This window comes from Tsukamurella spumae (assembly GCF_012396015.1).
In the GTDB taxonomy this organism is placed as follows: Bacteria; Actinomycetota; Actinomycetes; order Mycobacteriales; family Mycobacteriaceae; genus Tsukamurella; species Tsukamurella spumae.
Genome location: NZ_JAAXOQ010000015.1, coordinates 56544 through 105674 on the forward strand (window position 1 = coordinate 56544; position 49131 = coordinate 105674).

A 49131-nucleotide genomic window follows, 5' to 3' on the forward strand; every position below is an offset into this window, starting at 1 on the left:
CGACGGTGACCGTGGTCGCCTCCGCCGGCAACCAGCCCGTCCCCATCCCGGACGTGCGCGGCCGCTCGCCCGACGAGGCGACGTCGATCCTGCGCTCGGCGGGCCTGACCGTCAAGGAGACCAAGCAACAGTTCGACTCCTCGACCGAGGCGGGCAAGGTGTTCGGCACCGATCCGTCCGGCCAGGTGAACAAGGGCGGCAGCGTCACACTGCTGGTGTCGAACGCGTTGACGGTGCCGGACGTGACGGGCAAGACGGGCGCTGAGGCGACGCAGCTGCTGCAGCGCGCGGGCCTGGTCGCGGACCTCGCCGGCGAGACCGGTTCCGGCTCCGTCGTGGTCTCCACCAGCCCGGCCGCGGGCGGCCGGGTGGACCCGTCGAACAATCGCGTGACGGTGACGATGGCCTCGCGCATCACCGTGCCGTCCGTGACCGGGATGAGCGTGAGTCAGGCCCGTTCCGCGCTGCGCGACGCCGGGCTGCAGGTGAAGGTCAACGGCATCTTCGCCTCCGACAAGTCGCAGGTCATCTGGCAGGATCCGGGCGGCGGCTCGCGCGTGTCCGCCGGGTCGACGGTGACCATCACCGCCATCCCGTAGCACCGCGGACCGATCCGGCGCGGCCGTGGGGTTCCGCGGACTACCGTGTGCGCCATGGACCGCACCTCCGCCCTGGCCCGCGCCGTCGCCCTCGCCGCCGTCGGCTCGATCGTGCTCGCCGGCTGCACGGCGCCCCCCGCCGCGGACGGTGGCCGATCGTCCGCGGCCGCGGCATCCTCCTCCGCCGTCGCCCGTGGCGTCGCCGGCCAGGTCGCGGCGCTGCTCGCGGAGGCCAAGGCGGCGTTCGACGCCCCGACTCGCACGTCGACGGCGGGCAACACCGACAAGACCGTCGACAACATGGCCGTCGTCGAGCAGAAACTGCTGGAGGCGTCCGCGCTCGCGCCGTACCGGGCCGACCTGTTGTTCAGCGCTGCGTCGGCGCGGATCGCGCAGAAGAACGTGCCGGGCGCGCTGGAGCTGTACCGCAGGGTCCTGGGCTTCGCCCCGGACGACGACGATGCCCACACCTACCTCGCCGTCTGGAACCGCTTCCTCGGCGACGCGGCGGGCTCGGCCGCCGAGATCGAGCAACTGCGCCGGGTCGCGCCCGATCGGGTCCCCGAGGTCGAGGCGCTGTTCGCCGCGATCGATCGGGCCGTCGCGTCGCCCCTGACCGACTCGTCACCGCGGATCGTCCCGCCGGCCACCGGCATCGTCGTGCTCGGTTACGCGCTGAAGAAGGACGGCACGATGGATGCGCCGCTCGTGCAGCGACTCGAGAAGACACTGGAGGTGGCCCGCGCGCTGCCCGCCGCGCCGATCGTGGTGACCGGCGGCGTCGAGCAGGCGGGGAACACCGAGGGTGCGGTGATGAAGGCCTGGCTCGTCGAGCACGGGGTCGACGGCGCCCGAATCACCGACGAGAACTTCGCGCGCACCACCGTCGAGAACGCGCTCTACAGCTCGTACGCCCTCGCGACGAAACGCGTCGACCACGCGGTCCTGGTGAGCTCGGCGAGCCACGTGCGGCGCGGCACCGTCGACCTGGTCCTGGCGGCACGGGAGAACCTGCCCGCGACCTTCACCGTGAGTTCCGTAGCGGCCGTGGACAAGCCACTCGCCGATCTGGCGAACCCGTCGGCCGACGAGCTGCGCAGCATCTACCGCGACGCGCTGAGCACCATCGGGCTGTGGAGCTACCGCAGCGCACCGCTGCTGCAGCGCTGACCGCTTCCGTCAGGCGCGGAGCACTCCCCGCAGGTCGTCGAGGACGGCGGGGTTCTCGATCGTCGACGGGACCGCCTCGTCGCGGCCCTCGGCGATGGCCCGCATGCTGCGCCGGAGGATCTTGCCGGAGCGGGTCTTCGGCAGCGCGGCGACGATCGCGACCTCCTTCAGCGCGGCCACCGCCCCGATCTGATCGCGGACCCGCTGCACGATCTCCGCGCGGACCGTGTCGTGGTCCCAGTCACCACCGGCCTTGAGCGCCACCAGGGCCCGCGGCAGCTGTCCCTTGAGCTGGTCGGCCACGCCGATCACCGCGCACTCCGCGACCGCGGGATGCCCGGCGATCGCGGCTTCCAGTGCGCCGGTCGAGAGCCGGTGTCCGGCGACGTTGATCACGTCGTCGGTGCGGCCCATCACGAACAGGTAGCCGTCCTCGTCCAGGTAGCCGCCGTCACCGGTGAGGTAGTTCCCCGGGAAGGTGGACAGGTACGAGTCGATGTAGCGCTGATCCGCGCCCCACAGGGTGGGCAGTGTGCCGGGCGGCAGGGGAAGCGCGATCACCACCGCGCCCTCCGTTCCCGCCGGCACGTCCTGTCCGGCATCGTCGACGATGCGCACCCGGAAGCCCGGTACGGGGACGGTGGCGCTGCCCGGCTTGACCGGCATCGGTTCCACACCACGGAGATTCGCGGCGATTGACCATCCGGTCTCGGTCTGCCACCAGTGGTCGATCACCGGCACACCGAGCTTCGCGGACGCCCACTGATAGGTGTCCGGATCGAGTCGTTCGCCCGCCATGAACAGGGTGCGCAGGCTCGAGATGTCGCTGCGGGCCACGAACTCCGCCTCCGGATCCTCCTTGCGGATGGCCCGCAGCGCGGTCGGTGCGGTGAACAGGTTGCTCACGCCGTGCCGCTCGATGACCCGCCAGAACGCGCCGGCATCCGGCGTACCGACCGGCTTGCCCTCGTAGACCACGGTGGTCGCGCCGATGAGCAGCGGCGCGTAGACGATGTAGCTGTGGCCGACGACCCAGCCGACGTCGGAGGCCGTCCACCACACCTCGTCCGGATGCGCGTCGTAGATCGCCCGCATCGAGTAGGCGAGCGCCACCGCGTGCCCTCCGTTGTCGCGGACGACGCCCTTGGGCTTTCCGGTGGTGCCGGAGGTGTACAGGACGTACAGCGGGTCCGTGGCCCGCACTGCGACCGGCTCCGCGGGCCGCGCGGCCGCCTCCGCCGCCGCCCAATCATGGTCGAGCGGGCCGAGTTCCGCCGTCAGCTGCGGGCGCTGCCACACCAGGACGGCGTCGGGCTTCGCCGCCGCGGCGTCGATGGCGGCGTGCACGATCGGCACGTACGGGAGCACCTTGGTGCCCTCGAGCCCGCAGGATGCGGTGACGATGACCTTCGGCTGCGCGTCGTCGAGGCGGGTCGCGAGCTCCGGCGCAGCGAAGCCGCCGAACACCACCGAGTGCACCGCGCCGATCCGCGCGCAGGCCAGCATCGCGACCACCGCCTCGGTGATCATCGGCAAGTAGATCACCACCCGGTCACCCTGGGCCACACCGAGATCGACGAGCACCCCCGCGAACTTCGAGACCCGCTCGAGCAGCTGCGCGTAGGTGAGCGTGTGCACCTCGCCCGTGATCGCCGAATCGTGGATCACCGCCGGCTGATCACCGCGGCCGGCGGCCACGTGCCGGTCGACCGCGTTGACGCACGTGTTCAGCTCACCGTCCGGGAACCACCGGTAGAGCGGCGCGTCCGCGTCGTCGAGGATCCGCGACGGCGGCACGATCCAGTCGATCGCCGCGGCCTGCTCGGCCCAGAACCCCTCGGGATCGGCGGTACTGCGCTGGTACTCGTCGGCGTAGGCGCCCATGCGGCAACTCCTCTGGTCGAAAGACGATGTCCCCCCAGTGTCCCCCGCGTCCTCGTGCCGCACGCCGGATCCCCCGATCCGGACTCGTGCGCGGGGCTCAGCCCCGCAGCATCTCCGCGACCAGGAAGGCCAGTTCCAGGCTCTGCTGGGTGTTCAGGCGCGGATCGCACGCGGTCTCGTAGCGGCCGGCGAGGTCGGCGTCGGAGATGTCCTGTGCACCGCCGAGGCACTCGGTGACGTTCTCGCCCGTGAGCTCCACGTGCACGCCGCCCGGGTGCGAGCCGATCGCGCGGTGCACCTCGAAGAAGCCCTGCACCTCGTCGACGATGCGGTCGAAGTGGCGGGTCTTGTAGCCCGTCGAGGACTCGTGGGTGTTGCCGTGCATCGGGTCGCACTGCCAGATCACCTTGTGACCGGTCGCCTCGACGGCCTCCACGATCGGGGGCAGGGCCGTGCGCACGTTGCCGTTGCCCATCCGCGAGATCAGCGTGAGCCGGCCCGGCCTGTTCTTCGGGTCCAGCTTCTTGACGTACTCCACGGCCTGCTCGGGCGTGGTCGTGGGGCCGATCTTCACCCCGATCGGGTTGTGGATGAGCTCCATGAGGCCGACGTGGGCACCGTCGAGCTGGCGCGTCCGCTCGCCGATCCAGAGGAAGTGCGCCGAGAGGTTGTAGAGCACCTGCTGAGCCTCGGGGTCCTCCGGGTTGTCGGCCAGGCGGAGCAGGCCGCGCTCGTAGTCGAGCACGAGCGCCTCGTGGCTGGAGTAGATGGTGGCGGTCTTGAGGTTGCGGTCCTCGACGCCGCAGGCGGCCATGAACCGCAGGCCGCCGTCGATCTCCGCGGCGAGAGCCTCGTACCGGGCGCCGGCGGGCGAGTTCGCGACGAACTCGCGGTTCCACTCGTGCACCTTGTGCAGGTCCGCCATGCCGGACCCGGTGACGGCGCGCACCAGGTTCATCGCGGCACTCGCGTTGGCGTAGGCGCGGATCAGGCGCGACGGGTCGTGCTTACGCACCGCTTCCTCGGGCGGGAAGCCGTTGACCATGTCGCCGCGGTAGCTGGTCAGTCCCAGCGCGTCGGTGTCCGAGGAGCGCGGCTTGGCGTACTGGCCGGCGATCCGGGCGACCTTCACCACGGGCATCGACGCGCCGTAGGTGAGCGCGACGGCCATCTGCAGCAGGGTGCGGATGTTCGCGGCGATGTGCGGCTCGGTGTTGTCGACGAAGGTCTCGGCGCAGTCGCCGCCCTGCAGCAGGAAGGCCCGCCCCAGCGCGACCTCCGCCAGCTGGTCCTGCAGCGACTGGATCTCCGGCGGCACGGTGATCGGCGGCACCGACTCGAGCACCGTGCGCATCGCGTCGGCCTGCTCCCGCGGCCAGCTCGGCTGCTGCAGCGCCGGCTTGGCCAGCGCCTCGTCGAGGCGCCCACGCAGGTCGCCCGGGAGAGCCGGGAGCTTCGGGAGGGTATCGATGGGGACGTCGACGGTCCAGTTCACTGCCACGCCGATCAGATTACGCGGGGATCGTCAGCCGACGATCGCCCGGTACTTGGCCAGGTTGTGCCGGGCGTCGGCGAGCGCGTCGTGCGCGTCCGACGGTGCCGCCGGCAGGTACGGCCGGCCCCGCTCGTCCCACAGCTGCTTGAGCTCACGGGTGAACCGCGGCATGGACCGCGGCAGGGCCGTCATCGGTCCCCAGAGCTGGCACAGCGCGACGTGGTCGTACGCCGCGACCCACGCCCACAGCTCGATGTCGCCCGGGCCCGCGGTGAGGAACTCCAGCACGCCGTCGCGGATCGCGGCCCGCGACTGCCACGACTTGCTCGCGGGCGGCGGCAGTTTGGGCAGCACGTTCGCGCGGACCCACGGCCCGGCACGCTCGGGATCGAACTCCGTCGACACGGCGTAGAACTCGCGCCCGTCCTCGCCGACGATGCCGATCGAGACCAGATCTATGGCCTTTCCGTCCTCAATGAATTCCAGGTCGTAGAAGTAGCGCATGGGCAGACAGGTTACGCGGCGCCGGCCTCGCGCTCCCCGCTCGGGACGACCACGCCGTCCTTGACGTCCTGGGCGTAGACGTCCACGTAGGCCTGGCCGGACAGCTTCATCAGCTCGTACATCACCTCGTCGGTGATGGCGCGCTCGATGAACCGGTTGCCCGACATGCCCTCGAACCGGGAGAAGTCGAGCGGCTCGCCGATGCGGATCTGCACCTTCGTGGGGCGCGGGAGGGTGGAACCGGGCGGGTTGAACTTCTCCGTGTCCACCATCGCGACGGGGATGATCGGCGCGCCGGTCTCGAGCGCCATCCGGGCCATGCCCGTCTTGCCCTTGTACAGGCGGCCGTCGGGGCTGCGGGTGCCCTCCGGGTACAGGCCGAGGAGCTGGCCGTCCTCGAGCGCGCCGACGCCGGCGTTGAGCGCGTCCTGCGCGGCGCTCGCGCTGCCGCGCACGATCGGGATGCAGCCCACGGACGAGAAGAACCACTTGTTGAACGCGCCCTTGAGGCCCTTGCCCGTGAAGTACTCGCTCTTCGCCAGGAACTTGATGGGACGCGGCACCATGAGCGGCAGGAAGAACGAATCCATCACCGCCAGATGGTTACTCGCCAGGATCGCCGCGCCGTCCTTGGGCAGGTTCTCGACGCCGATCACCCGCGGCCGGCCCAGCAGCCGCAGCACCGGTCCGATCAGGATCCACTTGAAGACCATCCACCACATGTCGCCCAGCTCCTCGTCCACGCCCTGACGTGCTGCGCCTCACTCTACCGAGGATCCTCGCTCTGCGGGGGTCAGAGCACCTGGGAGAGGAAGCTCCGCAGGCGCTCGCTCTCGGCGTCCTCGAACAGCTTCTCCGGCTTCCCGGCTTCCACGACCTTGCCGGCGTCCATGAAGACGACATTGTCGGAGACGGTGCGGGCGTAGCCCATCTCGTGGGTCACCACCACCATCGTCATGCCCTCGGCCGAGCACTCGGTCATCAGCGCGAGGATGCCCTTGACCAACTCGGGATCCAGCGCCGAGGTGGCCTCGTCGAAGAACATCACCTGCGGCCGCATCGCCAGCGCCCGCGCGATGGCGACGCGCTGCTGCTGGCCGCCCGACAGGCTCGACGGCCGCGCATCGGCCTTCTCCCGCAGCCCCACGACCTCGAGCTCGGCGAGCGCGAGCTCGCGCGCCTCCTCCGCGCTCAGGCCGCGCAGCTTCCGCGGACCGAGGGCCACGTTGTCCGCAACGGACTTGTGCGGGAACAGGTTGAACTGCTGGAACACCATGCCGATGCGGCGGCGCAGCTCGTCCGGGTCGTCCCCCAGCACCGAGCGACCGTCGAGCAGGATGTCGCCCGACTGGGGCTCGTGCAGCCGGTTCAGCACGCGCAGCAGCGTCGACTTGCCGGACCCGGACGGGCCGATCACCGTCGTCGTGGTGCCGGCGGGCACGTCGATGTCCACGCCCCGCAGCACATGGTTCGAGCCGAAGGCGAGGTGCAGGCCCTTGCCCTCGAGCGAGACGGGAACAATCGGCGTTTTACCGGGCACGGAGGGAGTCTGATTGTCAGTCGCAGTGTTCTCGGTCACGGCGGTCAGCCCTTCTCCGCGGCGAGGTCGAGATCCGCGGGAGCCTGCTCCCGCTTGCCCGACCGCAGCCGCGTGTCGATGTAGTTCACCAGGTGGGTCAGCGGCACCGTCAGGACCAGGTAGAACAGGCCCGCGGCCACCAGCGGCGAGAGGTTTCCGGTGTTGGCGTTGAGGTCACGGCCCACGGCGAACAGCTCACGCTGGGAGGCCAACAGACCGAGGAAGTAGATCAGCGAGCTGTCCTTGATGAGCGAGATGAACTGGTTCATCAACGCCGGCAGCACGCGCCGCACGCCCTGCGGGATGATCACCAACGACATCGACTGGCGGTAGCTGAACCCGATGGCGCGGGAGGCCTCCATCTGGCCCGCTTCCACCGACTGGATGCCGGAGCGGAAGATCTCGCCGATGTACGCCGCGGCCAGCAGCCCGAGGGCGATCGCGCCGAGCCAGTACGGGTTGTTGCCGGTCACGTCCTTGACGATCGGCCCGATGCCGAGGCCGAAGAGCAGGATCACGACCACCGCGGGCAGGCCGCGGAAGACGTCGGTGTAGACCCGGGCGGGCCAACGCAGCCACCGCGTACGGGAGATGCCGGCCACCGCCAGCAGCAGGCCGATCACGGTACCGATCAGGCCGGAGACGATCGCCAGGATCAACGTGTTCGGCAGGCCGGTCTTGAGCAGGTACGGGAACGCCTCGCGGTACAGGCTCCAGTTGAAGAAGGTCTCGCCGAGCTGCGCGAAGGTGCCCTTCTGCTCCACGGGACCCGACGCCGCGGGCTTGTCGGCCGCGTGCGCCTTCGCGATCGCCGCGAAGTCGGGCAGCTGCGGCGCGGGCGCCGCCTTCGAGCCCGGCTTCCAGCCCTTCGGCATCTCCCGCGGCGCCCAGTCGGTGTAGAGCTTGGCGTAGGTGCCGTCGGCGATGATCGCGTCGAGGCCCGAGTTCAGCGCGTCGATCAGCGGCTGGTTGCCCTTCGCGACCGCCCAGCCCACGAAGTTGTTGACCGAGAAGGTGTTCTCGACGATGGCCGTGCCGTCGCTGGGCTTGACCTGGCCGTCCGCCTGGGCCGACGGTGCGATCCACGCGTCGATCTGGCCCGAACGCAGGTTCGCGTACGCGGTGGCGTAGTCGGGGAACTTCACCGGCTCCAGCCCCAGCACGTTCTTGACGTACTCGTCCTGGACCGTGCCCTGGACGACGCCGATGCGGTTACCGCCGGTGAGATTGCTGAAACCCTTGATCGGCGAGCCCGACTTGACCACCAGCGAGAAGTAGCCGAAGTCGTAGCCGTTGGTGAAGGCCACCGTCTGGCGGCGCGCGTCGGTCGTCGTGATCGACGACGAGCCGACGTCGTAACGCTTCGTGGCGACCGCGGACAGCAGGCCCGAGAACTCGGTGCCCGAGAACTCGATCTTCAGGCCCAGCTTCTGCGCGATCGCCTTGAGCAGCTCGTTGTCGAAGCCTGTGTACTGCCCCGTCGCCTGGTTCAGGCAGATGCTCGGCGGCGCGTCACCCAGGGTCCCGACGGTGATCGTGCCCGGGTTGATCAGCCCCAGCGCGTCGCGGTTGATCGACTCCAGCGGCACCACCGAGGGCGTCGTGTACTTGTCGACGTCCTGGTTCCCCGCCGCCGCGAGGTTGAGCGGAGCGGCGGACGCGGACGCCTCACCGGGCGGGGCGCACTTACCGGCGTCGGGCGCGGCGGAGGCCGTGCCGGCCGGCGCGAGCAGCGCGAGGAGGAGGCCGAGCAGCGGAATCACGGCCAGCAGCCGGGCGCTTCGGGCGTTTCTGGGTGCAGTCACGCGTGAACCCTACGGGGTCGTCGACCCGCAGACGAGGTTTAGGATCGCCCGTGATCGCAATCCCCGCGGCGCGTGACCGCCTCCCGCGCGAGCGCGGCCGCACCGAGCATGCCGGCGCGCTCGCCCAGCTCCGTCGCCCGGATGCGTGCCTTGCGGCGGTACCGGGCTCCCGTGAGCAGCTCCGCGTAGTGGTCGCGGGCATCGTCGAGGAACAGGCGCGAGGAGGCGCCCACGCCCCCGGACAGCACGATGAGGTCGGGATCGAAGACATCGCTGACCATCGCGAGTCCGACGCCGAGCCACCGGGCGAGGTCGGCGACGGCCTCCTGCGCCACGGGATCGCCCGCCTCGGCGGCCGCGGCGACCTTGCGGCCGGTGAGCGAGCCCGGATCCTCGCCCAGTTCCCGCGCGAGCAGCACACCCCGCGACCCGGAACCGCCCATCATGTCGATCGCCGTCTCCACCAGCGCGGTGCCGCTGCAGTAGCGCTCCCAGCACCCGGACTTGCCGCAGTCGCACGGCCTACCGTCGGGCACGACCTGCAGGTGCCCGAGCTCCGGCGCGACCCCGAAGGCCCCGCGGTACAGCTCGCCCTTGATCAGCAGGCCCGCACCGATGCCGGTGCCGAGCGCGACGACGCACGTGACCTCGCTGCGCTTGGCCGCTCCGTAGACGTACTCGGCCCAGGCGGCGGAGTTCGCGTCGTGCTCCATCACGACCGGCAGCCCGATCCGCGCCGACATCTCCGCGGGCACGGCGGCGTCGCGCCACGGCAGGTGCGGGGCGAAGGACACGATCTGCCGAGACGGGTCCAGGAAGCCCGCGACGGCGAGGCCGACGGCCGCCACGTCGTGATCGACGCACAGCTCCTGCACCACCCGGTCCAGGCAGCGCTCGAGCGCGCGGGCGCTGCGGGGCGTCTCCGCACGGGCCGTGTCGACGACGGTGCCGTCGTCCGTGACGACCCCGGCACGCACGGACGTGCCGCCGATATCGATGCCGATCGTCAGTGTCATGCGGGGTCCTCATCGTCCGGCGCGGCGACGGGCTCGGAGAGCGTGATGTCGATGCGTTCGTAGGCGGTGGTCTGCGACGACGGTGCCGCCGGGGCCTCCTGCACGGCGTCGTCCTGCCCGGGCCCGTCGGCCGTCGGGGCGTCGCGGGCCACCGTCGAGAGGTAGTCCGCGGCCACGGCGGCGGCGGTGATCCGCGCGCTCCCGAGCAGTTCCTCCGCCAAGGCGAGGAGATCGGCCAGGACCTCGTCGGCGAAGTGCCCCAAGGACTTCGACGCCTCGGCGGCGAAGGGCTCGATGTGCCGGGCCACCGCGCCACCGAGCGCGCACAACCGGCACGTCCCGGGCTCACCCTCGGGGTGCGCGGAGTGCTCGGCGAGCGCCGCCGCGAGCCACGGGCGGGCCGTCTCGAACAGGCGCGCCGCCGAGGTGAGGAATTCGTCGGAGGGATCAGTCATGGGGCCAGACCTCCGGGTCCGGGGCGAAGGTCACGCGCAGCTCCCCTTCCGTGTAGGCGGCACCGGCCACGACACAACGGCGCAGCACCGACGGTAGCCGGATCCGCCTCCGCACACCGTGCGCTTCGATCACGACATCCTCCTCGACCCGGCCGAGGCCGATGGTCGCGGGGTCGACGAGCGGTAGCGCGATCCCCCACTCGTACCGCACGTCCAGGCCCTCGCCGCCCAGCCGGCGCACCTCGGGGGCGGGCACCGCGGCGGGCACGGCGTCGAGGATCGGCGTGGTGTCCCAGGTCAGCGCGGCCGCCTGGGCGGGGGTCGTCACGGGGTCCGTCGCCTCGGCCACCTCGACGACGGGGCGATCGAGCACCGTCGAGATCTCCGCGAGGGCCTCGCGCGCATCGTCCTGCGCGGCGACGCGGGCGCGCACCAGCCGCACGCCGGGGTGCGGCAGGTCGAGCGCGAACCGGTCGTCGAGATCAATCAGCCGGCCCAGCACGAGGGCGACGGGCCGCAGGCCCAGCACCTCCAGCGCCGCGAGCTCCTGCCGGGCCCGCTCCGGCCGGCCGGCGTCGCCGGTGAGGACGTAGACCAGCTCCAGGGCGGACCGGTCCGCGACGAACGCGGCCAAGTGCTCCGCGAGGCCCGCGAGGGGCTCGGCGAGCAGCAACGCCGCGAGCGCGCCCGCCGCCGGCCCGGCGGTGGGACCCGACAGCCGGATGTGCCGGGGCCACACGCGCTCCAGGTACGCCGCGAGGGAGGCGGGCGCGGTGAGGAGGGAAACGAGGCCGTCGAAGGCCGGGCCGTCGACGACGACGGTGCCGTACTCGCCCGAGTCCGCGTGCCCGCGGACGGCCCGGAGCACGAGCAGGTGCTCGGCGTCGGCGAGACCGGTGAGCTCGGGGGGCTCCAGCGCGAACGGGTCGAAGCCCGCGCCGGCGTCGGCGGAGTCGACGAGGCCCCGTCCGGCCCGGACCGTGGCGGACAAGCTCTCCCACCACTGCGCGAGCAGCTCGACCGGGTTGAGGTGGACGTGGTCGAAGGGCGCGCCGCCGTCGGCGAGCAGCGGGTCGACGACCCGACCGACGGTGACCAGCAGGGTGCGGCCGCGGTCCGCGGCGCGCGCCGCGAGCGCCGTCGCCGCCGTGGTCCGGCCCGATCCCCCGGCGCCCGCGAGGAGCAGTACCCGCGTCCCGGCAGTCCCGGACGCCCCGTCCGACATCAGGATTGCGCCGCCGACTCGCCCTCGACGTGGCGCTTGAGCTCCTTGAGGGCGGTGTCGGTGATCGCCTTCTCCGCCTTGCGGCGGAGCATCCCGAGCATGGGGATCTGAAGGGTGACCTCCAGCGTGTACGTGACGGTGGTGCCGGCACCGTCGCCCGTGGGCGTGAGGTCGTACCGGCCGTGCTGTGCGCTCTGCAGCGTGCTCGCCGCGAGGTCCCACTCGACGGACCGGCCGCCCGGGGCCCAGCGGTACTCGAGCTCGTAGGTGTCGCGGAGGAAGCCCTCCTCGAGCACGAACCGCACCCGCTCGGGCAGCCCGTCCTCGGTGGTCTCGAGGACGGTGACCTCGCGGGCCGCGGAGACCCATTCCGGATAACGGTCGAAGCCCGAGATGGCGGCCATGATCCGCTCGGGCGACGCCGCGATGACGATGGATTCGCGGGTGCGGTCCCCGTCAGACACGGTCCACCTCCCCGATCGCCGGGCCACCCAGGACCCTGCCGTTCTCGGCGGTGAACTTCACGTCGAACATCACGTCGTGCCCGCGGACCCGACGCTCGCGCACGTCCGCGACGATCTGCTCGGGCGTCATCGGCCGGACGGGCTCGGCGTGCAGGAAGTAGTGGAGCAGGCTGCCGTCCAGGTGCGGCTCGATCCAGAACTCCGAGGTCCCGGCGACCGGCCCCTCGACCTTCCAGCGGATCCCGAGATCGCCCCGGTCCTCGGTGACGGACAGGCGCAGGTCGGGGAACCAACCGCGCCACCGCTGCGCGCCCGCCAGTGCGGCGGCCACGGCACTCGGGTGGGCGGCGACGAAGGCGACGTCGGCCACTTGGATGGTGCTCACCACCTAAGCTTCACACATCCGGGGTCGGGGCGGACGGTGCCGGGTCGGTTCGGGGCCTCACGGCCCCCCGGGGTCGACGGTGCGGGCGTCTTGTCATGCTCCGAACGTGCCCTTTACGGCGGTGTAAGGTTCACCACACCACCACTGATCACGACCCGGAGGATACGTGCGCGAGATAAGCGTCCCCGCCAACTACACCATCGACCCGTCGGCCTCCACGGTCGACGTGGTGTTCGACGTGGCCCGCACCGATCCGGAGAGCGTCCGGATCAAGCGGCTGGTCGAGGGCAACTGGGAGCCGGTCACCTCGAAGCAGTACGAGCAGCAGATCCTCGGCGTCGCGAAGGGCCTCATCGCGCAGGGCGTGCAGCCGGGTGACCGGGTGGCCCTCGTCTCCTCCACCCGGTACGAGTGGCCGCTCATCGACTTCGCGATCTGGGCCATCGGCGCCGTGACGGTGCCGGTCTACGAGACCAGCTCCGCCGGCCAGATCGACTGGATCCTGCAGGATTCCGATGCCGTGCTCATGATCATCGAGGGCTCGAAGCAGGCCGCCGAGGTGGCCGAGCTGAAGGACCTGTACAAGGTGCAGCGGGTGCTGCGCATCGACCCCGAGGACGAGGAGACGGGCGCCGTCGAGGCGCTCACCACGGAGGGCGCCGACGCGGGCGTCACCGACGAGCAGGTCCACGCGAGCCGCGCCGGCGTCACGGCGGACGACCTCGCCACCCTGATCTACACCTCGGGCACCACGGGCCGCCCCAAGGGCTGCGAGCTCATGCACTCGAACCTGATGAGCGAGGCCGACGCGATCCTGGCCTCCCCGTTCGGCGACGCCATCCGCGGCGGCTCGAACGTGATGTTCCTACCGCTGGCGCACGTGCTCGCCCGCGCCGTGAACATCGCCTGCTTCAAGGGCGGCGCCGTGGTCGGCCACTTCAACGACACCCGCAACCTGGTGCCGCAGTTCTCCGTCTTCCAGCCGACCCTGATCCTCTCGGTGCCGCGCGTCTTCGAGAAGGTGTTCGCGTCGGCGCAGCAGAGCGCCGTCGACGGCGGCAAGGGCAAGATCTTCGACGCGGCCGTGCAGACCGCGATCGAGTACAGCCAGTCGCTGGACAACGGGGGCGCCGGCCTGCTCCTCAAGGCCAAGCACGCCCTGTTCGACAAGCTCGTCTACGGCAAGCTCAAGGCCGCGCTCGGCGGGAACTGCAAGGTCGCGATCTCGGGCGGCGCGCCGCTGGGTGCGCGGCTCGGCCACTTCTTCCGCGGCGTCGGCGTCACCGTCATGGAGGGTTACGGCCTCACCGAGACCACGGCGGCCATCACCGTCAACGTGGCGGGCGCGCAGAAGGTCGGCACCGTCGGGCGGCCGCTGGCCGGGCAGGCCGCGAAGATCGCCGAGGACGGCGAGATCCTGCTCAAGGGCTCCGTGGTGTTCCGCGGGTACTGGCGCAACGAGGAGGCCACGCGGACCGCGATCGAGGACGGCTGGTTCCACACCGGCGATCTCGGTTCGATCGATGACGACGGCTTCCTGTCGATCACCGGCCGCAAGAAGGAGCTCATCGTCACCGCGGGCGGCAAGAACGTCTCCCCCGCCGGCCTCGAGGACGCACTGCGTGGCAACGCCCTCATCTCCCAGGCCATGGTCGTCGGCGACGCACAGCCCTTCATCGCCGCGCTCGTCACGATCGACCCGGAGGCCTTCCCGCAGTGGAAGTCCGCCCACGGCAAGCCCGAGTCGGCCACCGTCGCCGATCTGCGCAACGATCCCGATCTCGTGGCCGAGATCAACCGGGCCGTCGCCGTCGCCAACGAGACCGTGTCCAAGGCCGAGGCCATCAAGAAGGTCCGGATCCTCCCCGAGGACTTCTCCGAGGAGACCGGCGAAATGACGCCGACCATGAAGGTCAAGCGCAATGTCGTGTCGCAGAAGTACGCCGACGACATCGCGGAGATCTACGCCACGTAGTTCGTGAACACGGAGCCGCCGCACCGGATTCCGGTGCGGCGTCTCACTCGCGCTGATCCATGGGCGTCGACCTGACCTCCCAGAGACCCGATCCGCCCTCGACATCGAGGCGAAACCGCTGATCCCCGCGGTGCACCGCGACCCGGTATCGGCATCGCAGCTCGTACACCACCTTCCGCTCGCCCGCGGCGGTCCGGACGGTGACCTCGGACGTGCGCGCGGGAAAGGTCTCCAACACACGGGCATCCACGGCGCTGCGAACCTGCTCCCACTGGTCGCCGGTCGGGGACTCGACACCGGCGGCAGCGCCGACCCGTCGGAACGCATCCCGTAGGTCTTGGACGCGAACTCCACCGGACCATTCGACGGTGCTCGTCCCGTATCCGAGGTTGCCGTAGGAAGCGAGCACGGTCCACGACGGCTTCGGAACCGTGCAGGACGCTTCGTTCCGCTCGACACCGTCGACGCCGAACTCCGGCCCGGAGCATCCGGCCACCGCGACCGCAGTGAAGGCCGCGACCAGACCTGCCGATGCCCACTTCACACACTGAACATACGCCGCAGTGAATACCGCGCGCGACCGGAGGCCGCGGCGGGTCAGAACGGGTTGAGCAGGGTCTGCAGGCGGTGGCCGAGGCGGCGCCAGTCGAAGTGCGTGCCCACCAGCTCGCGGCCACGGGCGCCCATGGCGGCGGCGCGGTCGGGGTCGGCGAGCAGGCCGGCGACGGCGTCCGCGATGGCGTCGACGTCACGACCGGGGACGACGTGCCCCGACTCGCCCTCCCACACCGTCTCCGGAGCGCCGCCCGAGTCCCCCGCCACGACCGGCTTACCGGTCGCCGACGCCTCGAGGAAGACGATGCCGAGCCCCTCCACGTCGAGGCCCGCGCCGCGCGTGCGACAGGGCATGGCGAAGACATCGCCGAGATTGTGGTGTGCCGCCAGCTCGTCGGCGGGGACTCCCCCGGTGAAGATCACGTGCTCCTCGACGCCGACGCTGCGGACCAGCGTGTGCAGCGACTCCGCGTAGGGACCGCCGCCGACGATTACCAACCGCGCGCCGGGGACCTGCGAACGGATCCGCGGCAGCGCGCGGATGAGCATGTCCTGGCCCTTGCGCGGCACGAGTCGCGAGAGACACAGGACCACCGGCTCGTCGTCGCCCAGGCCGTACCGCCGCCGGAGCTCCGCGCGGGCAGCACCGTCGGGCCGGAAGACGTCCGTGTCGACGCCCGGCGGGAGATGCTCGAGCGCGGCCCGCGGGCCGAACGCGGCGGCGAACCTGCCGCGAGTGTACTTGCTGACATAGGTCGTGACGTCCGTGGTGTCGCCGATGCGACGCAGGCAGGCACGCGACGGCGGGAGCATCGACCAGCCGACCTCGTGGCCGTGGGTGGAGGCGACGGTGCGCAGGGCACCCGCATCCTTGAGCGGAGCGCCGAGCAGCGCGAGCGGCGCCGCGGCACCGAACCAGACCGTCTCGATGTCCTTACCGCGCACCAGATCCCGGGCGCGAGCGAACGCATCGGGGGTGGGCAGCAGGAGCGAGGTGGGGTGGCGCACCACCTCGAAGGGCTGCGCGGCGTCGTACTCCTCGCTGCCGCGCCAGCGCGATGCGTACACCACCAGCTCGTCTGCCGGAAGCTGCCGGACGAACGCCTGGAGATAGGTCTGGATCCCGCCGGGGCGGGGAGGGAAGTCGTTGGTGACCAGCAGCGTGCGCGGCATGGTCACTGAGCCTAGCTAGTAGCGCACGGCCGCCTTGTAGGGGCCCGCCGCGTCGATCGGAACGACCTGGACCGGGACGCCGTAGGTGGAGGCGTGCACCACCTTCCCGTCACCCACGTACATCCCGACGTGCGTCGCGCCGGCGTAGTAGACGATGATGTCACCCGGCTGCAGGGCGTCTCGGGAGACCGGCTGCCCGCCGCTGAGCTGCGCCTGCGACGTGCGCGGCAACGACTTGCCGGACTGCTGGTACGCCCAGACCATCAGGCCCGAGCAGTCGAACTGGCCGGGGCCGGTGCCGCCCCAGGCGTAGGGCATGCCCACGCGGGTGACCGCGGCGCGCACGGCATTGAGCTCGGCGGTGCTGCCCGGCGGCACCTTGCTGGGGTCGAAGGGCGTCGGCTTGCCGATGAGCGAGCCGCGCTGCGCGCCGGTCAACCGGTCGTAGATCGCCTTGATCCGCGCGATCTCCTGGGCCAGGCGGGACTTCTTCTCCCGCAGCTCCGCGGCCTTCTTCTCGGCCTCGACCTTGGTGGTATCGGCGGCCTTCGCGGCGTCATCGGCCCGCTTCGCGGCGGAATCCGCCTCCGTCTTCGACTTCTTGAACGCCGCGACGGTGGCGACCACGTCGCGGTTGATGAAGTCCAGCGTGGACATCTGATCGAGCATCTGCTGCGGCGAGTCGCTCACCAGCAGCGCATAGGTGCGGTTGGTCCGCGAGCCCTTGTAGTTCGCGACGACCACGGCGTCGATCTGCGGCTGCAGCGCGGCCTGGCGCGCCTGCACCGCGGTGACCTCGCGCTTCGCGGCGACCAGGGTGGCATCCGCGGCCCGCTTCGCGGCGGTGGCCTTCGCGGCGTCGTCCTGCGCCGCCTTCGCCGCCTCGTTCGTCGCCGACGCCTGCTCGGACAGGTCCTTGTACTGCTTGAGGGCCGCGTCGGCAGTGTCCGGATCCGCAGTCGCGCTGCCGACCACGGACAGGCCCGCGACCATGCAGAGGGCAGCGGACGCGGCGATGCCACGCGCCAGCAGAGAACGGGGCTGAGAGGTCGATGACACGGCCGAGCGGGTCCTTCCAGAACTGACGTCGCGCGGCTCCTGCCCCGCGACGAGCTGTGATTGCGACGGCAATCACAGCAAGGTTACGTCAGTAACGTCGAGCGGAGTACACGGACATCTCGTTGAGCGGGCTCACCTTGACGGGGATGCCGTAGTTCACCGAGTGCACGACCTTGCCGTTGCCGATGTAGAGGGCGGCATGGCTGCCGCCGTTGTAGATCACGATGTCGCCGGGCTGGAGGTCCGAGATCGCGACCGCGCGACCGCCGCCGAGCTGGCCGTAGCTGTCGCGCGGGACCGTGATCCCGGCCTGCTTCATGGACCAGTAGACGAGGCCCGAGCAGTCGAACGAGGTCGGGCCGGCGGAACCGTACGAGTAGGGCAGGCCGGTGCGCGACAGGGCCGCCTGCACGACCTTGGCCTTCGCGCCGCCCGGCTGCACGCCGGCGACGGTGGTCTCGCCCGGCTTCGGGGCGATCGCGATGCCGGTGACGACGTTCGGACGAGCCGTGGTGTTGCGCGTGGTGGCCACCTGAGCGGTGGCGGCCGCAGCGGGCTTGACCTTGGCCGCAGGCTTCACAACGGGGGCCGGCTTGGCCTCCGGCGCCAGCGGCGCGGGAGCCGCGGGGGCCGGCGCGGCGAAGGCGACCGCGGGGGCCGCGAGCGTACCGATGGTCACTGCGCCGGCGGCGAGGGCACCGCGCGCGGCGGTGACGCCCTTGCTGGGCTGCGGCTGAAGTCGGTGTTTCGCCACGAAGGGTTTCTCCTAAGTTTCTTCCCGACCGCCGACCGAGTTAGCTGACGGGTTCGGGCGAGGAAGATGCCCTACCCCGGAGGCTCGAAAACCTCCGGCGATTCACCCCGGATAACGCGTGTGGGTCCCCGGCGAGGCCTCGCGGCCTCTTAGGCGGTGACCTCGGGAGACGGAGCGGTTTTCGCCCCGGGCTCCTCCGCAAGGTCTCAGAAAGATTACGAAACGGAAACGCCGCTGTCTAGCCGGACGCGCCGAAGCGCCCCGTCCGATCGGCCTCGGAAGCCGCCTATCCGGCCTGTTCGTACTGGTCAGACACGACGCGGAGCCGCGGCAACATTCCTTGACTCGCGAACGCGGCAATCGCGTCGTTCAGGCCGGGTTCCGCGACGATCACCGGCGCCGGCGGCGCTTCCACGGGCGGCGCCGCCGCGACCACGGGGCCCAGGAGGAAGCCCACCGAACAGTCACCACAGGCGCGGGGTTCGCCGGGGCAGGTGGAGCAGTCGACATGCAGAGCCATGAGGCGGATCCTCTCCTTCGAAGGTCTCGATACGCCGAACGCTATGCCGGACGGCCGACAAGTTTCGCGCGCCCGTTCGGGACGGGCGGACTTGTCGGTGGGGTGTTCTACGGTCTCGGCATGCAGCTCAGTCTGGACGACCTCGAGTCGGGCGCCACGGACCCCGCGCTCCGGGACGTGACCTTCGTCGTGGTCGATCTGGAGACCACGGGCGGCTCGCCGAAAGGCGGTGACGCGATCACCGAGATCGGTGCCGTCAAGGTGCGCGGCGGCGAGGTGCTGGGCGAGTTCGGCACGCTGGTCGATCCCGGGTGCGGGATCTCGCCGCACATCACCCACCTCACGGGCATCACCACGGCGATGGTCACCGGCGCGCCGCGGATCGAGTCCGTGCTGCCCGCCTTCCTCGAATTCGCGCACGGCGCGGTCCTGGTCGCGCACAACGCCCGATTCGACATGGGTTTCCTCAAGGCCGCGGCGGCCGCCACCGGCACCCCGTGGCCGAAGGCGCAGACGCTGTGCACGGTCCAGCTGGCGCGCCGGGTGCTCACGCGGGACGAGGCACCGTCGGTCAAGCTGAGCGAGCTGGCCCGCCTGTTCCGTACCGAGACCACGCCCAACCACCGCGCGCTCGACGACGCGCGGGCCACCGTCGAGGTGTTGCACGGGCTCATCGGACGCGTCGGCAACCAGGGCATCCGAACACTCGGGGAGCTGCGGGGGCACCTGCCCTCCGTCACGCCGCAGCAGCGCGCGAAGCGGCACCTCGCGGACCCGTTGCCCGAGCGCCCGGGCGTCTACCTGTTCCGCGGGCCGGGGAACGAGGTCCTGTACGTGGGCACGTCGCAGGACCTGCGCCGCCGCGTGCGCAGCTACTTCACCGCGGGCGAGACGCGTGGGCGCATCAAGGAGATGGTGGGCCTGGCCGAGCGGGTGGACCACGTCGAGTGCGCGCACGCGCTCGAGGCCGCGGCGCGCGAGCTGCGCCTCATCGCGGCCCACACTCCCCCGTACAACCGTCGCTCGAAGTATCCGAAGCGCGGCTGGTGGATCTGCCTGACCGCCGAGCCCTTCCCCCGGCTCGCGGTCAAACGGTCCGCCCCGGCCGGCGCGCCGAGCCTCGGACCGGTCCGCTCGCGGTCGGACGCGGCGGATCTCGCGGACCTCCTCGCCGATACCTGCGGACTGCGCACCTGCACGACCAGGCTCCGGACCGGCGCGGCCCACACGTGCGCCCTGGGGCCCGACGGTGCGCCACCCCTGGGTGGGTGCCGGGCGGCCGTCGCCACGCCGGAGCCGGCCGCGCTGTACCGTCCCCGCGCGGATCGGGCCGCGGCCGCGCTCGCGGGCCGGTCGTCCGAGGTCTTCGACGCGCTCCAGGCGCGGCTCGCCACGCTCGCGGAGCGGGAGTTCTTCGAGTCCGCGGCGCGGCTGCGCGACCGCACCGCGCACCTGGTCGACGTGGTGAACCGATCACACGCGCTGGTGGCCTTCGCGGACGTGCCCGAGCTGTCGATCGCGCATCCCGACGGGGCCGGCGGTTGGGAACTGTCCATCGTCCGGCACGGCCGGCTCGCCGCGGCCGGGACTGCGCCGCGCGGCGTGCCGCCGATGCCGGTCCTCGAGCGGCTACGGGCGGGCGCGGAGTCGGTGTACGAGGCGAGCGGGGACGCCCTCGCCGTACCGGACGTGCCCGACACGCTCTTCCCGGCGGACACGCTGCACGGCGCCAGTCCCGAGGAGGCGTCGCTGCTGCGGCGCTGGGCGCTGCGGCCGGGCACCCGCATCGTCGACGTGCAGGGAACATGGGGTGAGCCGATCCACGGTGCCGGGCGGTGGCTCGGGTGGGCGGAGCGGGCGGGAGAGGCGGGGCGCGACGCCCGCTCGGCCGCGGCGCATCCGCGCGGGCCCGCCAGGCAATACAGTGAGGAGGCCACGCATGCCGCGTGAGTAGAGCAACCGAAAGGCCGCGTACGTGATCACCGCGATCGTCCTCATCAACGCCGACGTGCACCGCATCCCCGAGACCGCGCAGGCCGTCGCGAACATCGAGGGCGTCTCCGAGGTGTACTCGTGCGCCGGCGACATCGACCTCATCGCGAAGGTGCGCGTGCGCCAGCACGACGAGATCGCGGAGGTCGTCACCGAGAAGATCAACCGCATCGACGGCGTGGCGAGCACGTCCACGCACATCGCCTTCCGCGAGTACGCCTCCGCCGACGTCGACGCCGGTTTCGACATCGGGAACTGAACGCGCTCAGTAGCCGCTGTGGCTGACCTCGGCGGCCTCCGCCTCGATGCCGAAATCGACGGCCTGCTGCACGATCTTCTGGGCGCGGGCCAGCCGGGGTAGATCGGAGCCGTCGGTGATCTTGCCGCCGGACTTCTCGAAGGCGTCGATGAAGCCGTGCGCCCACGCCACCTCCGACTCGCTCGGGCTGAGGCCGGCATTGATGACGCCGGCGTGTTCGGGCGTGAGGCACAACTTGCCGGACATGCCCATCTCCTTCGCCAGCGCGGTGCCGGTGGGCAGGTGCGCGATGTTGAGGGTCGGCCCGTCGATCGGCGCCGGCAGCCGCGCCGCTCGCGACGCGATGACCAGTTGCGAGCGCGCGTAGGCGAGGGCGATCGGATCCTCGCCGACGGCGGTGTCGCGCTTGAAGTCGCCCGTGCCGAAGGCGATTCGGAAGGTCGACGGCGCGGAGGCGATCCGCGCGACGTTCTGCATCCCGCGGGCCGTCTCGACGAGCGCGAGGATCGGCGTACCGTCGGGCAGACGATCCGCGGTGTCGTCGAGATGGCTCGACCCCTCGGACTTCGCCAGCATCACGCCCTCGAGTCCGGCGCACTGCTTGAGGGCGGCGCAATCGGCGCTCCAGTACTCGCTCGCCGCGTCGTTGATCCGGACCCAGGCACGGTGGCCCGTCGACAACCATTCGACGGTGTCCGCCCGCGCCTGCTCCTTGTCCTTCGCCGCGACGGCGTCCTCGAGGTCGATGATCACGGCGTCGGCCTCGCTGGCCTGCGCAACGGCGAAGGAATCGGGGTGGGAGGCCGGGACCAGGAGCCAGGACCTGGCGATCTGCGGGGAGACGGTGTGCTCGTTCACGCCGACAAGATTAGGGGCGTGGAACACCGAATTCCACGGAACGGAATCGTTTGACGATTAAGTTCATTTCGTGCGGGCGGGCTGCGCCTCGTCGGCGATGTCGCCGACCGTCGCGCCGTAGGCCGCGATGAGCGCGTCCGCGTCGACGACCGCGCCGTACCCGTGCTCCCCGGCGCCGAGGGCCACCGTCGCCCCGACGATGCGTTCGTCGACGTACACGGGCCAGCCCCCGCGCGCCCCGATCGGGGTGATGGTGCCGCGCTCGTAGCCCGTCGCCTCCAGGGCCTCGTCGGCCGGCGGCATGGCGAGCCGGTTCACCCCGACGAGGGCGCGCAGTTTCGGCCAGGCGATCGACCGGTCGCCGGGCACCAGCGCGAACAGGTAGTCGCCGTCGCCCCGGCGCACCACGAGCGACTTCACCATCTGCGCCGGCGGCAGATCCATCAGTGCCGCAGCCTCTTCCAGGCTGCGCGCCGCCCGACGCTCGCGGACGGTCACCGTCAGGCCCCGGGAGGCGGCATCGGCACGCATCCGTTCCAGCCCGGACCCGCTCACGCGCCCGCGATCTCCTGCGACAGCGCGACCCAGCGGTCGAGCAGTCGGGCCGCGGCGCCCGAGTCCACCGCCTCGGCGACGCGCGGCAGGTGCGCGGCGAGCGCGTCCTGCACCGGCTCCCCCGCGGTCAGCCCCTCGTACGCGGCGACGGCTCCGGCCGAGTTGAGCAGCACCGCGTCCCGGACGGGACCGGTCTCGCCGGCGAGGAAGGCGCGGGCGATGGCGGCGTTGACGGTCGCATCGCCGCCGCGCAGGTCCTCCATCGTCACCCGCGGCAGGCCGAGCTCACGCGGGTCGACGGACTCCACGCCCACCCCGTCCTCCTGCACCCGCCAGACCGTGGAGGTCGACGTGGTGGTCAGCTCGTCGAGCCCGTCGTCGCCGCGGACGACGATCACGTGGTCGTGGCCACCACGATCGGCGAAGGCCTGCGCCACGACCGGCGCGAGGTCGGCGAAGGCGCAGCCGATGAGGCCCGCCGAAGGCCGGCCCGGGTTGGTCAGCGGACCCAGCACGTTGAAGACCGTCGGGATGCCGATCTCCTTACGGGTGGCTCCCGCGAACCGCAGCCCCGAGTGGAAGACCGACGCAAGGCAGAACCCGATGCCCAGTTCGGCGGTGGTACGGGCCACGCCGTCGGCGTCCAGCCCGATCGCCACGCCGAGCGCCTCCAGGCAGTCCGCGCCGCCCGACTTCGACGACGCCGCCCGGTTGCCGTGCTTGAGCACCGGCACGCCGGCCGCGGCCACGACGATCGAGCTCATCGTCGAGATGTTGACCGAATGCGACCGGTCACCACCGGTCCCCACGATGTCGACGGCGCGCCCGTCGAACGGGACCGGGGTGGTCAGCGACAGCATCACGTCGGCCAGCGCCCGCACCTCGACCGGCGACGGGCCCTTCATCTTCATGGCCACGCCGAACGCCGAGATCTGCGACGGGGTGGCCCCGTCGCTCATGATCTCCGACATCGCCCACCGGGCCTGCTCCGCGGTCAGATCGCGCCGGGAGGTGAGCTCGTTGAGAACCTGAGGCCAATCCATGGCCACAGCGTAGTGGGGCGGATCAACCGGGTATCTGGAGCACCTGCCACAGCAGGGCGCGCCCACCGTGCCGGGCCGTCACTCCGGCCATCCGGGAGCGCTCCTGCGAGACGTGCAGCGCGTCGACCTTCTGCACGCGTGCGACGACGACGGTCTCGAGCCCGTCGTCGCCGAGCGGGGCCGGCGCACCGTCGGGCATCCGCTCGTACCTGTCCTGCCCGACGAGCCGCAGCACCTCCTCGACCGATCCCGGCGGCAGCTCGAGGACGTGCCGGAGCACGCTCTGCGCCTCGGGATCGAATCCGGGCGCGGCGTCGAGGACCGACGAGGAGGCGGCCGTGTCGTCGTCGGACTGCGCCACGGGAACCAGATCGGGGTGCCCGGGCGTTAACTCTTCGACGGTGCGCTGCGAGAGGCGGCCCAGCAGGCGGCCCAGACGGGTGCCCGGTTCGGGTCTGCCGTTGAGGTCGTAGGGCAAGGGATGCCTTATCTTCCGGTGGCGAAATGGTCGCTGACATGGGGTTTCGTGGACGAGTGCGGAGGGTCGACGGCCTGCCCGCAATATTCGACGCGCCCAATCTGCGACCCGGGTAGGCATTCGATACTACGACCGGTCATACTTGCGAGGTGACTAGCGCCGCACCGACCTCAGCTACAGCCATCACCCAGCGCGTGCACTCACTCAACCGGCCCAACATGGTCAGCGTCGGGACCATCGTCTGGCTGTCGAGCGAGCTCATGTTCTTCGCCGGACTCTTCGCCATGTACTTCGTGGCGCGGGCCGGTGCTGGGGAGAACGGATGGCCCCCGCACGACGTGAACATCAGCCTGGCCGCGGCCCTGCCGCCGACCATCGTGCTGATCGCCTCGTCGGTCACCTGCCAGCTCGGCGTCTTCGCCGCGGAGCGGGGCGATGTCTTCAAGTTCCGCATCTGGTACGTGGTCTCGCTGATCATGGGCGCCGCCTTCGTCGCGGGGCAGCTGCACGAGTACTCCACGCTGATCGGCGAGGGCCTCACGCTCAGCTCGTCGGTGTACGGCTCGGTGTTCTACATGGCCACCGGCTTCCACGGCCTGCACGTGATGGGCGGCCTCGTGGCGTTCATCTTCATCCTGGCCCGCACCCGTGCCTCGAAGTTCACGCCCGCCCAGGCGACCTCGGCGATCGTCGTCAGTTACTACTGGCACTTCGTCGACGTGGTGTGGATCGGCCTCTTCGCCGTCATTTACATCATTCGCTAAAGACGTATTTCTCAGTCGCCATCACAGAGGGATAGCAGATGAGTTCAGCCAACTTTGAGCCCGCCGGCGAGGGAGGCGAGCCTAGCGGCGCTACGGGCGCCGGGCTCGACCGCCTCTCGGCCCAGAAGGTGCGCAAGCAGCGCAAGCTCCGCCGCAAGGTGACGAGCGCCGCCCTGCTGGTCGGCGGCCTGCTCGCGGCCGGCGGTGTCGCCACGATCGCCAGCCCCACGCCGCAGGTCGCGCTCGCGGACGACTTCGACGCGGCGCAGATCGAGAACGGCCGGCAGCTGTACGAGACCTCGTGCATCAGCTGCCACGGCGCGAGCCTCGAGGGCGTCAAGGACCGCGGTCCCAGCCTGGTCGGTGTCGGTGACGCGGCGGTCTACTTCCAGGTCCACTCGGGCCGCATGCCCGCGACGGTCAACTCGGCGCAGATCGTGCGCAAGCCCGCGAAGTTCGACGCCAAGCAGATCGACGCCATGGGCGCGTACATCCAGTCCATCGGCGGCGGACCGTCGATCGTGTGGGAGTACAACGCCGACGGCTCGATCAAGCGCGACGAGAACAACAACCGCGTCATCGCCCAGGAGTCGCTGCGCGGCAAGAACCTCGGCGCGGGCGCGGAGCTGTTCCGCTTGAACTGCGCCTCGTGCCACAACTTCACCGGCCGGGGCGGCGCCCTGTCCGGCGGCAAGTTCGCGCCTCCGCTGGATCCCGCGAACGAGCAGGAGATCTACGCCGCGATGCTGACCGGCCCGCAGAACATGCCCAAGTTCTCGGACCGTGCGCTGTCGCCTGAAGAGAAGAAGAACATCATCGGCTTCATCAAGAACGCGGGTGAGACGCAGTCTCCCGGCGGCTCGGCCATCGGCGGGTTCGGTCCCGCGGCCGAGGGCATGGTGATGTGGTTCACCGGGATGATCGCCGTCGTCGGCGCCGCGATGTGGGTTGGGAGCAGGAATTGACCGCCAAGCCGTTGAACAACGTCCCGTCGGACGACGAATTGGACAACCTGTCCCACGACGAGCTGATCAAGCTCGGTACCAACCTCGACGGTGTCGAGCTGGTCTACCGCGAGCCCCGCTGGCCCGTCCCGGGCACCCGCGCTGAGAAGCGCGCCGAGCGCACCGTCGCACTCTGGTTCGTGCTCGCGGGCCTGTTCGCCGCAGCGTTGCTCGGTGTCTTCCTGTTCTGGCCGTGGAAGTACCAGGGCATCGACGACGCCCACTACTGGTGGTACACGCTGTACACGCCGATGCTCGGCATCACCTTCGGGCTCTCGCTGCTCTGCGTCTTCGCGGGCACCGTGCAGTTCACGAAGAAGTTCATCCCCGAGGAGATCGCGGTCCAGCAGCGGCACGACGCGGGCGGCTCGTCCAAGGTCGACCGCGCCACCACCGCGGCCCTGTTCAAGGATGCGCTGGAGACCTCGACCCTCCCCCGCCGCAAGATGATTCTGGCCTCGGCCGGGTTCGGCGTGGGCGTGCTCGGCCTCGGTGCCGCCGTCGGTTTCATCGGCGGCCTGGTCAAGAACCCCTGGGCCAAGCGCGAGGCCTCGCCGCTCTGGCACACGGGCTGGTCCCCGTACTGGAACTCGCTGGAGAACGACTTCTCGAGCGAGCAGAACCACGAGCCGGTGTTCCTGCGCAACGACGTGGGCGATCCGTACAAGGTCAAGCTCGTCAAGGCGGAGGATCTCGACGCCGGCGGCATGATGACGGTGTTCCCGTGGCGCGCGTCGGACGGCTTCGGCGAGACCGAGGAGTCGCGCCTGAAGCTGCTCCACGGCCTCAAGGGCATCCGTAACCCGGTCATGCTGATCCGCCTGCGCCCCGAGGACGGCGTCCGCGCCATCAAGCGGCAGGGCCAGGAGGACTTCAACTACGGCGACTACTGGGCCTACACCAAGGTCTGCAGCCACTTCGGCTGCCCCACGTCGCTGTACGAGCAGCAGACCAACCGCATCCTCTGCCCCTGCCACCAGTCGCAGTTCAACGCGCTCGAGTACGGCAAGCCGGTCTTCGGACCCGCCGCCCGTGCGCTGGCGCAGCTGCCGATCTCGGTGAACGAGCAGGGCTACATGGTCGCCAACGGCGACTTCATCGAACAGGTCGGACCGGCCTTCTGGGAGGCGACGCACTGATGACCACACTCGGCGAGCGCGTCGGGCACCAGGCGAACGAGATGGACCAGCGTTACCATCTCGCTCCCGGTATCCGCCGCCAGATCAACAAGGTCTTCCCCACGCACTGGTCCTTCATGCTGGGTGAGATCGCGCTGTACAGCTTCGTGATCCTGCTGCTGTCGGGCGTCTACCTCACGCTGTTCTTCGACCCGTCGATGGCCGAGGTCCACTACGAGGGCGCGTACGACCCGCTGCACGGCGTCGCGATGTCGCGCGCCTACGCCACCACCCTGGACATCTCGTTCGAGGTGCGCGGCGGCCTGTTCGTCCGCCAGATCCATCACTGGGCGGCCCTGATGTTCGCGGCGTCGATCATCATCCACATGGTCCGCATCTTCTTCACCGGTGCGTTCCGCCGCCCGCGTGAGGCCAACTGGGTCATCGGCTGCGCGCTGCTGCTGCTCGCGATGTTCGAGGGCTTCTTCGGCTACTCGATCCCGGACGACCTGCTCTCGGGCACCGGCGTCCGCGCCGCGATGTCGGGCATCGTCGTCGGCCTCCCGGTCGTCGGCACCTGGGTCCACTGGGCGCTGTTCGGCGGGGACTTCCCCGGCGAGCTGCTGATCCCGCGCCTGTACGTGCTGCACATCCTGCTCTTCCCGGGCATCATCCTGGCGCTCATCGCGGGCCACCTGGCTCTCGTCTGGTACCAGAAGCACACGCAGTTCGCGGGTCCCGGACGCACCGAGGAGAACGTGGTGGGTGTGCGCATCCTCCCCGTCTTCGCCGTCAAGACCGGCGCGTACTTCGCCGCCACCTTCGGCATCATCACGCTGATGGCCGGCATCTTCACGGTCAACCCGGTCTGGAACATCGGCCCGTACGACCCGGCGAAGGTGTCCGCGGGCGTCCAGCCCGACATCTACATGATGTGGACCGACGGCCTGGCCCGTCTGTGGCCCGCGTGGGAGCTGTACTTCTGGGGCCACACCGTCCCGGGCGCGGCCTTCGTCGCGATCATCATCGGCGTGATCGTCGGCCTGATGTTCAGCTACCCGTGGATCGAGAAGAAGCTCACGGGCGACGACGCGCACCACAACATCCTGCAGCGTCCGCGCGACGTTCCGGTCCGCACCGCGATCGGCGCGATGGCGATCGCCTTCTACATCGTGCTGACCCTGTCGTGCATCAACGACATCATCGCGCTGAAGTTCCACCTCTCGCTCAACGCGATGACGTGGATCGGCCGTATCGGCCTGGTGGTCCTGCCTCCGATCGCGTACTGGGTGACCTACCGCTTCTGCATCGGTCTGCAGCGCGCCGACCGCGCGGTGCTCGAGCACGGCATCGAGACCGGCGTCATCGTCCGCCGCCCGAACGGCGAGTTCATCGAGCTCCACCAGCCGCTCGGACCGGTCGACGACCACGGTCACGCCGTCCCGCTCCCCTACGAGGGCGCGGTCGTCCCGACGAAGGCCAACCAGCTCGGTGCGGCCGGCAAGCCGGGTACGGGCTCGTTCCTGCGGGCCGATCCGGCCGACGAGCAGCGCGAGAACGCCGAGCGCGATCACGCCAACGAGGTCAAGGCGCTCGAGGCCCTCAAGAAGGTCCAGGACAACGGCGGCAAGCTCGACGTCGAGTAGGTCCTCGCATCGACCACTGCGGCCCCTCCCCCACTCCGGGGAGGGGCCGCAGTCGTCTCTCCACCCGGGTTCGACGGTCCGCCGCCCCCGGCCGCCCGGCCGGCCACCGTCCGCGACAGGGGGCACAGGGGGTCCGTCCGCCACCTCGCGGGCAGTTCCGCACGATGGGGCCGGACGCGTCGGTCATCGTCGTCACGTTGCAGGCGTTGTCGATCGGGTTCGACGCGCACCAGTTCCGGGCCTTCGACCGCGAGGCCGTCGAAGTCGAGTTCGGCGTGCCGCGGGAGTGGGAGGTCTCGACGATGACGGCGTTCGGGGTGGCCGCGCACGCCCCGGGCGAGCTGCCGGGCGTCTCGCGGGACCGTCGCAGCCGCGACGAGGTGAGGTGGGCGCGCGTCTCCGCCGAGCGCGGCTGAGCTCAGGCCAGCCGCAGGCGCAGCAGGTAGGTGCTCTGCCCGACGGGCGCGCCGGGCTCCCCGAGGCAGACCTCGTGCCAGGCACCGTCGACGGCCGTCAGGCCCCGCTCCCGCAGCTGAACTGCGAAGGCCTTCGCGGTGGGCGTGACCGCGGCGGACCACCGTCCGTCGACGCGGGTCTGCAGGTACGACGATGCCGGGAGGTTCAGGCAGCGCACCCGGGCCAGGTTCTTGACCCCTCTGGACACCTCGAGCTGCTCGAGCACGTCCCCCACCTCGGCATCGTCGATCCATGCGGGCCGGCGCAGCAGCAGGGTCCACCGGGCCTCCGCGGTGGTGTGTGCGGTGAGGTCACCGCGCAGGCGCTCCAGGGGCGCGATGGTGAAGTCGCTGCGCACCTCGTCGTCGGCGCCGGGGGCGCCGCGGCGGGCCAGGGCCTTGTTGCGCACCTTCACGCCGTACGCGGCCGCGTAGAGGGCCTCAGCCGCGGTTCGGAAGTCGTCCGAGGTGCGGGGGCTGCCGACCGTATCGACGGCGAGGTAGGCGCGTACGGGGGCCGCCACGACGCCGATGTGTCCGACGGTGCCGTACTCGCCGCCGCCGTGCGCCTCCGGCTCCGCGACGGAGAAGTCGAGTTTCGTCTTCGGCGCAGCGCTGGGTCCGCGCCGCCCCCGCATCTCGTCGGCGGTGAGTTTGCGTACGGACAGCCCGGAGTCGACCTGCGTCATGGCTTGCATGCAATCAGCTGCCGGAGACGGCGGGGAGTCCGCGCGGTGAACGCGAACAGAAGAACGGCGCCCGCCCCGGTGAATTCCGGGACGGGCGCCGTTCGACGATCCGTGGATCTAGTGCTTCTCGGGACCCTTGTGGTACTCGAAGACGAGGCCCCAGGCCGCGGCGATGACGAGCGCGCCGCCGAAGATCCACAGCCAGTACAGCTGCAGCGCGACGGAGATGCCGACGACGGCGACCGACGCCGACAGCAGGATCGGCCACCAGGAGTGCGGGCTGAAGAAGCCGAGCTCGCCGGCACCGTCGGACACCTCGGCGTCCTCGTAGTCCTCGGGGCGGGTGTCGACCCGGTTGGACACGAACCGGAAGTAGGTGCCGATGATCAGTGTCAGGCCACCGGAGAGGAACATCGCGACCACGCCGACCCACTCCACGGCGCCGTAGCCGTAGCCCGGACCCCAAATGGCGGTGACGACGGTGTAGATGATGCCCGCGAGGAAGAAGAACGCGGTGAGGAACTCGAAGAGCTTCGCTTCGACCTTCATTGGGTTACTTCACCCCTTCAGTGACGGGCTTGGTGCTCTCGCCCGACGCGGAGCGGCCGGTGCGACGGGTGTCGAACGGGAAGGTGCTGGTCGACACGGCCGACTCGTTGATCGACACGAGCGCCGCGGCGTTGTCCTGGCCGGACTGGCGCGCCTCGATGTACTTCTTGAACTTCTCCGGCGTGACGGCGCGGATCTCGAAGTTCATCATCGAGTGGTAGTCGCCGCACATCTCGGCGCAGCGGCCGACGAAGGCGCCCTCGCGGTCGATGCTGGAGACCTGGAACCTGTTCTGCGTGTGGTTCTGCACGGGGTTCGGCATCACGTCGCGCTTGAAGGCGAACTGCGGCACCCAGAACGAGTGGACCACGTCCGCCGAGGCCAGATCGAACTCGATGCGCGTGTTGGTCGGGAGGACCAGCACGGGGATCTCAGCGGTGGAGCCCTGGACCTCGATGCTGCTGAACTTCAGGTAGTCGCGGATGTCCTGGAACCGGCCGTGGTTCGGGCCGCGCTCGTCCTGCCGCTCGACGTGCCCGTGCTCCTTCATCTTCGCGGCCTCTTCGTTGAGCTTCGCGAGGTCGGGCTGCTGGCCGTACGGGTTGGGCCGCTCGAGCTTGATCGTGTTGCCGTCGACCGTGACCTGGCGGTACGCGAAACGCCAGTTCCACTGGAAGGCGGTCACATCCACGGTGACGCCGGGGTTGTCCTCGAGCTTCTCGACCTTGGTCTGCACGACCACGGTGAAGTAGAAGAGCACGGCGATGATGAGGAACGGAACCGCGGTGTAGAGCAACTCCAGCGGCACGTTGTACGCGGTCTGCCGCGGGAAATCGGGCGAGTCCGCCTTCTTCCGGTGCATGGTGATCGTCCAGAACGTCAGGCCCCACACCAGCACGCCCATGATCAGGGCGGCCACCACGGACCAGCTCCAGAGCTCAGTCATGTCACGGGCCTCGGGGGTCACTCCCTCGGGCCAACCGAAACGCATCACCTCGTCGGCCGAGCAGCCCGCCAGAGCGAACATGCCTGCGACGAGCCCGGCGGCCAGAACCAGGCGCTTACGCCAGGACGCGGCCCCACCGTGGGCGTTACTTCCGGGTGCCAATGTCGCGCCTTCCTGCTGAAACACGGTCAGTGCTGCGGGGCTCGTTCCGACTGTCGAGAACCCCTCGGGAACTCGGCGCCGGGGCTGCACGTTCCCCTTGTACTACGCAGCGTAGACCAACGAGGGCCGGTCCACGTTGCGGGGTCGGCAAATGGCGCGTCGTTTCCGCCGTGTGCCTCATTGGCCTGCGCCGTTCCGGGTACCGGAGGCCGTTCCGGCATACTTGTTGACCGTGTGTGGCCTCCTGGGATTCCTGTCCGCCGATCAGAGCGCGGGCGCTGTCGTCGACGCGGTGACCGCGGCCGGCCGGTGCATGCGGCACCGCGGCCCGGACGAGTCGGGCCGGTCGTGGCACGACGACGATCTGGCGCTGACCTTCAACCGCCTGTCGTTCATCGACATCGACCACGCGCATCAGCCGCTGCGCTGGGGCCCGCCGGAGAACCCCGAGCGGTACGCGCTCACGTTCAACGGCGAGATCTACAACTACCTCGAGCTGCGCAGCCGGCTCGCCGAGGAGTTCGGGGTGCGGTTCCGCACCGAGGGCGACGGTGAGCCGATCGTGGCGGGCTTCCACCACTGGGGCATCGAGGGGGTCCTCGCCCAGTTGCGGGGCATGTTCGCCTTCGCCCTGTGGGACACGGAGCGCCGCGAGCTGACGCTGGCGCGCGACCCGTTCGGCATCAAGCCCCTGTACGTCGGGACCGGAAGCAGGGGCACCGTCTTCTCGTCGGAGAAGAAGTCCGTCCTGGCCCTCGCCGACGAGGCCGGCCTGCGGCCCGGGCTGGATCCGCGCGCCGTGCAGCACTACACGGTGCTGCAGTACGTGCCGGAGCCCGAGTCGCTGCACCTGGGCATCCGCCGCCTCGAATCGGGCTGCTACGCCACCGTCTCCCCCGGCGGCGAGGTCATCGGCAAGCGGTACTTCGAGCCCCGCTTCCCGGTCAAGCCGCTCACGGGCGGGCTCGAATCGGCCGAGGCGAAGGCGATCTACCGCGACATCGCGGACGCGCTGCGGGACTCGGTGAAGATGCACATGCGGGCGGACGTGACCGTCGGCTCGTTCCTCTCCGGCGGCATCGACTCGACGGCCGTCGCGGCGCTGGCGATCCAGCACAACCCGGACCTCATCACCATCACCACCGGCTTCCAGCGCGAGGGCTACAGCGAGGTCGACGTGGCCGCGGAGTCGGCGGAGGCGATCGGCGCGCGGCACGTGGTCAAGACCGTCTCGCCCGAGGAGTTCCGGGACGCGATCCCCGCCATCGTCTGGTACCTCGACGATCCGGTCGCCGACCCGTCGCTGGTCCCGCTGTACTACCTCGCGCGCGAGGCCCGCAAGCACGTCAAGGTCGTGCTGTCCGGCGAGGGCGCCGACGAGCTGTTCGGCGGCTACACCATCTACAAGGAGCCGCTCTCGCTCGCGCCCTTCGACCGGCTGCCCGCCTGGGCCCGGCGGACCGCGGGCAGGATCGGCGACCGGATGCCCGACGGTAAGCGCGGCAAGTCCCTGCTGCAGCGCGGCTCGCTGCCGCTGGAGGAGCGGTACTACGGCAACGCCCGCTCGTTCAACGACGCGCAGTTGCGGTCGGTCCTGCCCGGTTTCCGCGAGGACTGGACGCACACGGACGTGACGGCGCCGATCTACGCCAAGACGCAGGGCTGGGGCCCCGTCGAGCGGATGCAGCACCTGGACCAGTTCACCTGGCTCCGCGGCGACATCCTGGTCAAGGCCGACAAGATGACGATGGCCAACTCGCTCGAGCTGCGCGTGCCCTTCCTGGACCAGGAGGTCTTCCGCGTCGCGGAGACCCTGCCCGCCGATCTCAAGCTGGCCGGTGGCACGTCCAAGTACGCGCTGCGCCGCGCACTCGAGGAGATCATCCCGCCGCACGTGCTGCACCGGAAGAAGCTGGGTTTCCCCGTGCCGCTGCGGCATTGGCTCGCCGGCCCGGAGCTCTACGACTGGGCCCGGACGGTGATCGAGGAGTCGCAGACCGACGAGTGGATCGATCGCCGCGCGGTGCTCGCCATGCTCGACGAGCACAAGGCCAAGGCCCCCGAGGGCTGGCCGGGCGGCACCGACCATTCCCGACGGATCTGGACCGTCCTGGTGTTCATGGTCTGGCACGGGATCTTCGTCGAGGACCGGATCCATCCCGTGATCGAGGAGCCGGTCTACCCGGTCCGCCTCTAGGGGTCAGCGCAACAGCGTGATCCACATCGCCGCGTAGTGACACAGGGCCGCGATCACGGTGGCGGCGTGGAAGAACTCGTGATGCCCGAAGACCCCGGGCCAGGGATTCGGCCAGCGCGTGGCGTAGAGGACGGCTCCCCCGCTGTACAGGACGCCGCCGATCACGAGCAGGATCGCGGCGGTCCATCCGGCGCCGCGCACGAGATCGCCCGCGACGGCGATCACCACCCAGCCGAGCGCGATGTACAGCGGCACGCCGACCCAGCGCGGGGCATGGGGCCACAGCAGCTTGAGTGCGACCCCGGCCGCGGCCCCGCCCCAGACCACCGCCAGCACCCACCGGGCCACGGACGACGGCAGCGCGAGCACGGCGATCGGGGTGTAGCTGCCGGCGATGAACACGAAGATCATGCAGTGATCGGCGCGCTTCATCCAGATCCGTTGCGCGTCGGTCCACTTCCCGCGGTGGTACGCGGCGCTGACCCCGAACACCCCGAACACGGTGATCGCGTACACCAGCAGCGCGAGGCCGGCCGCAGCGCTGTGCCGGAACCCCGCCACCACGAGCGGGATACCCAGCAGCACGGCGCCGAACGCCCCGAACTGGTGGATCACCCCACGCAGCCGCGGCTTGACCTCAGGGACTCCGGCGATCGTCATGGAACCTACGATACCGTAGGTTACTCATCGGTAACAGGGAATGTGAGCTACAGCGCTGCGAGGATCTCCGCGGCCACCGCGGCGCCGTAGGCCTCGGTCAGCCGCTCGCGGGCATCGTCGGCGTCGTAGTCCCAGGCCTGCGGCCCCACGGTCTCGAGCACCTTCACCGCGACGTACGAGCCGAGCTGAGCCGCGCGCTCGTGGGACAGGCCCGCGTCCAGGCCCACGAGGAAGCCGGCGCGGAAGGCGTCACCGACACCGGTGGGATCGACACGACCGCGATCGGGCACGACGTCCACGTGGATCCACTGCTGTCGATCCGGTCCGTTCACGACGATGTCGGCGCCCTTCTCCGCGAGCGTCGTGACCCGCACCTCGACCATGTCGGTCAGCCGCTCCGCGGAGACGCCGGTCTTCTGCTGGAGCAGGCCCCACTCGTACTCGTTGGTGAAAAGGAACTTCGCGCCCTCGACCAGTGCGCGCGCCTCCTCGCCGTTCAGCCGCGCGAGCTGCTGCGACGGGTCCGCCGCGAAGGGGATTCCCGCCTCGCGGCACTGGGCGCTGTGCAGGGCCATCGCGGCGGGGTCGTTCGCGCCGACCACCACGAGGTCGAGGGCCCCGACGGTGCCGGCGACGTCCGCGATCGCGATCTCCCGCGACTCGGCCATCGCGCCCGAGTAGAACGAGGCGATCTGCGCCATCTCCGAGTCGGTGGTGCACTGGAAGCGGGCGGTGTGGGCGGTCTCCGAGACCCGGACGGCGCGGGTGTCGACGCCCGCGTCCTCGAGCCACGCCCGGTAGCCCTCGTCGAAGTCCTTGCCGACGGCGCCGATCAGCACGGGCCGGCGGCCGAGCCGCGCCATGCCGAAGCTGATGTTCGCGCCGACGCCGCCGCGCTGCAGGACCAACTCCTCGACCAGGAAGCTCAGCGACACGTGCGCGAGGTGCTCGGCGAGCAGCTGCTCGGAGAACTTCCCCTCGAAACGCATCAGATGATCGGTGGCGATGGAGCCGGACACAGCGATCGACACGGCGAAACCCTCCCGTGGTTGGCGACGGATGTATTCCGTGAGCCTAACCGCGAGAGGGTTCCGCACGCCCCGAGGGGCGTCAGTACTACGTCAGTTGAACGAGTCGCCGCAGGCGCAGGAGCCGGTGGCGTTGGGGTTATCGATGGTGAAACCCTGCTTCTCGATCGTGTCGACGAAGTCGATCTTCGCGCCGATCAGGAACGGAACGCTCATCCGGTCCACCGACAGGTTCACGCCGCCGAACTGGGACACCACGTCGCCGTCCAGCGTGCGGTCGTCGAAGTAGAGCTGGTAGCGCAGGCCGGCACAGCCGCCCGGCTGCACCTCGATGCGCAGCGCGAGATCGTCGCGGCCCTCCTGGTCCAGCAGCGCCTTCGCCTTCGAAGCCGCGGCATCGGTCAGCACCACACCGGTGGTTTCGGTCTCGGCAGTAGTCATAGGTTCTCCTCACACACGCGTCGGTGTCTGGTTCAACGGTACTCCCCCGCCCGGCATTCCCCGTAGTCCCCGTCACCGCGTGCCTCCCCCGCATCACCGCCCACCCGCGCCGATCGAATAGGCTGGCGGATGTGAAACTCCCCTGGCAGAAGGCCGACGATACGACCTCCGAGGCCGCGGACGCTGACGACTCCGCGTCCGCCGACGAGACCGCGGCCGAGAACCTCGCCAAGCCCGTGCAGACCCCGGGCAAGGGCCGGCCCACTCCCAGCCGTCGCGAGGCGCAGGGTCGCAAGCGCGGCCCCGTCGCACCTGCACCGATGACGCGGGCGGAGGCCCGCGCCCGGCGCAAGGAGCTCAAGAGCTCCATGAGCAAGGAGGAGCGCAAGGCCGCCTCGGCCGAGCGCCGCACCCAGGCGAACGAACGCCGCGAGCTCATGATGCAGGGCGACGAGCGCTACCTCCCGATCCGTGACAAGGGCCCCGTCAAGGCCTACGTGCGCGACCTGGTCGACGCCAAGCGCCACGTGTCCACCCTGTTCATCCCGCTCGCCGTCGTGGTCATGGTGTTCATGTTCGTCACGGTCAACATTCCCGAGCTGGCCGGCATCCCGATGCTGATCCTGCTGGTCATGGTCATCGTCATGGCGATCGAGGGCGTTCTCACCGGGCGCCGGATCAACAACCGCGTCCGCGAGCGCTGGCCCGACACCACCGAGACCGGTTTCCGCCTCGGCTGGTACGCGTTCATGCGCACCACACAGCTGCGCCGCATGCGCATTCCGCGGCCGCGGGTCAAGCCCGGCGACCCGGTCTAGCCCGTGGCGCTCACCCTCGTTCTCGGCGGGGTCCGGTCCGGTAAGTCCGCGCGCGCCGAGCAGCTGATCGGCACCGGTCCGGTCCGCTACGTCGCCACCGCCCCGCGACCCGACGGTGACCCGGACCTCGTCGCACGCGTCGCCGCGCACCGCGAGCGCCGCCCGGCCTCGTGGGCCACCGTCGAGACGCAGGACCTGCGGACCGTGCTGTCCGAGGGCTCGGCGCCCACGCTCGTCGACGACCTCGGCGGCTGGCTCGCCGCGCGCCTCGACGCCGTCGGTTGGGACACGCCCGAGAAGATGACGGCGGAGCTCGACGGCCTCGTCGCCGCGGCCGCCGCCTACCCGGGCGACCTGGTCCTCGTCAGCCCCGAGGTGGGCCTGTCCGTCGTCCCGGCCACGCACGCGGGCCGCGTCTTCCAGGACCTCCTCGGCACGGTGAACGCGCGCCTCGCGGCGATCGCGGACCGGGCCGAGCTCGTCGTGGCCGGGATCCCGGTGCCGCTGACGGGTGCCGCGCTCCCCGGCTCCGGGCCCGACGGTGCGCCGCTCCCCGCCGCCGCGCCCATCGTCGCCCCGGCACCGTCGAGGCCCGCAGCGCCCTCGCTCCCCCCGGTCGAGCTGCCCCCCTTCGACCCCGATGCCGACCCCCTGGCCTTCCCGACGCTCTCCCCGCCCGATCCGTTCATCGGGCGGGAAGCCCGCGACCGCCAGCTGGAGCTGACCAAGCCGGCGGGGTCGCTGGGCCGGCTCGAGCAGCTCGGCGAGTGGATCACCGCGTGCCAGGGCGTGTGCCCGCCGAAGCAGTTCGACCGCGCGCGGATCGTGGTGTTCGCCGGTGATCACGGCGTGGCCGCGGGCGGCGTCTCGGCGTACCCGCCGGAGGTCACGGCGCAGATGGTGGGGAACATCGCCGCCGGGGGCGCGGCGATCAACGTCCTGGCGGCGCAGGCCGAGGCCACGGTCCGGGTCGAGGACATCGCCGTCGCGGGCGATACGCGCGAGGACCTGAGCCGCAACAAGATCCGTCGCTCCTCGGGCGACATCGCGGTGACCGACGCGATGAACGACGAGGAGACGATCGCCGCGATCGCCGCCGGCCGGCGGATCGCCGACGAGGAGGTCGACTCGGGGGCGGATCTGCTCGTCCTCGGCGACATGGGCATCGGCAACACCACGCCCGCCGCGGTGCTCGTGGGCGCGCTCACCGACACCGAGCCGGTCCTGGTGGTCGGCCGCGGCACCGGCATCGACGACAACGCCTGGATGCGCAAGGCCGCCGCGATCCGCGACGGCATGTACCGCGCGCGACCGCACACCGGCAACCCGAAGGCCTTGCTGCGCACCGTCGCCGGGGCCGACCTGGCGGCGATGGCCGGGTTCCTCGCGCAAGCGGCCGTCCGCCGCACGCCGGTCATCCTCGACGGTGTCGTGGTCACGGCCGCCGCGTTGGTCGCCAACGACCTCGCGCCCGGCGCGGCGAGCTGGTGGACCGCGGGGCACCTCAGTCCCGAACCGGCACACGCGCTGGCGCTGCGCCGCCTCGACCTCGAGCCGCTCCTCGACTTGGGCCTGCGCCTCGGCGAGGGCAGCGGCGCCGCCCTGGCCCTGCCGCTGGTCCGGTCGGCCGTCGCGGTCCTCGGCGAGATGGCGACCTTCGACTCCGCCGGGGTGTCCGGGAAGTCCGCGGACTGACGTGGCGCGCTGACGTGCGGCACCTGCTCGCGACCGTCGCCTGGTTGACGGTGCTGCCCGTGCCCGGCTCGGTGCAGCCGAGCCCGGTCACGCGGGCCGACGGTGCCCGCATCATCGCCCTCGTGCCCGTCGCCGGCGCGGTCGTCGGCGCCGTCGTCGTGGCGGTGGCCTGGGCTGCACACGGCGCGGGCCTTCCGACGGTGCTCGTCGGCGCCCTCGCGGTCGGCGCCGCGGCGCTCGTCACGCGCGGCATGCACCTGGACGGATTCGCGGACTGCGTCGACGGCCTCGGCAGCTACGGACCACCCGAGCGCGCGCGGGAGATCATGCGCCAGGGCACCGTCGGCCCGTTCGGCGCTGCGGCGCTGGCACTGCTCCTCATCGCCGAAGCCGCTGCCGTCGGGGCCCTCGCGGAGCGCGGGCTGTGGCTCGCGATCGGCGTCGCCGTGGGCGCCGCCCGCGTCGCCGCCGTCCTCGGCTGCCGGAAGGGGTGGGCACCGTCGAATCCCGACGGCTTCGGGGCGCTGACCGCCGGCACGCAGGGGCTCGCCGCGCAGGGCTGCTGGCTCGTCGCCGCCCTCGCCCTCGCGGTCCCGACGGTGCCCGGCCCGCCCTGGCAGGGCCCGCTCGCCGTCGCGGCCGGCCTGCTCGTCGCGGCCCTCGCGATGCGCCACTGCGTCCGCCGGTTCGGCGGGATGAGCGGCGATGTCCTGGGCTTCGGCATCGAGCTCGCCACCGTGACCGCGCTGGTCGGCCTGTGCGTCGGCTAGGAACCGCCGTACCCTAGACAACGAGCGTTGTCAGGAGTAGACACGGTGATGTGACCACCATCGACAGCGCACGATCGATCCCGGCGCGGCATCCCGCGCGCCCCCGGCGTGTTCCTCCGGGGATCCGGATGATGAGCCGTGCGCTGCGCCTTCCCGAGCCGACGCACGCGGAGTTCCGGCGATTCGGCGAACTGCTCACCGTGGGCGATGCCCCGATGGACGAGCTCGTCGACTGGATCTACCAGGACCGCGACACCCGCAAGCCCCTCTTCGAGCGCGCCCTGAACGACGGGATCGCGACGGTGCCCGAGGCACCGTCGGAGATCCGGGAGTTCTTCGAGGAGATGGAGGCCGACCCCGATTGGGTCGATTGGGACAAGGTCCTCCTGGGCGGGCAGCTCATGCGCAGCGGGGGCGCGGACGGCTTCTCCGTCGCGCGCGACGTCGCACTCATGGGCGGCTACCTGTTCTCGGGCTTCAACCAGACACTGCTGCGCACGGGCGCGCTCGAGAAGGGGTCGAACAAGCGGTTCGCGGAGACCTCGCAGTGGGCGCTCGACGTGATCGCGCCCGACGGTCTGCGCCCCGGCGGCGTCGGCTACCGCTCCACGCTGCGCGTCCGCTTCATCCACTCGATGGTCCGCCGGCACGTGACGGCCCTACCGGACTGGGATGCCGAGGCCTACGGCCTGCCGGTCAACCAGACCGATATGGCGGCCACGCTGGTCGGCGCGCTCATCGCGCCGGTCGCGGTCGGCATGGGCCTCGGCATTCTCGCGCGCCCGCGCGAGTACGAGGCCGCGGCGCACCTGACGCGGTGCGTGGGCCGGCTCATGGGCGTGCACGACGACTTCCTGCCCCACAGCTACCGCGACAGCCTGCGGATCCTGTTCCAGACCTCGCGCGCCCTCTCCACACCGGACGAGACGAGCCGGGCCCTCGCGCAGCCGATGGCCGACGACCCCATGGTGTGGAACTACCAGCACCTCAGCGGGATCCGTCGCCGGATCGCCCGCTCGCAGCACATGTCGATCGCGACCACCTACCTCGGCACGGCGGCGATGAAGGAGCTCGGCGTCCCGCCGACGCTCCCCTGGTACCCGGCCCTGCGGATCCCGTACCACCTGGTCGAGTCGGTGCTCAATCAGCTGCCCGGCGGCCGTGAGCGGGCCGCCCACCGGGGCGACATCAGCCAGGCGAGGTTCATGCGCACCCTCGGCGAGGACGCCGCCGTCGGCCACTCGGCCCAGCACGTCACGGCCTGATCAACCGGGCGGCAAGGCTCCGCCAACCGCCGCGCGGGAGCCTCGCGTCATGACCTACGACGATGCCGAGTGGCACCAGGAGACCGTCGACGAGCTCGGCCTTCCCGAGGACAACGCCGCCACGCACATCGGGATCTTCTACGCCTGGATGCGGGCGCACGGTCTCGCGAGCGGCACAACACTGTGGCACGGGGTCCCCGAACCGGTCCCGGATCCGCACCTCGACCTGCTCGACGACCGCATGCTCACGCCCGGTGCATATCTGGTGCAGCGCATGGTGGGCCAGTTCGACTCCGGTGCCTTCACCGACGAGGGGAACGCCTTCACCGACGCCACCTACTCCGCCTACCTGGACGCGTATTCGACGGTGCCGGAGGTCGCCCGGTACGACTCCACCTACGCCGCCCCGGACACCTGGCAGTTGTACGACGCGGTGGCGCCCGTCATCGACGCCCTCTACGCGCAATGGAAGTCAGGTCGGTAGCTCCCGGTCGGGCAGCCGCAACAGGGCGTCCGAGGTAGCGTGACCGCCATGGATCCACTGATCGACAGGCTCGATGCAGCATTGGCAACCAGCTACCCCGAGTACCGACTGACTACCGACGGGGCCTGAAGGTTACCGACGCGATCACCTCGGACAACACCTCGATGCCACGGTCCGACTGGGCTACCCGACTCCGTCAGGCCTGCCCCCAATGAGGGTATGCAGCGGGCGCATACCCTGACCGCAATCATCGCAGGTCAAAGGGTATGCGCGGGACGCATCACCTGTAGGAAGGACAAGCGCTTCTCAGCCCTCCCCCGGCCCACGACCCGCAGCTCCCGCTCAGCTCAGCGTCGCCATCCAACCGTGCGTGTCCGGCACGGTGCCGCGCTGGATGCCGGTGAGGGTCTTGCGCAGCGCCATGGTGATCTCGCCGGGCTCACCGTCGCCGATCGTGAAGTCCTCCGACGCGCCCTTGACCCGCCCGACGGGGGTGATCACGGCGGCCGTGCCACAGGCGAAGACCTCGGTGATGGCGCCGGACGCGGCGCCCTCCTTGAGCTCGTCGACGGTGATGCGACGCTCCTCGGTCTCGAATCCGGCGTCGCGGGCGAGCTGGAGCAGCGAGCTACGGGTCACGCCCGGGAGCAGCGAGCCGGACAGCTCCGGCGTCACGATCCGGGCCGAGGAACCGGAGCCGAGGACGAAGAACAGGTTCATCCCGCCCATCTCCTCGATCGCCTCGTGCTCGATGGCGTCGAGCCACACGACCTGGTCGCAGCCCTGCTGCGCGGCCTGCGCCTGCGCGACGAGCGACGCGGCGTAGTTGCCGCCGCACTTGGCGAAGCCGGTGCCGCCGGGCGCGGCGCGCACGTACTCGCGCGAGAGCCACACCGAGACCGGCTTGACGCCGCCCGCGAAGTACGCGCCCGCGGGCGAGGCGATCACCAGGAATCGGTAGCTGTTGGCGGGCTTGACGCCGAGGGTCTCCTCATCGGCGAAGATGAACGGCCGGAAGTACAGAGCCTCTTCGCCGCCGGCCGCGGGCACCCACTCGCCGTCGATGGCGACGAGCTGCTTGAGCGACTCCACGAACACGTCCTCGGGCAGCGGCGGGATCGCGAGCCGCTCGGCGGAGCGCTGGAAGCGCGCGGCGTTCGCCTCGGGCCGGAAGGTGGCGACGGAACCGTCGGGCTGACGGTAGGCCTTGAGACCTTCGAAGATCTCCTGCGCGTAATGCAGCACCGCCGCGGATGGCTCCATCGGAATGGGGCCGTAGGGCAGGACCTCGGCGTCGTGCCAGCCCTGCTCCTGGCTCCAGCGGAGGGAGACCATGTGGTCGGTGAAGTACCTGCCGAATCCCGGGTTCGCCAGGATCTCGGAGCGCTCAGCCGCAGAGCGGGGGTGGTCGTTGCGGATAAGGGCGAAGGCCGTGCCAGTTGTCATGGAACCTGATTCTACGACCCGCGCCCAGCCGCGCGGGCCGTACCAATCAGTAGGAACCCCGAGTAATCCTCGGGCGCCTACTTCGTGTTCGCCTCGACGAACGGCGGCAGCACGACCTCGCACTCGATCCCGCGGCCGCGCACGTCCACGCTCACGGTGTCGCCCTTGGCGACGCCCGCCTCGGAATCGATGAGGGCCAAGGCGATTCCCGTCTTCAGCGTGGGACTGAAGGTGCCCGACGTGGTGGTGCCGATGGGGGCACCGTCGGCCCCGAGCACCGTCAGGTCGGCACGCAGGACGCCCTTGCCCGTGGCGCGCAGGCCCCAGAGCTTCCGGGCCGGGCCCGCCTCCTTCTCGGCGAGCAGCGCGTCCCGCCCGACGAACTCCGGCTTCTTCCAGCCCACGGCCCAGCCCGCGCGGGCCTGGACGGGCGTGATGTCGACGGTGAGCTCGTGCCCGTGCAGGGGGTAGCCCATCTCGGTGCGCAGAGTGTCGCGGGCGCCGAGGCCGGCGGGCTGGCCACCACGGGAGGTGACCTCGGGCAGGAGGGCGCGGAACACGGTCTCGGCGTCACCCCAGGCGGGGATGAGCTCGTAGCCGTGCTCGCCGGTGTACCCGGTGCGGCACACCCGTACGGGCGTCCCGTTCAGGGAGGCGTCCTCGTAGGCCATGTACTCCATCTCGGTCGGCAGCCCGACGGCCCGCAGCACCTCGGCCGACAACGGGCCCTGCACGGCGAGCACGGCGTAGTCGCGGTGCTGATCGACGACGGTGACCCCTTCCGGAGCGCGGGAGCGCAGGTGCTCGACGACGGCGGCGGTATTGGCGGCATTGGGCACGAGGAAGAGCTCGTCGTCGGAGACGTAGTAGACGATGAGATCGTCGATGACGCCGCCGGACTCGTTGGTGCACAGCGTGTACTGCGCCTTACCGGGGTGGATCTTGCCGAGGTCTGCGGTGAGTACTCGGTTGACGAACTCCGCGGCTCCCGGCCCCGCGACGGTGGCCTTGCCCAGGTGGCTCACGTCGAAGATGCCGACCGCCTCGCGGACCGCGGTGTGCTCGCCGACGGTGCCCGCGTACTTGACGGGCATCGACCAGCCGCCGAAGGGCGCGAACGCCGCCCCCAGCTCGGTGTGCACGGCGTTCAGGGGTCCCTCGATCAGCGTCTCACTCATGCCCGGCACTCTAGTCCAGGGCCGCGCTGCCGGATCGGCCCAACAGCTTCATCCCCTGATAGATCACGATCGCGGCGACGGAACCGAGCGCGATGCCGGTGAAGGTCACGTCTCCGAGCGACCAGGTGAAGTCCGCGATCCCGATGATCAGCGGCACGGCGGCCGTCAGCTGGTTGATGGGCCGCGAGAAGTCCACGCGCGCCTGCACCCAGATCCGCACGCCGAGGATCCCGACGAGGCCGTAGAGCGCCGTCGTGATGCCGCCGAGCACACCGGGCGGGATCGACGCGATCACCGCGCCGACCTTCGGCGACATGCCGAGCAGGATCGCGGCGACACCGGCCACCCAGTAGGCCGCCGTCGAGTAGACGCGGGTCGCGGCCATGACGCCGATGTTCTCCGCGTAGGTCGTGGTCGCCGATCCACCGCCCGCGCCGGCGAGCGCCGTGGCGAGTCCGTCCGACATGAGGGCCCGGCCCATCACGGGGTCGTAGTCCTCACCGGTCATCTGCGCGACGGACCGCACGTGCCCGACGTTCTCCGCCACGAGCACGAGCACCACCGGCAGGAACATCGGCAGCACGGCCCACGAGAACGACGGGGCGTGGAACTCCGGGAACCCGATCCACGACGCGGCCGCGATCTTCGACGTGTCCACCTCGCCGCGGAAGGACGCGACGACGTAGCCGATGACCACCGACGTGAAGATCGCCAGTCGCCCCAGCATGCCCTTGAACAGGGCCAGGGAGGCGATCAGGCAGACCAGGGTGATGGTGGCCGTGACGGCCGCCTTCTCGTAGTTGGCCTTCGCGGCCGGCGCCAGGTTGAGGCCGATCAGGGCCACGATCGCTCCCGTGACCACGGGCGGCATCAGCTTCTCGATCCAGGTGGTCCCCGCGAACTGCACCACCACGCCCACCAGCATCAGCAGCACGCCCACCGCGACGATGCCGCCGAGCGCGGAGCCCATCGAATGCGACGCGGTCGCCGCCGTGATCGGCGCGATCACCGCGAAGCTCGACCCCAGGTAGCTCGGCAGCCGGTTCCCGGTGATCACCAGGAACAACAGCGTCCCGACGCCGGAGAAGAGCAGCGTCGTCGCCGGCGGGAAGCCGGTCAGCACCGGCACCAGGAACGTGGACCCGAACATGGCCACCACGTGCTGTACGCCGATGCCGAGGGTCTTGGGCCAGCTCAGCCGCTCACCGGGCCCCACCACGCCCGCACCGTCAGTGGTCGGCGTCCAGCCGAATGTCTTCATGGCCGGAAATCATGCACGAGTCAGCGGCCGAGCACAGCGTCGAGGTGGTCGTTGGCGAAGACCCGGTCGGGGTCGAGCTCGTCACGCACGGCCAGGAACTCGTCGAACCGCGGGTAGGCACCGCGGAAGAACTCGGCGGTGCGGGTGTGCATCTTGCCCCAGTGCGGGCGTCCGCCGTGCTCGATCATGATCCGCTCGACCTCCGCGAAGTAGTCGCTGGGCCCGTCGCGCACGTAGCGGTGCGCGGCGATGTAGCCGGACTGCCGGCCCGACGCCGTCGAGAGCATCAGGTCGTCCGCGGCGGCGACGCGGACCTCGATCGGGAAGGTGAGGTTCCAGTCGTGCCGCTCCGTCGCCGCCTTGAGCGCGGCGAAGGCGGGCATCGTGTTCTCCAGCGGCACAGACCATTCGGTCTCACGGAAGCGCACGGACCGGTCGGTGGTGAGCACATTGGTGGAGTAGTCGATCTCGGTGTGCTCGGAGAGCATCGAGGTCGCGAGCGAGACGAGCCGCGGCGTCAGCGACGGGACTGCGCGGCCCGCCTCGCACACGGCGAGCAGGGCCCCGGTGCCGACGACCTTGTCGCCGAGGAAGCGCCGCACCGTCCCGATCGGCTTGCGCTTGTAGTCGCCCGGGCGGCGGATCTGGGACTTGGTGAGCGTGCTTTTCGATCCGGGGAACCAGAAGAACTCGAAGTGGTCCACGCCGCGAACGCGCTCGACGAAGCCGTCCACGGTCTCCGCCAGCGACATCGGCGCCTCGGTGGCCTCGAGCACGAACCGGTCCACGCACTGCAGCGTCACCTCGACCAGGATCCCCAGCGCGCCGAGCCCCAGGGCGACGGCCGGCAGGCGCGGATCGTCCTCGCCGACGGTGACCACCTCCCCCGTCCCCGAGACCAGGGTGGCCCCGACGACCTGGGTGGCGATGCCGCCGAAGCCCAGACCGGTGCCGTGCGTGCCGGTCGAGATCGCCCCGGCGAGGGTCTGCTTGTCGATGTCGCCCAGGTTGCGCATCGCGAGACCGTAGGGCTCGAGCAGCGCGGGAACGTCGTAGAGGCGGGTGCCGGCGCGGAGCGTGACCCGCTTGGCCGAGGTGTCGACGGTGACCAGGCCGCCCTGGTGGTCGGGGGCGAGTGCGACATCGCGGGGCGCGGAGATCGCGGTGAACGAATGCCCGGCGCCCAGCGCCTTGACGGTGCCGCCCCGCTCGCGCGCCCGCTCGACGGTGCGCTGCACGTCCTCGATCGTCGCCGGCCGCGAGACGTACGAGGGGAACGCGGACGCGGTGCGCGCCCAGTTCCGCCACTCGCCGGCCTTGCCGGTCAGTTGGTCCAGTCCCGGGATCCACTTGTTCACAGGAAGCACTTCCCCTCGCCGCGGTAGGTGGGCACCGTGGCGTGCACGGCACCGTCGTTCACGATCACCAGATCGTCGGAGTGCTCGGCCGGCTCCCCCGCCTTGGTGTGCCGGAACCACACCCGGTCGCCGAGCGAGATCCGTTCGGCGCGATCGCCTTCGAGCGGGGTCTGCACCTCGCCCGCGCCCTCCCGGCCCGTGAGCTTGAGCCCCGTCGGCCACACGGGCAAGGGCAGTCGGTCCGATCCCGCGGCCCCGGAGGCGATCCAGCCGCCGCCGTGGCAGGTCACCGTCCGCGCATCGGGGCGGCGCACCACGGCGAGGCCGAAGCCCATCGCGGGCGCCGGGCGGAAGTGCGAGTAGCCGTCGAACAGGTGCGGGCCGTAGAGGCCGCTGCCGGCGGCGATGTCCGTGATGTTCGGGTCCTCGGCGTTGCGCTCGAGCGACCCGGTGCCGCCGCCGTTGACGAACTCCAGGTCGGTGATGCGCCGCAGGTCCGTGAGGATCTCGAGCCTGCGCGCGACGAGCTCGTCCCAGGAGGCCCGCTGCATGGTGCGCAGGAGCGCCCCCGCGCCGGGGCGGCCTATGCTCAGGTCGCCGACGCCGGCGATCTGGGCGTCGTAGGTCATCACCCCCACGAGCCGGAAGCCCTTGCGGCCCACCACGGTCGCCGCCAGCACGGCCGCCTGCGCACGGTTGCGGATCGGCGAGCGGCGCGCCCCGATCGTTCCGAGCGCCGGCGCGCGGTACGAGGCGTCGATGTCGATACAGACCCGCAGCTCGGGGCGGCGGCTCGGCGGCACGGCGGCGTCGATGAGGTCGAGCTGGTCGGCGTCGTCGATCATCAGCGTCACCCGCCCGGCGACCGCCTCGTCGGCACCGAGGGCGGCGATCGCGCCGAGGTCGGCGCTCGGGTAGGCGACCACCACGTCCGGACAGCCGGGCCGGACGGCTCCGGTGTGATCGACGCCGTCCGCGGCGAGCCAGTGCGCCTCCGCCACGTCGTAGGCGAGCACCCCGGCGTAGCCGGGCACGCGCAGCAGCGCGTCGATCACCGGGCGCGAGCGCAGCGATTTCGACGCCACCCGGATCGGCTTGCCCGCGGCCCGGCGGAGCATGTCGGCCGTGTTGTAGCGAAGCGCGTCGAGGTCGGCGGCCAGGATCGGCGCGTCCAGGCCGTGCGTGGCGGCGTCGATGGTGGCCCAGTAGGACAGCGGGTCGATCTCCCAGTCCCGGTCCAGTGACGACGGTGCCGCCCCCAGGTCCAGCTCGATCGCTCCGGTCGTGGTCTCGCCCGTGCCGTTCCCCGTCATGAGGACCGATCGTACGTGCGACGCGAGTGATGTCCCAGGCGTAACATCGCGGCGGCGCGACGACCCGTCGCACCCCGACGAGAGGAACCCCCTTGAGCACGCCGTTCTCCGGACCCGCATTCACGCTGACCGACGACCTCGGAGCGACGACGGACGTGATCGTCGTGGGCGTGTTCTCCGGAGCGGACGGGGCGGCGATCACGCTGGACCCCGGCGTGCCCGAGGCCGCGCGCGGCTCCGTGGCGGAGGCGCTCGCGCTGGTCGGCGCGACGGGCAAGGCGGGCGAGACCGCGCGCGTCCCGGCCCCGGCGGGCTCCGGATTGGGCGGGGCGACGGTGCTCGGCACGGGCCTGGGCGCCGCGCCCGCCGAGGGCGCGCCCGTCCCGGCGGAAACGGTGCGCCGCGCGGCGGGCACGGCGGCGCGCGCCCTGGACGGCGTGGCGACGGCCGCGACCACCCTCTCCGCGCTCGACCTCGGCGCGACCGTCGAGGGCGCCTACCTGGGCGCCTACCGGTTCACCGAGTTCCGCAACACGTCCGCGCCGAAGAAGGCCCCGCTCGGCGCGCTGGCGCTACTGGCGGCGCCCGCGTCGGAGGCCCTGGCGGAGGAGGCGCGCGCCACCGTCGACCAGGCGCGGCTGACGGCGGCGGCCGTCTCGCTGGCCCGCGATTTCGTCAACACCCCACCGAACGTCCTGTCCCCCGCCGAGTTCGCCGACCGGGCGGAGCGCCTGGGCACCGAAGCGGGGCTCGAGGTCCAGGTCCTCGACGAGGAGTACCTCGCCGGGAACGGCTACGGCGGCATCGTCGGGGTCGGCCAGGGCAGCTCGCGCCCGCCGCGCCTCGTGCGCCTGCGTCACGCCAGCGGGGTCGACGGTGCCAAGCAGGTCGCGCTGGTCGGCAAGGGCATCACCTTCGACACCGGCGGCATCTCGATCAAGCCCGCCGCGGGTATGGAGAACATGACCTCGGACATGGGCGGCGCGGCGGCGGTCATCGCCACGGTGATCCTGGCCGCGCAGCTGGGGCTGCCGGTGGACGTGACCGCGACCGTGCCGATGGCGGAGAACATGCCCTCCGACACCGCGCAGCGTCCGGGCGATGTCATCACCCAGTACGGCGGCACCACCGTCGAGGTGATCAACACCGACGCCGAGGGCCGCCTCATCCTGGCCGACGCCATCGTCCGCGCCTGCGAGGACGACCCCGACTACCTCATCGACACCGCCACGCTGACCGGCGCGCAGATGGTGGCTCTCGGCACCCGCACGCCCGGCGTGATGGGCACCGAGGCCTTCCGCGACCGGGTGGCGGAGCTCTCGCAGTCCGTCGGCGAGAACGGCTGGCCGATGCCCTTCCCCGAGGAGCTGCGCGCCGACATCAATTCGCGCGTCGCCGATCTCGCGAACGTGAGCCCGCACCGGTGGGGCGGCATGCTCACCGCCGGCGTGTACCTGCAGGAGTTCGTGGCCGACGGCGTGCAGTGGGCCCACATCGACGTGGCGGGCCCGGCTTTCAACACCGGCAGCGCGTTCGGGTACACGCCCAAGGGTGGTACGGGCGTCCCGGTCCGCACCATGTTGGCCGTGCTCCGCGACATCGCGCAGCGGGGCTGAGCTCCCACCCCCTGGGAGTTACCGGCGAGTAGGACCCCAACCGCCGCGCGGACCGGGCTCCTGAGGGTAGGGTCTTATGTCGGTGGAGGCCACCAGCCGAAACCCGCGTTCAGCTCATATCACAGCAGATAACCGAACCTGAGGAGTCAGAGGAAATGGCCTTCTCCGTCCAGATGCCGGCACTCGGCGAGAGCGTCACCGAAGGCACCGTCACCCGGTGGCTCAAGCAGGAGGGTGACACCGTCACGGTCGACGAGCCCTTGCTCGAGGTCTCGACCGACAAGGTCGACACCGAGATCCCCGCTCCGGCTTCGGGCGTACTGCTGAAGATCCTGGCCCAGGAGGACGATGTCGTCGAGGTCGGTGGCGACCTGGCGACGATCGGTGAGGCCGGCGAGGCCGCGCCCGCCGCCGCTGCCCCCGCGCCCGCCGCCGAGGACGAGGCGCAGGAGCTGGGCAGCGGTGC

49 protein-coding genes and 1 riboswitch (1 of these 50 cut by a window edge) are annotated in these 49131 nt (G+C 70.9%); of the genes, 18 read left to right on the forward strand and 31 right to left on the reverse strand.

Going from position 1 to position 49131, the window contains the following annotated elements; all coding sequences use genetic code 11:
* Positions 1–599 carry the end of a Stk1 family PASTA domain-containing Ser/Thr kinase gene (gene pknB, locus HF999_RS12505; RefSeq protein ID WP_312854127.1) on the forward strand. 1585 nt of this gene lie to the left of the window's left edge, so 599 of the gene's 2184 nt are visible here — the last part of the coding sequence; its start codon lies off the left edge, out of view; the stop codon is at positions 597–599.
* A 54-nt stretch (positions 600–653) separates the two neighbouring features.
* On the forward strand, positions 654–1769 hold the full coding sequence (locus HF999_RS12510) for an ElyC/SanA/YdcF family protein (RefSeq protein WP_168546192.1): 1116 nt from the start codon (positions 654–656) through the stop codon (positions 1767–1769).
* Positions 1770–1778: 9 nt separating this feature from the next.
* Here HF999_RS12510 and HF999_RS12515 read toward each other — a convergent pair whose 3' ends face one another.
* From HF999_RS12515 to HF999_RS12565, 11 genes are all read right to left on the reverse strand, one after another.
* Positions 1779–3653, reverse strand: a complete 1875-nt coding sequence (locus HF999_RS12515; protein WP_168546193.1) for an acetate--CoA ligase — start codon at positions 3651–3653, stop codon at positions 1779–1781.
* 97 nt (positions 3654–3750) lie between these two features.
* On the reverse strand, positions 3751–5148 hold the full coding sequence (locus HF999_RS12520; RefSeq protein WP_168546239.1) for a class II 3-deoxy-7-phosphoheptulonate synthase: 1398 nt from the start codon (positions 5146–5148) through the stop codon (positions 3751–3753).
* A gap of 30 nt (positions 5149–5178) precedes the next feature.
* Positions 5179–5652, reverse strand: a complete 474-nt coding sequence (locus HF999_RS12525) for a polyadenylate-specific 3'-exoribonuclease AS (RefSeq protein WP_168546194.1) — start codon at positions 5650–5652, stop codon at positions 5179–5181.
* 11 nt (positions 5653–5663) lie between these two features.
* On the reverse strand, positions 5664–6374 hold the full coding sequence (locus tag HF999_RS12530; protein WP_168546240.1) for a lysophospholipid acyltransferase family protein: 711 nt from the start codon (positions 6372–6374) through the stop codon (positions 5664–5666).
* Between the two features lie 71 nt (positions 6375–6445).
* Complete coding sequence (locus HF999_RS12535) at positions 6446–7192, reverse strand: amino acid ABC transporter ATP-binding protein (RefSeq protein WP_168546195.1); 747 nt, start codon at positions 7190–7192, stop codon at positions 6446–6448.
* Between the two features lie 44 nt (positions 7193–7236).
* Positions 7237–9036: an ABC transporter substrate-binding protein/permease gene (locus HF999_RS12540; protein WP_376766491.1), complete on the reverse strand. Its 1800-nt coding sequence runs from the start codon at positions 9034–9036 to the stop codon at positions 7237–7239.
* A 38-nt stretch (positions 9037–9074) separates the two neighbouring features.
* Positions 9075–10052 carry an ROK family protein gene (locus HF999_RS12545; RefSeq protein ID WP_168546196.1) on the reverse strand — a complete coding sequence of 326 codons (978 nt, stop codon included), beginning with the start codon at positions 10050–10052 and terminating at the stop codon, positions 9075–9077.
* Positions 10049–10507 carry a hypothetical protein gene (locus HF999_RS12550; RefSeq protein ID WP_168546197.1) on the reverse strand — a complete coding sequence of 153 codons (459 nt, stop codon included), beginning with the start codon at positions 10505–10507 and terminating at the stop codon, positions 10049–10051. The genes HF999_RS12545 and HF999_RS12550 overlap by 4 nt, the downstream gene beginning before the upstream one ends.
* The gene (locus HF999_RS12555; protein WP_168546198.1) at positions 10500–11732 is read right to left on the reverse strand and encodes an ArsA family ATPase; all 1233 of its coding nucleotides are present in this window, start codon (positions 11730–11732) and stop codon (positions 10500–10502) included. The genes HF999_RS12550 and HF999_RS12555 overlap by 8 nt, the downstream gene beginning before the upstream one ends.
* Complete coding sequence (locus HF999_RS12560) at positions 11732–12196, reverse strand: SRPBCC family protein (RefSeq protein WP_168546199.1); 465 nt, start codon at positions 12194–12196, stop codon at positions 11732–11734. The genes HF999_RS12555 and HF999_RS12560 overlap by 1 nt, the downstream gene beginning before the upstream one ends.
* Complete coding sequence (locus HF999_RS12565) at positions 12189–12581, reverse strand: hypothetical protein (RefSeq protein WP_312854128.1); 393 nt, start codon at positions 12579–12581, stop codon at positions 12189–12191. The genes HF999_RS12560 and HF999_RS12565 overlap by 8 nt, the downstream gene beginning before the upstream one ends.
* 166 nt (positions 12582–12747) lie before the next feature.
* Between HF999_RS12565 and HF999_RS12570 the strand changes: the two genes are divergently transcribed.
* Positions 12748–14556 (forward strand): AMP-dependent synthetase/ligase, encoded by a 1809-nt coding sequence (locus HF999_RS12570; RefSeq protein ID WP_168546201.1) that lies wholly within the window; start codon positions 12748–12750, stop codon positions 14554–14556.
* 43 nt (positions 14557–14599) lie between these two features.
* Here the strand turns inward: HF999_RS12570 and HF999_RS12575 are convergent, their stop codons facing one another.
* The 5 genes from HF999_RS12575 to HF999_RS12595 form a co-directional block, all read right to left on the reverse strand.
* Positions 14600–15100 (reverse strand): hypothetical protein, encoded by a 501-nt coding sequence (locus HF999_RS12575; protein WP_168546202.1) that lies wholly within the window; start codon positions 15098–15100, stop codon positions 14600–14602.
* Between the two features lie 53 nt (positions 15101–15153).
* Positions 15154–16284 (reverse strand): glycosyltransferase family 4 protein, encoded by a 1131-nt coding sequence (locus tag HF999_RS12580; RefSeq protein WP_168546203.1) that lies wholly within the window; start codon positions 16282–16284, stop codon positions 15154–15156.
* 15 nt (positions 16285–16299) lie between these two features.
* Entirely contained in the window at positions 16300–17343 is a 1044-nt protein-coding gene (locus HF999_RS12585; protein ID WP_312854129.1) for an NlpC/P60 family protein, read from the reverse strand.
* Positions 17344–17431: 88 nt separating this feature from the next.
* A complete protein-coding gene (locus tag HF999_RS12590; RefSeq protein ID WP_168546204.1) occupies positions 17432–18097 on the reverse strand; it encodes a C40 family peptidase in 666 nt (221 codons plus the stop codon).
* 14 nt (positions 18098–18111) lie between these two features.
* A riboswitch (cyclic di-AMP (ydaO/yuaA leader) is annotated at positions 18112–18263 on the reverse strand.
* A gap of 120 nt (positions 18264–18383) precedes the next feature.
* Positions 18384–18617 (reverse strand): hypothetical protein, encoded by a 234-nt coding sequence (locus tag HF999_RS12595; protein ID WP_168546205.1) that lies wholly within the window; start codon positions 18615–18617, stop codon positions 18384–18386.
* Positions 18618–18737: 120 nt separating this feature from the next.
* On the opposite strand from HF999_RS12595, the gene HF999_RS12600 reads away from it, so the two are divergent.
* Both HF999_RS12600 and HF999_RS12605 read left to right on the forward strand, forming a co-directional pair.
* On the forward strand, positions 18738–20567 hold the full coding sequence (locus HF999_RS12600; protein ID WP_168546206.1) for a DEDD exonuclease domain-containing protein: 1830 nt from the start codon (positions 18738–18740) through the stop codon (positions 20565–20567).
* Between the two features lie 25 nt (positions 20568–20592).
* Positions 20593–20868, forward strand: a complete 276-nt coding sequence (locus HF999_RS12605) for an Lrp/AsnC family transcriptional regulator (protein WP_168546207.1) — start codon at positions 20593–20595, stop codon at positions 20866–20868.
* Positions 20869–20874: 6 nt separating this feature from the next.
* Here HF999_RS12605 and HF999_RS12610 read toward each other — a convergent pair whose 3' ends face one another.
* The 4 genes from HF999_RS12610 to HF999_RS12625 form a co-directional block, all read right to left on the reverse strand.
* Entirely contained in the window at positions 20875–21726 is an 852-nt protein-coding gene (locus HF999_RS12610; RefSeq protein WP_168546208.1) for an HpcH/HpaI aldolase/citrate lyase family protein, read from the reverse strand.
* Positions 21727–21789: 63 nt separating this feature from the next.
* On the reverse strand, positions 21790–22281 hold the full coding sequence (locus HF999_RS12615) for an aminoacyl-tRNA deacylase (protein ID WP_312854130.1): 492 nt from the start codon (positions 22279–22281) through the stop codon (positions 21790–21792).
* On the reverse strand, positions 22278–23324 hold the full coding sequence (gene trpD, locus HF999_RS12620; RefSeq protein ID WP_168546209.1) for an anthranilate phosphoribosyltransferase: 1047 nt from the start codon (positions 23322–23324) through the stop codon (positions 22278–22280). Before trpD ends, HF999_RS12615 begins: the two co-directional genes overlap by 4 nt.
* Positions 23325–23346: 22 nt before the next feature.
* Positions 23347–23802 carry a hypothetical protein gene (locus HF999_RS12625; protein WP_246207721.1) on the reverse strand — a complete coding sequence of 152 codons (456 nt, stop codon included), beginning with the start codon at positions 23800–23802 and terminating at the stop codon, positions 23347–23349.
* A gap of 149 nt (positions 23803–23951) precedes the next feature.
* Here HF999_RS12625 and ctaE point away from each other — a divergent pair, with 149 nt between their 5' ends.
* The 5 genes from ctaE (at position 23952) to HF999_RS12650 (ending at position 28750) form a co-directional block, all read left to right on the forward strand.
* Positions 23952–24566, forward strand: coding sequence for an aa3-type cytochrome oxidase subunit III (ctaE, locus tag HF999_RS12630; protein ID WP_168546210.1), 615 nt, complete (start codon positions 23952–23954; stop codon positions 24564–24566).
* 38 nt (positions 24567–24604) lie between these two features.
* On the forward strand, positions 24605–25531 hold the full coding sequence (gene qcrC / locus HF999_RS12635) for a cytochrome bc1 complex diheme cytochrome c subunit (RefSeq protein ID WP_168546211.1): 927 nt from the start codon (positions 24605–24607) through the stop codon (positions 25529–25531).
* On the forward strand, positions 25528–26709 hold the full coding sequence (qcrA, locus tag HF999_RS12640) for a cytochrome bc1 complex Rieske iron-sulfur subunit (protein ID WP_246207724.1): 1182 nt from the start codon (positions 25528–25530) through the stop codon (positions 26707–26709). The genes qcrC and qcrA overlap by 4 nt, the downstream gene beginning before the upstream one ends.
* Positions 26709–28334 carry a cytochrome bc1 complex cytochrome b subunit gene (gene qcrB / locus HF999_RS12645; protein WP_168546212.1) on the forward strand — a complete coding sequence of 542 codons (1626 nt, stop codon included), beginning with the start codon at positions 26709–26711 and terminating at the stop codon, positions 28332–28334. The genes qcrA and qcrB overlap by 1 nt, the downstream gene beginning before the upstream one ends.
* Positions 28335–28498: 164 nt before the next feature.
* Positions 28499–28750: a nitroreductase family protein gene (locus tag HF999_RS12650; RefSeq protein WP_168546213.1), complete on the forward strand. Its 252-nt coding sequence runs from the start codon at positions 28499–28501 to the stop codon at positions 28748–28750.
* A gap of 2 nt (positions 28751–28752) precedes the next feature.
* Here the strand turns inward: HF999_RS12650 and HF999_RS12655 are convergent, their stop codons facing one another.
* From HF999_RS12655 to ctaC, 3 genes are all read right to left on the reverse strand, one after another.
* Positions 28753–29478, reverse strand: coding sequence for a hypothetical protein (locus HF999_RS12655; RefSeq protein WP_168546214.1), 726 nt, complete (start codon positions 29476–29478; stop codon positions 28753–28755).
* 117 nt (positions 29479–29595) lie between these two features.
* Positions 29596–30027: a cytochrome c oxidase subunit 4 gene (locus tag HF999_RS12660; protein ID WP_068569226.1), complete on the reverse strand. Its 432-nt coding sequence runs from the start codon at positions 30025–30027 to the stop codon at positions 29596–29598.
* A 4-nt stretch (positions 30028–30031) separates the two neighbouring features.
* The gene (ctaC, locus tag HF999_RS12665) at positions 30032–31135 is read right to left on the reverse strand and encodes an aa3-type cytochrome oxidase subunit II (protein ID WP_068569227.1); all 1104 of its coding nucleotides are present in this window, start codon (positions 31133–31135) and stop codon (positions 30032–30034) included.
* A gap of 232 nt (positions 31136–31367) precedes the next feature.
* On the opposite strand from ctaC, the gene asnB reads away from it, so the two are divergent.
* Positions 31368–33332 carry an asparagine synthase (glutamine-hydrolyzing) gene (gene asnB / locus HF999_RS12670; protein ID WP_168546215.1) on the forward strand — a complete coding sequence of 655 codons (1965 nt, stop codon included), beginning with the start codon at positions 31368–31370 and terminating at the stop codon, positions 33330–33332.
* Positions 33333–33335: 3 nt separating this feature from the next.
* On the opposite strand, the gene trhA is transcribed toward asnB, so the two are convergent.
* The 3 genes from trhA to HF999_RS12685 form a co-directional block, all read right to left on the reverse strand.
* Positions 33336–33992 (reverse strand): PAQR family membrane homeostasis protein TrhA, encoded by a 657-nt coding sequence (gene trhA, locus HF999_RS12675; protein ID WP_168546216.1) that lies wholly within the window; start codon positions 33990–33992, stop codon positions 33336–33338.
* 47 nt (positions 33993–34039) lie between these two features.
* A complete protein-coding gene (locus HF999_RS12680) occupies positions 34040–35023 on the reverse strand; it encodes a carbohydrate kinase family protein (RefSeq protein WP_168546217.1) in 984 nt (327 codons plus the stop codon).
* Between the two features lie 90 nt (positions 35024–35113).
* On the reverse strand, positions 35114–35461 hold the full coding sequence (locus tag HF999_RS12685) for a HesB/IscA family protein (RefSeq protein WP_168546218.1): 348 nt from the start codon (positions 35459–35461) through the stop codon (positions 35114–35116).
* A 131-nt stretch (positions 35462–35592) separates the two neighbouring features.
* On the opposite strand from HF999_RS12685, the gene HF999_RS12690 reads away from it, so the two are divergent.
* Genes HF999_RS12690 through HF999_RS12710 form a run of 5 tightly spaced genes read left to right on the forward strand, consistent with a single transcriptional unit; the run spans position 35593 to position 40493 of the window.
* On the forward strand, positions 35593–36279 hold the full coding sequence (locus HF999_RS12690; RefSeq protein ID WP_168546219.1) for a DUF3043 domain-containing protein: 687 nt from the start codon (positions 35593–35595) through the stop codon (positions 36277–36279).
* A gap of 3 nt (positions 36280–36282) precedes the next feature.
* Positions 36283–37974: a nicotinate-nucleotide--dimethylbenzimidazole phosphoribosyltransferase gene (gene cobT / locus HF999_RS12695; protein ID WP_168546220.1), complete on the forward strand. Its 1692-nt coding sequence runs from the start codon at positions 36283–36285 to the stop codon at positions 37972–37974.
* 14 nt (positions 37975–37988) lie between these two features.
* A complete protein-coding gene (locus HF999_RS12700) occupies positions 37989–38744 on the forward strand; it encodes an adenosylcobinamide-GDP ribazoletransferase (protein WP_168546221.1) in 756 nt (251 codons plus the stop codon).
* A 50-nt stretch (positions 38745–38794) separates the two neighbouring features.
* Positions 38795–40009, forward strand: a complete 1215-nt coding sequence (locus HF999_RS12705) for an oxygenase MpaB family protein (RefSeq protein WP_312854131.1) — start codon at positions 38795–38797, stop codon at positions 40007–40009.
* Positions 40010–40058: 49 nt separating this feature from the next.
* Entirely contained in the window at positions 40059–40493 is a 435-nt protein-coding gene (locus HF999_RS12710) for a DUF7832 domain-containing protein (protein ID WP_168546222.1), read from the forward strand.
* A gap of 342 nt (positions 40494–40835) precedes the next feature.
* Here HF999_RS12710 and HF999_RS12715 read toward each other — a convergent pair whose 3' ends face one another.
* The 5 genes from HF999_RS12715 to HF999_RS12735 form a co-directional block, all read right to left on the reverse strand.
* Entirely contained in the window at positions 40836–41939 is a 1104-nt protein-coding gene (locus tag HF999_RS12715; protein ID WP_168546223.1) for a branched-chain amino acid aminotransferase, read from the reverse strand.
* A 77-nt stretch (positions 41940–42016) separates the two neighbouring features.
* The gene (gene gcvT, locus HF999_RS12720; protein WP_168546224.1) at positions 42017–43117 is read right to left on the reverse strand and encodes a glycine cleavage system aminomethyltransferase GcvT; all 1101 of its coding nucleotides are present in this window, start codon (positions 43115–43117) and stop codon (positions 42017–42019) included.
* A 10-nt stretch (positions 43118–43127) separates the two neighbouring features.
* Positions 43128–44378 (reverse strand): uracil-xanthine permease family protein, encoded by a 1251-nt coding sequence (locus tag HF999_RS12725; protein WP_168546225.1) that lies wholly within the window; start codon positions 44376–44378, stop codon positions 43128–43130.
* Between the two features lie 20 nt (positions 44379–44398).
* Positions 44399–45736 (reverse strand): D-arabinono-1,4-lactone oxidase, encoded by a 1338-nt coding sequence (locus tag HF999_RS12730; RefSeq protein WP_168546226.1) that lies wholly within the window; start codon positions 45734–45736, stop codon positions 44399–44401.
* The gene (locus tag HF999_RS12735) at positions 45733–47049 is read right to left on the reverse strand and encodes an alanine racemase (RefSeq protein WP_168546227.1); all 1317 of its coding nucleotides are present in this window, start codon (positions 47047–47049) and stop codon (positions 45733–45735) included. Before HF999_RS12735 ends, HF999_RS12730 begins: the two co-directional genes overlap by 4 nt.
* A 92-nt stretch (positions 47050–47141) precedes the next feature.
* On the opposite strand from HF999_RS12735, the gene HF999_RS12740 reads away from it, so the two are divergent.
* Together HF999_RS12740 and HF999_RS12745 are read left to right on the forward strand one after the other, a co-directional pair.
* Positions 47142–48665 (forward strand): leucyl aminopeptidase, encoded by a 1524-nt coding sequence (locus HF999_RS12740; RefSeq protein WP_168546228.1) that lies wholly within the window; start codon positions 47142–47144, stop codon positions 48663–48665.
* 155 nt (positions 48666–48820) lie between these two features.
* On the forward strand, positions 48821–49131 hold a 311-nt coding region (locus HF999_RS12745; RefSeq protein ID WP_312854132.1), incomplete at its 3' end, for a biotin/lipoyl-containing protein.

What these genes read in the sequence shown, in the direction of transcription:
- qcrC (WP_168546211.1), top strand. Translation starts at nt 24,605, where the DNA reads ATGAGTTCAGCCAACTTTGAGCCCGCCGGCGAGGGAGGCGAGCCTAGC.
- HF999_RS12655 (WP_168546214.1), bottom strand. Translation starts at nt 29,478, where the DNA reads ATGACGCAGGTCGACTCCGGGCTGTCCGTACGCAAACTCACCGCCGAC.
- HF999_RS12555 (WP_168546198.1), bottom strand. Translation starts at nt 11,732, where the DNA reads ATGTCGGACGGGGCGTCCGGGACTGCCGGGACGCGGGTACTGCTCCTC.
- HF999_RS12580 (WP_168546203.1), bottom strand. Translation starts at nt 16,284, where the DNA reads ATGCCGCGCACGCTGCTGGTCACCAACGACTTCCCTCCCCGCCCCGGC.
- HF999_RS12660 (WP_068569226.1), bottom strand. Translation starts at nt 30,027, where the DNA reads ATGAAGGTCGAAGCGAAGCTCTTCGAGTTCCTCACCGCGTTCTTCTTC.
- trpD (WP_168546209.1), bottom strand. Translation starts at nt 23,324, where the DNA reads ATGGATTGGCCTCAGGTTCTCAACGAGCTCACCTCCCGGCGCGATCTG.
- HF999_RS12600 (WP_168546206.1), top strand. Translation starts at nt 18,738, where the DNA reads ATGCAGCTCAGTCTGGACGACCTCGAGTCGGGCGCCACGGACCCCGCG.
- HF999_RS12515 (WP_168546193.1), bottom strand. Translation starts at nt 3,653, where the DNA reads ATGGGCGCCTACGCCGACGAGTACCAGCGCAGTACCGCCGATCCCGAG.
- HF999_RS12510 (WP_168546192.1), top strand. Translation starts at nt 654, where the DNA reads ATGGACCGCACCTCCGCCCTGGCCCGCGCCGTCGCCCTCGCCGCCGTC.
- HF999_RS12710 (WP_168546222.1), top strand. Translation starts at nt 40,059, where the DNA reads ATGACCTACGACGATGCCGAGTGGCACCAGGAGACCGTCGACGAGCTC.
- HF999_RS12725 (WP_168546225.1), bottom strand. Translation starts at nt 44,378, where the DNA reads ATGAAGACATTCGGCTGGACGCCGACCACTGACGGTGCGGGCGTGGTG.
- HF999_RS12525 (WP_168546194.1), bottom strand. Translation starts at nt 5,652, where the DNA reads ATGCGCTACTTCTACGACCTGGAATTCATTGAGGACGGAAAGGCCATA.
- HF999_RS12685 (WP_168546218.1), bottom strand. Translation starts at nt 35,461, where the DNA reads ATGACTACTGCCGAGACCGAAACCACCGGTGTGGTGCTGACCGATGCC.
- HF999_RS12650 (WP_168546213.1), top strand. Translation starts at nt 28,499, where the DNA reads ATGGGGCCGGACGCGTCGGTCATCGTCGTCACGTTGCAGGCGTTGTCG.
- HF999_RS12550 (WP_168546197.1), bottom strand. Translation starts at nt 10,507, where the DNA reads ATGACTGATCCCTCCGACGAATTCCTCACCTCGGCGGCGCGCCTGTTC.
- gcvT (WP_168546224.1), bottom strand. Translation starts at nt 43,117, where the DNA reads ATGAGTGAGACGCTGATCGAGGGACCCCTGAACGCCGTGCACACCGAG.
- trhA (WP_168546216.1), bottom strand. Translation starts at nt 33,992, where the DNA reads ATGACGATCGCCGGAGTCCCTGAGGTCAAGCCGCGGCTGCGTGGGGTG.
- HF999_RS12735 (WP_168546227.1), bottom strand. Translation starts at nt 47,049, where the DNA reads ATGACGGGGAACGGCACGGGCGAGACCACGACCGGAGCGATCGAGCTG.
- HF999_RS12595 (WP_168546205.1), bottom strand. Translation starts at nt 18,617, where the DNA reads ATGGCTCTGCATGTCGACTGCTCCACCTGCCCCGGCGAACCCCGCGCC.
- qcrB (WP_168546212.1), top strand. Translation starts at nt 26,709, where the DNA reads ATGACCACACTCGGCGAGCGCGTCGGGCACCAGGCGAACGAGATGGAC.
- HF999_RS12530 (WP_168546240.1), bottom strand. Translation starts at nt 6,374, where the DNA reads ATGTGGTGGATGGTCTTCAAGTGGATCCTGATCGGACCGGTGCTGCGG.
- HF999_RS12545 (WP_168546196.1), bottom strand. Translation starts at nt 10,052, where the DNA reads ATGACACTGACGATCGGCATCGATATCGGCGGCACGTCCGTGCGTGCC.
- HF999_RS12715 (WP_168546223.1), bottom strand. Translation starts at nt 41,939, where the DNA reads ATGACAACTGGCACGGCCTTCGCCCTTATCCGCAACGACCACCCCCGC.